This is a genomic window from Brevibacillus brevis (assembly GCF_022026395.1).
Taxonomy (GTDB): Bacteria; Bacillota; Bacilli; order Brevibacillales; family Brevibacillaceae; genus Brevibacillus.
The window spans coordinates 3,297,212-3,354,882 of sequence record NZ_CP041767.1; the positions used below are offsets into that span (position 1 = coordinate 3,297,212).

General features: G+C 47.7%; 38 protein-coding genes and 1 tRNA gene (2 of these 39 running past the window's edge). 7 read left to right on the plus strand and 32 right to left on the minus strand.

All coding sequences use genetic code 11. From position 1 onward, the window contains the following. The 14 genes from FO446_RS15755 to FO446_RS15820 all read right to left on the minus strand — a co-directional run. Positions 1–110, minus strand: the 5' end (the start) of a protein-coding gene (locus FO446_RS15755; protein WP_173607790.1) for a KDGP aldolase. Its footprint begins 613 nt before the window's first position; only the first 110 of its 723 coding nucleotides appear in the window; it begins with the start codon at positions 108–110; its stop codon lies off the left edge, out of view. 5 nt (positions 111–115) lie between these two features. Next, positions 116–1,231, minus strand: coding sequence for a DgaE family pyridoxal phosphate-dependent ammonia lyase (locus FO446_RS15760; protein ID WP_173607791.1), 1,116 nt, complete (start codon positions 1,229–1,231; stop codon positions 116–118). Between the two features lie 40 nt (positions 1,232–1,271). Further along, on the minus strand, positions 1,272–1,922 hold the full coding sequence (locus FO446_RS15765; protein ID WP_173607792.1) for a DUF4310 family protein: 651 nt from the start codon (positions 1,920–1,922) through the stop codon (positions 1,272–1,274). Continuing rightward, a complete protein-coding gene (locus FO446_RS15770; protein ID WP_047067408.1) occupies positions 1,922–2,710 on the minus strand; it encodes a DUF4311 domain-containing protein in 789 nt (262 codons plus the stop codon). The genes FO446_RS15765 and FO446_RS15770 overlap by 1 nt, the downstream gene beginning before the upstream one ends. Positions 2,711–2,732: 22 nt before the next feature. Continuing rightward, a complete protein-coding gene (locus FO446_RS15775; RefSeq protein WP_237898485.1) occupies positions 2,733–3,071 on the minus strand; it encodes a DUF4312 family protein in 339 nt (112 codons plus the stop codon). A gap of 3 nt (positions 3,072–3,074) precedes the next feature. Further along, complete coding sequence (locus FO446_RS15780) at positions 3,075–3,437, minus strand: glycine-rich SFCGS family protein (RefSeq protein WP_007727312.1); 363 nt, start codon at positions 3,435–3,437, stop codon at positions 3,075–3,077. Positions 3,438–3,469: 32 nt separating this feature from the next. After that, positions 3,470–3,841, minus strand: a complete 372-nt coding sequence (locus FO446_RS15785) for a hypothetical protein (protein WP_173607794.1) — start codon at positions 3,839–3,841, stop codon at positions 3,470–3,472. Next, positions 3,832–4,977: an amidohydrolase/deacetylase family metallohydrolase gene (locus FO446_RS15790; protein ID WP_173607795.1), complete on the minus strand. Its 1,146-nt coding sequence runs from the start codon at positions 4,975–4,977 to the stop codon at positions 3,832–3,834. The genes FO446_RS15785 and FO446_RS15790 overlap by 10 nt, the downstream gene beginning before the upstream one ends. Further along, positions 4,937–6,907, minus strand: coding sequence for a BglG family transcription antiterminator (locus FO446_RS15795; RefSeq protein WP_237898486.1), 1,971 nt, complete (start codon positions 6,905–6,907; stop codon positions 4,937–4,939). Before FO446_RS15795 ends, FO446_RS15790 begins: the two co-directional genes overlap by 41 nt. 183 nt (positions 6,908–7,090) lie before the next feature. Next, positions 7,091–8,038 (minus strand): hypothetical protein, encoded by a 948-nt coding sequence (locus FO446_RS15800; protein ID WP_237898487.1) that lies wholly within the window; start codon positions 8,036–8,038, stop codon positions 7,091–7,093. Between the two features lie 119 nt (positions 8,039–8,157). Then, positions 8,158–9,987 (minus strand): UbiD family decarboxylase, encoded by a 1,830-nt coding sequence (locus tag FO446_RS15805; protein WP_232772992.1) that lies wholly within the window; start codon positions 9,985–9,987, stop codon positions 8,158–8,160. A 73-nt stretch (positions 9,988–10,060) separates the two neighbouring features. Next, the gene (locus FO446_RS15810) at positions 10,061–10,762 is read right to left on the minus strand and encodes a YjjG family noncanonical pyrimidine nucleotidase (RefSeq protein WP_232772993.1); all 702 of its coding nucleotides are present in this window, start codon (positions 10,760–10,762) and stop codon (positions 10,061–10,063) included. Positions 10,763–10,892: 130 nt separating this feature from the next. Next, complete coding sequence (locus FO446_RS15815) at positions 10,893–11,252, minus strand: YmaF family protein (RefSeq protein WP_173607799.1); 360 nt, start codon at positions 11,250–11,252, stop codon at positions 10,893–10,895. Positions 11,253–11,356: 104 nt separating this feature from the next. Next, positions 11,357–12,001 (minus strand): hypothetical protein, encoded by a 645-nt coding sequence (locus tag FO446_RS15820; protein ID WP_173607800.1) that lies wholly within the window; start codon positions 11,999–12,001, stop codon positions 11,357–11,359. An 84-nt stretch (positions 12,002–12,085) separates the two neighbouring features. Between FO446_RS15820 and FO446_RS15825 the strand changes: the two genes are divergently transcribed. Beyond that, a complete protein-coding gene (locus tag FO446_RS15825) occupies positions 12,086–12,613 on the plus strand; it encodes an isochorismatase family protein (RefSeq protein WP_221868560.1) in 528 nt (175 codons plus the stop codon). 134 nt (positions 12,614–12,747) lie between these two features. Further along, the gene (locus FO446_RS15830) at positions 12,748–13,122 is read left to right on the plus strand and encodes a DoxX family protein (protein WP_173607802.1); all 375 of its coding nucleotides are present in this window, start codon (positions 12,748–12,750) and stop codon (positions 13,120–13,122) included. 90 nt (positions 13,123–13,212) lie between these two features. Here the strand turns inward: FO446_RS15830 and FO446_RS15835 are convergent, their stop codons facing one another. Next, positions 13,213–13,383, minus strand: coding sequence for a tryptophan RNA-binding attenuation protein (locus tag FO446_RS15835; RefSeq protein WP_069844814.1), 171 nt, complete (start codon positions 13,381–13,383; stop codon positions 13,213–13,215). Between the two features lie 189 nt (positions 13,384–13,572). Between FO446_RS15835 and FO446_RS15840 the strand changes: the two genes are divergently transcribed. From FO446_RS15840 to FO446_RS15855, 4 genes are all read left to right on the plus strand, one after another. Beyond that, positions 13,573–13,782: a CDGSH iron-sulfur domain-containing protein gene (locus tag FO446_RS15840; protein WP_173607803.1), complete on the plus strand. Its 210-nt coding sequence runs from the start codon at positions 13,573–13,575 to the stop codon at positions 13,780–13,782. 199 nt (positions 13,783–13,981) lie between these two features. Further along, the gene (locus FO446_RS15845; RefSeq protein WP_237898488.1) at positions 13,982–14,965 is read left to right on the plus strand and encodes a zinc-dependent alcohol dehydrogenase family protein; all 984 of its coding nucleotides are present in this window, start codon (positions 13,982–13,984) and stop codon (positions 14,963–14,965) included. A gap of 113 nt (positions 14,966–15,078) precedes the next feature. Continuing rightward, positions 15,079–15,471 carry a YkvA family protein gene (locus FO446_RS15850; protein ID WP_237898490.1) on the plus strand — a complete coding sequence of 131 codons (393 nt, stop codon included), beginning with the start codon at positions 15,079–15,081 and terminating at the stop codon, positions 15,469–15,471. A gap of 33 nt (positions 15,472–15,504) precedes the next feature. Continuing rightward, entirely contained in the window at positions 15,505–16,146 is a 642-nt protein-coding gene (locus FO446_RS15855) for a DUF3885 domain-containing protein (RefSeq protein ID WP_221868566.1), read from the plus strand. A gap of 11 nt (positions 16,147–16,157) precedes the next feature. Here FO446_RS15855 and FO446_RS15860 read toward each other — a convergent pair whose 3' ends face one another. Continuing rightward, complete coding sequence (locus FO446_RS15860) at positions 16,158–17,075, minus strand: aldo/keto reductase (RefSeq protein ID WP_221868567.1); 918 nt, start codon at positions 17,073–17,075, stop codon at positions 16,158–16,160. A 295-nt stretch (positions 17,076–17,370) separates the two neighbouring features. Continuing rightward, on the minus strand, positions 17,371–18,291 hold the full coding sequence (locus FO446_RS15865; protein WP_173608363.1) for a LysR family transcriptional regulator: 921 nt from the start codon (positions 18,289–18,291) through the stop codon (positions 17,371–17,373). 142 nt (positions 18,292–18,433) lie between these two features. Between FO446_RS15865 and FO446_RS15870 the strand changes: the two genes are divergently transcribed. Then, complete coding sequence (locus FO446_RS15870; protein ID WP_173608364.1) at positions 18,434–19,453, plus strand: alpha/beta fold hydrolase; 1,020 nt, start codon at positions 18,434–18,436, stop codon at positions 19,451–19,453. Positions 19,454–19,662: 209 nt separating this feature from the next. On the opposite strand, the gene FO446_RS15875 is transcribed toward FO446_RS15870, so the two are convergent. The 15 genes from FO446_RS15875 to edeN all read right to left on the minus strand — a co-directional run. Then, a tRNA-Gly gene (locus FO446_RS15875) sits at positions 19,663–19,736 on the minus strand. Between the two features lie 154 nt (positions 19,737–19,890). Next, a complete protein-coding gene (gene edeA, locus FO446_RS15880) occupies positions 19,891–22,950 on the minus strand; it encodes a cyclic peptide edeine export ABC transporter EdeA (RefSeq protein WP_221868653.1) in 3,060 nt (1,019 codons plus the stop codon). 166 nt (positions 22,951–23,116) lie between these two features. Next, positions 23,117–23,878 (minus strand): ParB N-terminal domain-containing protein, encoded by a 762-nt coding sequence (locus FO446_RS15885; protein ID WP_232773078.1) that lies wholly within the window; start codon positions 23,876–23,878, stop codon positions 23,117–23,119. Between the two features lie 24 nt (positions 23,879–23,902). Further along, positions 23,903–24,871 carry a 2,3-diaminopropionate biosynthesis protein SbnB gene (gene sbnB / locus FO446_RS15890; RefSeq protein ID WP_173607809.1) on the minus strand — a complete coding sequence of 323 codons (969 nt, stop codon included), beginning with the start codon at positions 24,869–24,871 and terminating at the stop codon, positions 23,903–23,905. 45 nt (positions 24,872–24,916) lie between these two features. After that, positions 24,917–25,885 (minus strand): 2,3-diaminopropionate biosynthesis protein SbnA, encoded by a 969-nt coding sequence (gene sbnA / locus FO446_RS15895; protein ID WP_237898491.1) that lies wholly within the window; start codon positions 25,883–25,885, stop codon positions 24,917–24,919. Positions 25,886–25,952: 67 nt separating this feature from the next. Beyond that, positions 25,953–26,189, minus strand: a complete 237-nt coding sequence (locus tag FO446_RS15900; RefSeq protein WP_047067460.1) for a phosphopantetheine-binding protein — start codon at positions 26,187–26,189, stop codon at positions 25,953–25,955. Positions 26,190–26,214: 25 nt separating this feature from the next. Next, the gene (locus tag FO446_RS15905) at positions 26,215–27,258 is read right to left on the minus strand and encodes a BtrH N-terminal domain-containing protein (protein ID WP_173607811.1); all 1,044 of its coding nucleotides are present in this window, start codon (positions 27,256–27,258) and stop codon (positions 26,215–26,217) included. A gap of 43 nt (positions 27,259–27,301) precedes the next feature. Beyond that, complete coding sequence (gene edeG / locus FO446_RS15910; RefSeq protein ID WP_237898494.1) at positions 27,302–30,673, minus strand: edeine polyketide synthase EdeG; 3,372 nt, start codon at positions 30,671–30,673, stop codon at positions 27,302–27,304. A gap of 41 nt (positions 30,674–30,714) precedes the next feature. Continuing rightward, complete coding sequence (fabD, locus tag FO446_RS15915) at positions 30,715–31,983, minus strand: ACP S-malonyltransferase (protein WP_237898495.1); 1,269 nt, start codon at positions 31,981–31,983, stop codon at positions 30,715–30,717. 16 nt (positions 31,984–31,999) lie between these two features. Beyond that, positions 32,000–40,660 carry an edeine biosynthesis hybrid PKS-NRPS EdeI gene (gene edeI, locus FO446_RS15920; RefSeq protein ID WP_237898498.1) on the minus strand — a complete coding sequence of 2,887 codons (8,661 nt, stop codon included), beginning with the start codon at positions 40,658–40,660 and terminating at the stop codon, positions 32,000–32,002. A gap of 1 nt (position 40,661) precedes the next feature. Then, positions 40,662–43,352: an edeine non-ribosomal peptide synthetase EdeJ gene (edeJ, locus tag FO446_RS15925; RefSeq protein ID WP_173607815.1), complete on the minus strand. Its 2,691-nt coding sequence runs from the start codon at positions 43,350–43,352 to the stop codon at positions 40,662–40,664. A 30-nt stretch (positions 43,353–43,382) separates the two neighbouring features. Beyond that, a complete protein-coding gene (gene edeK, locus FO446_RS15930; protein ID WP_173607816.1) occupies positions 43,383–47,366 on the minus strand; it encodes an edeine non-ribosomal peptide synthetase EdeK in 3,984 nt (1,327 codons plus the stop codon). Between the two features lie 33 nt (positions 47,367–47,399). Then, positions 47,400–50,690 (minus strand): edeine non-ribosomal peptide synthetase EdeL, encoded by a 3,291-nt coding sequence (gene edeL, locus FO446_RS15935; RefSeq protein WP_237898502.1) that lies wholly within the window; start codon positions 50,688–50,690, stop codon positions 47,400–47,402. 17 nt (positions 50,691–50,707) lie between these two features. Next, entirely contained in the window at positions 50,708–51,871 is a 1,164-nt protein-coding gene (locus FO446_RS15940; protein ID WP_232773003.1) for a pyridoxal phosphate-dependent aminotransferase, read from the minus strand. Between the two features lie 15 nt (positions 51,872–51,886). After that, a protein-coding gene (gene edeN / locus FO446_RS15945) for an edeine non-ribosomal peptide synthetase EdeN (RefSeq protein WP_237901070.1) crosses the window boundary here: on the minus strand, positions 51,887–57,671 show its 3' portion. 734 nt of this gene lie beyond the right edge of the window; only the last 5,785 of its 6,519 coding nucleotides appear in the window; its start codon lies off the right edge, out of view — the gene reads right to left on this strand; it ends in the stop codon at positions 51,887–51,889.

Genomic DNA, 57,671 nt, shown 5'->3' on the forward strand with positions numbered 1-57,671 from the left:
CCTTTGACCAAGATCCCGATTAGAGCGCGGCCATCAGCGACGGCACATATTTGTTTTGCGTTTTCTACATCCCTTGCCAAAACGTTTAAACGAATTTTCGGTGTGCCCACTTTTGTTATTCTCCTTCTCCCTGTTTTTGCAGCAGTTCCTTTATTCGCGCTGCAATGATGTGTTCTTGCCCTTCGTGAAACGGTCGTGGATCAAAGGCAATCACACCCGTATTCACATAGTGGTTACGGGTAAAAATAGCTGGATTTCCTTGCTCCAGTTGGCGTGTAAGCTCCCGAGCCGTCATTCCTGCCACTCGTTCGTCAAGCTGAACTTGCACTCGATAGATCGACCTGCCTGCCTCATCCTGTGCGATCACTGCTTTCACACCGGGCAAGCTGTTCAGTTCTCCAGCCAGCCACTCCACTCGCCTGCGCTGCTCGGGAGCATTTTGCTTTTCGGGGTCGTACTGTCCAAGCGCTGCAAGCAAACCCGCAATGGCTTCCTTGCCTACCTTCATGGCACGACCGACGCCTTTATATTGCGCGCGGCATGCGGCAATCAGATCGGCACGCCCTGCGATAAAGCCTGACGTTGGTCCGCCGATTGCTTTTCCGCCACTGTAGATGACAAGATCGGCACCCATCGCCACGTAGCGCCGCAGATCCTCCTCCGCCGCCGCGTCAACAATGACCGGAAGTCCAAACTCCCGACCGAGTTGAATCATCGCGTCTAGCGATTGCATCCCTTTTTGAATCGCATGGTGAGATTTGACATAGAGCAGTGCTGCGGTCTGATCGTCAATGGCTTCTCGCAAATGCTCTGCTTCTACGTGATTGGCATGCCCGACCTCTACGACTTTCCCACCGCCCAGTGCAATCATCTGTTGAACGGAAGCGCCGAAGTGCACCGCGTGTCCTTTTTGGATGATGATCTTGTTATTCAACCCTTCGGAAAAAGGAAGCCGCTCGATCATACTCAGATGGCACCCTGCTATGACTGCCGCTACACTAATAGCAATGCCGGCAGCTGCTCCTGAGGTAGGACAACCGTCTTCTGCACCTGTCGCCTCTGCGATATGATGACCTGCCACAATCATCAGCTCACTGATTTCTACATAATCCATGGCGGCTTCTCCCATGGCCTGTGCGATAGAAGGATGGACGGCACTAGCACCCAGTGCCGTCATCTTACCGCTTGCGTTTATGACTTGCTTCAACCCTAACTGCTGATAGATTCCCATGGTTTGCCCATCCTTCCTGTGAAAACTCTTCTCTCTATCCTCATTGTGTCGGAATCGGGAAAATGGCGCCAAGAATCATGGCTCCGATAATCGCACCTCCTGCAATCGGTTTGTTGTAATAGTAGAAAATCGCTGCTCCTGCTGTTGCGCCGAGTCCAACTGGAATCGAAGCCATAATCGCAGAAATGATGATCAATGGGCCTAAGTAACGCCCAGCAGCGTTTCCGGCTCCCATCATGACATCGGCACCAAAGGTGGAGTTCGATGCGTTGATCGTATACTTCCGAATCAAAATAATGACGGTACCAATGATGAAGCCCAAGAGCGCACCTGTCGCCAGCGCCAAAGGAAAGGAAGTCAACGGAGCTGTGAATCCCGCTCCCAACATCAACGCTGGGACGCCAATCCCGATACCTGTTTGCAACGAACCGCCAATATCGAGAATCCCAACCAGCGGCCCCTCCAAAACACGAGCAAACAAAAAGCTCGCACCAAACGCAGCAGCTGCACCATAGCCGCCACCCTTGATCCCCGCCTCGAGCATCGCAACGATGGCGATATCGTTAAAAGCACCGACATGATACACATAGTAAAGATGAGTACCCGCAAAGATTCCCGCAGACAAGCACGCCACAAAAAGCGGAAATGCCCATTCTGAATACCAAAACCCTTTTGCTTGCAATTCACCCATTACTTTTTCACCACCGATCCAAATGTTTCGTGAAGCTCTATCAACCACTGTGGAATTTCCACGTACATACTCTTCAAGAGCGCGACATCAAAACCGCGGAAGAAGCCACTGAATACAAACAAGAGAATGACTGCAATAAACATGGATTTGGTAATTTTGTTCCAACCACTGTCGTCCAGGCCTTTCCCGATCAAAATACCCAAGACGATTCCAGGCACCGCATTTCCCATGACCAAGTGAGACAAACCACCCAAGACCGTTCCCCAAATCCCTGTCCGTTTGCCTGCATCCATCGCCGCCATCCAGAACACAATCGGCATGATCGGGTTGATCAACCAGTTCGCAGCCGGGACCAGTACCTTCGTCGCTACGAGCTGCATCGATTCGGGAATCGCCGTTGCAGTGGAATTCAACACAGTGACCACGACGACACCAACTGCTGCTCCGGCAATCGCCATTTGCTTCGGATTGTGCAACGTCTCCGCGACATTCTTGTTGCGCCAGAGCAACACGGCCGCCGCCCAGTTCGGGATAACGCGATGATCCACATCTTGCGTCAACGCACCCGCACCAACAACAGACGCCCACGAGTTAAACAAAAAGCCAAGACCAAATGAAAAGTGGGAAATGGGATCGCCCGCACACGCGTTCAGCTCTCCAAAAGTCCGGAATGCTCCCATCCCCTGTACATTGGGTGCATGGAACATCCTCGCTGCCCCCGCACCAACACCGAAGCCGACCAATGCCCCGATGACAATCGACTTCAACACAATCATCAACGTAACCACTGAACCTACCCCCTGTCTCTTTCTATCGCTGACGAACCAACTGCCCTATACCCGCATTCTGCTCGGTCTGCTGCTGAAACGTTATATTTTCTACATGGATTAGACCCAGCCTCACTTGAATCTCTGCGGTGATGTCATACCGCGTCCGTTTGCGAGGGAAGAACAATCCCAAAAATCGCTCATGCTTGACTGTTTCTGTCGCCGACACAATGGAAACCCCTACAGGTTCGATTCGCACGACCAAATCACTCGTCTGTCTCGCCACAACGTGCTTGATTTGGGAAAAAATCTTGTTGAAGGCTCCTTCTTTCGTATCGCCACTCCCGGATAATCGCAAGGTCTGCGTCGTCTCCGTGTACATAGATTACTTCCCTCCCAGCTTGATGTATTCTTCCACCATGCGCCTGCCCAGCTCTTCTGTATCCATGAAGCCAAAGCCAATCACTTTTTTTCCGCTACGCAAGGCAGTAATACCAGCATCTACGGAGCGCAAGCCGTACTCGACCGGAAAACCATACTTGGTCTTGGCAGTGAGTGCCCCAGCCCCACCACTTCCGCAAAAGGACAGCCCGAGATCTGCACTCTCACTGACCATGACATCTCCTACCTTCATATCCGCGCCAACACCTGGAATGACGATCGCGGTCCCGCCAGCAGCTTCGATTCCTTTTGCAATGTTCTGTCCTTTTCCGAGACGATCACCAATCACGATTTTTACCTTAGACATATCCAAAACCTCCCTATATTCACAGCAATGTTTTACGATGGCCCCATCTGCATGGCACGGATGGCTTCAAAATGAACTGCTAACAGAAACGCTTCTGTGTCATCTGCCTGCCACGCACTCTTCTCTTCCAAAAGAACTTTGTGCGAGAGCGTAACCATATCGGGATGAATTTCGGCGAATAACTCCGCTTCAATCACGGGCAGCCTTTCACCGTTGGTCATCCGTCGTACAAATGCCAGTACATGAGCTCCGATGGCTAGCCAGCGATCTCTCGGTATTTGAATCTCCATGAGGCGGAACTCCTCCTCAATTTTTTGGAGAATTTGTTTTGTTTCTGAAATTTCAGATAAATATTCTGATTTTGTCTCAATCAGTTCCTTGAGAATGTCATCAATCATTTGCATGTCAGTACCCTTCCCGAAGTAATCCCTTGATAAGCCACTACTCTTTCCATTGTCTCCACCGTTTCTTGTTCACTGTCGGTCAAAATTGTCGGCTCTTTTTTAATCTGCAAAATGGATACGTCCGCGCATGCCCCTACTTTCAACGTCCCGATCTCGTTTTCCAGCCCGAGAATTCGTGCGGGCGCAAGCGTACTCGCAGCAATCACATCGTCGAGCGAATAACCCATGGCGAGAAACTTCGTGAGGGTGTGCGTCAAGCTGTGCACAGGACCATCGATGTTGCGCCGGTGAACATCCGTGCTAATGACATGTGGCTTAATACCTTGGGCCTGCGCATGACGCAATGTTTGGAAGCTGAAGCTCGCTTCGCCGTGCCCGATGTCGAGTAAGACTCCCCGCTCCAACGCGTCTTGCGCCTCTGGTATCAACTCTCCTCGTTCGTCGAACATCCCTCCTTTTTTTCCGTGAAACGCATGTGTCACTACGTCTCCCCGGTCTAAGAGAGGCAATATTTCCGTGAGTTTTGGCGGAGCGTTTCCGATGTGAACCATCATAGGTACGCCCGCTCCCCTCGCTGCTTCCTTGGCTACGAGCAAGGGTTGTATCCCGTTTTGCTTGACGACAGAACCGCTCATGCGGGCTTTTACCCCTCGTAAAATCGGTTGTTTTCTTATGAGGGCTGCCGCTTCTCTCGGGGTTAACCGCGACATGTCTGCGAGTTCCCCGCCTCCTGTGCACAAGCCATCCCCTGAAATGTTCAGAAATGCCAGAACACGAGTAACAGAAGGATACACTGCTTCTTCAAGAAAAGCATCAAACGACCATAGTCCGACACTGCCAGCATCTACTACGGTTGTCACTCCTTGCTCGATCCCGACCCGATCCGCGGCTACGCCCAAACTCGTCTTTGTCGGAAAAACATGAGCGTGCAAATCGATCAGACCAGGTGTCACCACATATCCCTCAGCATCGATTATCTCCTTGCTTTCCAGATTCATCCCTTGATCATCGGTTGTCTTCCCTTTCTCATACAACCCAACGATCCGCCCTTCCCGAATGGCAAGATCATAGTGCCCGTTCAGGTTCTGGGAAGGATCAACGACCCGTCCGTTGCGTATGAGTAGATCCACTTTCACTCTCTACCGTCCCCTTTCCTGAAAAATAGCGCATAATGGCCGTCACTTCACTAGGTGGAACTTGGAGGTTTGCCTCAGCCATCAATCGGTTCAGCCTTTCACGCCATGCCTTCCATTCTATCGATTCCGCCTCTGCCGACGATTCCCACTCCTCCTGATAAGGTGAGCCAAAAGCCAGTCGATTTACCATCAATAGGAGGTGCAGCGTCAGTCCGCTTGCCATTTGTTCTGTTAGGTACTCCCGGAAAGCAGTCACGATTTTTTGACTGATTTCATACCCTTTGCAAATGACATCCTGGGACAGCCTCTCGACCACCGGCAAATCTGACGGAATAAGATCAGCAGTCAGAGTAGGGAACCAAGCTTCCTTGCGAGCATTCACAGCCTGCTCTCGAATTCCTCCCTCCACTTGCAAGGCTTCCAGACAGTTCTGAATCTGGTTGATATCTTGGCGGGTTGGAAGAGGACTGACAATCACAACAGGCACCTCAGCTTTGATCGGAAGGACACTAATGATGACATCCACGCGACGACTCGCCAAATACTTCTCTACCTCTGTGCTGGAACACAGGCCTACGACCCGAAGTGAACGCAATTCGCTTTCCAGGTACGTTTTCAAAAACCGTGAAGTCCCTCTGCCTGTTCCGCACACGACGAGCGCATCTGCCTTTTTCTGCTCCAGCCAGCGATCATAAGCTGCTTGAAAATGCAGAACAAAGTAAGCAATGTCGGCATCAAGCCAATACACCCCGCGATGCCAAAACACTTCTTCGCATGAGCGCTTGACTGCATCAAACATGCGTGCGTAGGAACGGCGAATCTCCTCCGTCAGAGGATTCGCAAAAAGAACTCCCTGACGATAACGGTTCAAACTGTCATCCAGGTGAGCAAATAGCAGTCTGACCAGTTCCTGATCCTCGTACAACGGTGCCAGCATCCGGTTACTAACCGCTTCCGTCAGCTCTTTGGTGGCCTGGAAAACGTCCAAAACAATCCTCCCTGCTCGCGCCTCTCGTGGCACCTGTTCGGTCCCTAACAGAGGAAGGCACGCATACGCAATCTCGTGTTCGGGAATAACGACGTTCAATCGCTGACATAATGCTCGAACCTCGTGTGAAAACAGCTCGTACCCGATCCAATGCCTCGCTTCTCCCATCTCGGCATCATCTGCAGTGACCAATTGACCCCGCTGTACGCGATGGACGACAATGCATAAGCGAATCAGCAAACTAATCAGCGCTCGGTCTGTCAGCGTCTCCGCAGCAGCATTCATCCATGCTTTGATGCTGTGAATAATCTCCCCTAATTCTGCCCGGCTGATCAGCCACTTCTCCAATAACGGACCCGTTCTCGCCTCTTGTCCATTTTCTAAAAACATCCCCTGTACCATCCGATACATGTCGTTTCCATCCAACAGATCGTGAATCAAGTTTTCGAGAGCATACCGCTTGTGCCGCTCACTCCCGTCCACACGTACACCGTACCTCTGCTTCGTGACGAGCTCAAGACGCCAGCCATCGAGCAGCTTTTCCGCGTCCTTAACATCGGCAACGACTGTATTGCGACTGACTCCCATGTGGTCGGCCAAATCGTTCATCCTCTGATACCCATCTGACAGCAGAAGAATGAACAAAAAATGCTTGACCCGATCCTTTTGCGGCAGAATGAGTGTCTTGCTGTCATCCCTTTGCAAATTTTCCTTCAAAGCATTTCGATGCTCTTGTTCTTCCGTGATCCACAGCCCTTTATTCGGTTGAGAATGGAGGATGACATTTCGTTCCTTTAGCCATTGCCTGACGTTCTCCAGATCGTACTTGACGGTTCGCTCGCTAACTTGGAAATCGCGCGCTACATCCTTAATTTTCAGCGGATAATAGCTGTCGAGTATCACCTTCAGTAATGAATGGGAACGTGTGGTTAAAAAGACCATTCCTTTCTCCTTTCCATAAAAAGCTGTGTCCTTGCTTGAGATTCATTATAGAAAACGCTTTCTCGGTGGTAAAGAACGATTCCTTTCCCCATCAATCGTGCAATTTTTGCAATTATCAGTTTGATTCGACAGCAATGAAAAAGATGACCCCGGTTAAAACTGGGGCCATCCTCTCTGTATAACCTATTTGACATAGATCGTCGTTTTTGCAGTTGCCTTTGTATCCGTTTCGATATTTTTCACTGCTGCCCCAAACTTATGTGTCTTTTTTTGCTCTGGCTTGAACTTTAGCAGTACTTTATGCGTTTTATTTTCATCATCATATTCTTCATTGATTTCGGTCACGTCAAACTTTATCACTCCGCTTCCACTTATCTCCTCATCTTTTTCTTTATCATACATTTTCAAGAAAAAGAAAGGAGTATAGGTTCCCTCTTTACGTGGAGTAAAGTAGCCTGTTGTTACGTATACCCCTTTCTTGCGATCATGTGTGGTTCTTACTTTTTCTACCTTTTGAGTCGTATCTACTGAATTAAACGAGAAAAATAAAAACTTCGCGTCTTCTCGAATCATTCCCTTATACGGAGTATGTACAGTGAATTTTATTTTTTCACCAACTTTAAGTTTTTGTTCAGGTGAAATAAAAAATTCTGAATCTACAGAAGGCACCGTTACCGGCATGTTGTCTACAAAGATCCTTTTATTCGCTCTTCCTACCCATATTTTATCTGTATCACTCATAATGATCTCAAACTCGATACCCAAACTTCCCACTCTGTCGCCGATAATATCCTCCGGTGTAAATGTCGCCTTTGACACATAGTTCTTTCCCTTTATTTTCGTGTCTGGCTCAATGGTTATCGTCTGCTCTTTATCCATTTTTGCCTTAACCACGATTTTCGCTTCGAATGATTTTCCCTCTTTTTTCGTAACGGCCTCCACCTGAATCTTCGTACCGGGAGCATACCTGTCTTTGTCTGGACTTATATTTAGTTCAACCGGTATCGACTCTTCCATTTCTTCAGATGCCAAGGTGACTGTTGGTGACGATGTAACAAGCAAGGCTGATGCAACCATCCAGCTCATGAGGAAATAAATCCACGAAGACTGCTTTCGCTTCATGAAAAGCATTCCGTACCCCTCCAACCATTTTTTGGTGAAAACCTCCATCCAAATAGTATCATTACACAAAAAAGGTCCGCAACGAAAGGTTACGGACCTCTACCAATACCTCTACTTGTAGGAGGTGCTTACAGAATTCCACCCAAGCTCGCACCTTTGACAAACAGTCGTTCGATATTTTTCTCGACCGTTGGATCTGGTACCAATGGGGGTGCTTGATGTGGTTTGGTGCGGGCATCAATAATCAGATTATCGCAACCCCAATGCTTGTTCTCATAGTAGCTGTTCACACCGTACATGTCGTGGGATGGATTGCTTCGTGTGAAGGTTGCCCACAGGAAGTTTTGTAGCGACGCGCTCAGGAAGGTACTATCATCACAAAGGATGATCATCGGGCAAGACGGGATCGGCCCCCTCGCCTGAATCGCATCACACAGATTCTGTAATTGCTGCTGGGCGCTCGCGTAATCGGTAAATGCAGGACCCTGGATCGACACCACACCTGGCATAATCAGGCGGGCATTCTCAAACTCTCGCAAATCCTTCAGTTCATCCGGTACCTCTTTGCACAGCTCTCGTTTTTGATCGCCGTAAGCTGCGAGGACAACCTTACTGCCACTGTTTAAGCCCGTTCCCGAATAATCCAGCGTATCAATAGTCGTGTTTGTATAAAAATGAACATCGCGATGCAAATCGATTCTCTCCAGAATATAGGTCATAAAATCAACTTCATCATGCGTCGTCAATGGTCGGTTTTCTTCGGCGGTAATGAATAAATACTTGGCTAAGCTCAATTGTCCCGTCCCTAAAATGCGGTTGGCAATGGTGAGCATCTCCGTCGGCTGTTTGACTTGCTGATATGGCGTATACCGCTCGCTTCCGATGGCAAACAGCAGCGGATGTACACCGGCGGCATCTACTGCGTGGACTTCTTTAACACCCGGGATTTCTTGTTTGATCGCATCACCCGTTAACTCGTGAATCAACTGACCGAACGATGTATCCTCTTGTGGCGGACGGCCCACAACTGTGAATGGCCAAATGGCATTCGGCTTGGCATACACTTTCTTTACCTTCATCACAGGGAATGGATGGATCAGACTGTAATAGCCCAGATGGTCACCGAATGGTCCTTCTGGTTTCGTATCTCCAGGATAAATATCTCCTGTGATGACAAAATCCGCATCATTGCTTATGCAGTAACCATCGATATAGCTGTAGTGAAAACGACGCCCAGAGAGCAAACCTGCAAAAGTAATTTCGCTCAAGCCTTCTGGCAGCGGCATTACAGCCGACAAAGTATGTGCAGGTGGCCCGCCTACGAAACAGCTTACTTTCAGCGGCATCCCCATTTTGGTCGCTTTGGCTTGGTGGACTCCGATTCCACGATGGATTTGATAGTGCAAGCCAATTTCTTTGTTTACTTCATACTCATTACCAGTAAGCTGCACACGGTACATACCCAAATTGGAATTCATGATTCCCGGCTTGTCCGGATCCTCCGAATAGATTTGGGGCAGCGTCACAAAAGCTCCACCATCCATCGGCCAGCTTTGGATGAGTGGAAGGTCCGTTATGCTGATTTCCTGTGCAGTTACCGGCATGCTAGTGGATTTTTTTGCAGGCAATGCTTTCAGAGCAGCAAAGCCGTTCTCGATATTTTTAAATGGCTGCTTTAGCGCTTTCATCGGATCATTGCGCATGGCGATGATATTTTCAGCGGCTTTCCAGGTGCTTCTGAAAATAAACTTGCTGCGCTCAATTGTACCAAATAGATTGGATACCGCGCGAAATTTTGAGCCTTTTACATTTTCAAACAACAAAGCTGGTCCGCCTGCTTCATACACCTTCAAATGAATGGCGGCCATTTCCAGATAGGGATCTACTTCTTCGCGAATACGGACCAAATGTCCGTGCCTTTCCAAGTCAAGGATGCACTCTTCTAAATTCTGATACATATCTATAGGGCTCCAATCACTAGATTCTAGATTTACCTGTAGATCAATACCTTCTCATCATACAGGAAAGATCCTACAAATTCACGATACCCTTCCGCACAATTTCTTGAAGCTCGCTCAGCTCTCTGATTTCGTACGTCGGCTGAATGCTCGTCTGATTTTGCTTGCCCAGCGGATTGAACCAGCACGTATCGATCCCGTAATGCGCTCCCCCTTGTATATCAGAGGTCAACGAATCTCCCACCATCAATACGTTCGCCTTCTCCGTCCATTGCAATTTGGAAAACGCGTAGTCAAAAATTTCCCGATCCGGCTTCTTATAGCCGACCTCTTCGGAAATAATCAGATGCTCAAAAGAGTCGCAAAGCGGTGAAGCGGCAATTCTTGCCGTTTGCACAGAGGCGAACCCATTCGTAATGATCGCCAAGCGGCAATCCTCCAAACTGTTGCACAATTCAACCGCTCCAGGTACCAAATGCACTTCTTTGCCCAAGGATTCAAGATAGGTGCTGCCGAACGCCTCTGCATCGACGTCTAGCTGAACAGCTTTGAAAAGTCTACGAAATCTCTCTACACCCAGCTCTGCTAGAGTGATCCGCCCCTTTTCTAAATCCTCCCACAATCCTTTACTGATCTCTTTGTAGGTCGCTCCATAATCAGACGATCCCGTAGCGAGTCCAAACTGGGAAAACGTCTTTTGCAAAGCATTTTCTTCTGTCGTTTTGAAGTCAAGAAGTGTATCATCTACATCGAATAAGATGACTTGATAGCGCATGGCAACCTCCAGAAATCTTTACTGATCAAGTATTCGTACAAACTAACACCTTTCTATCATATCAAAAATAGAAGGCCAAACTGCATACAAAAAGCCTCGAACTGTATCATTCGAGGCCAAGAAAGCTATTTTAGAGGAGCGGCTTCTGGATCAACGTCGCGAATTTGAACCGATGAACATGACCATCGTTGAATGTGGTCGATCCACTTACGAAATGAACATGTTTCCCATTCCCAACCGGGATGGCAGGTCCAGTAACAATTCTCACACCATGCAGATGATTAAAGAAATCTGTGCTGGATCGAATGACATGAACGTGGCTGTTTCCTCTCGGGATGGCTTGACCAGTGACACCAGCAAAACGGTGGTTATGCCGATCTGCTCCTTGTTCTGCAAGCTGCGTACTACCTAAAAACTCATGAACATGTCTTTGAAGCCGCGTTGTACTTTTTCGTTTTAACTTCCATTTCATCCTATTCTTTTTCGCCATTACTTCCATCCTTCCACCCTTGGCTTACTCCCACTATATTCAGGCAGACAAGGAGGCGAACTGGTCAACAGCTTGTTTTCTACGAAAATCCATACTACCCTAGCTTAGTTCACACTTTTTCCAACATAGCTCCCTGCAATAATGATCGAATTGGTATATCCGCCACTTACATTATCGAAACCTGAGAGTAAGGTTGGAACCCCCAGAAATTCAACTGTATCTTCTTCGTAGATATCTAATCCACCTAGATAAACGACTTGGTAGCTATGCTCCTCGTCATTGACGACATGCAAGACAGAAACGGTTCCCATTTCCGGTATTTCTTCCTCTTCGATGCTTAGCACTGTTCCTTTATCTTGAATCATCGAGGCATGATACTTGGAAATATTTTTATTGATATGTTTCGGTTGCACATTTTGATCAACTAATTGCTTGGCTTCCTTCACTTTCTCCCCGGTTGCCGGGAACAGATGAGCATACTTCGCCAAAAACGCTTTGGATTCCGGTGGAAATTCTTCTCCAGCTTTAAAGCCATTCACTTCATGTAGGGCGAGTACAGCCATCGAAAGATACGTAGCGACATTATTATTTTCTGATTCCACCACTCCCCCTTTAGCTTCACTCGTGGAAGAAGAGCCTTGTGTGGCTAAATTGGAAAACGCGGATGAAGCACTTGAATTGGTTGAACCACATCCTGTAGCAAGAATAAAGGCAACAAGTATGAATGCATAAGAAAATGAAACTCTCATGTAAATCAACCTTTCCTATTATTTCCTTCCCTTCATTATCTCATGGTATATTATCTCTCAACAAGGTAAAAGGAAGGTGAAGCAATGAACGCACTCTTAGTAATTGATGTACAAAACGGAATTGTGATTTGTGGGGATTACGAAGAAGAACTTTTTTTGATGGAACAGGTAATCAAAGATTTTAAAGAGAGCAATCGCCCTGTCATTTTTATCAGACATATCGATGATGCAGAAGAAAGTCCACTGAATAGAAGCTCTATCGGCTCTGAAATACGCCCTTCGTTAAAAGACTATTCCGACTACTTAATCGAGAAGCATACTCCTAGCTCCTTCTTCCAAACGGAGCTCTCACACACTTTAGAAAAGTTAGGGGTCGATCATCTTTTTATCATCGGTTTTGAGACGGAATTTTGTTGTATGTTTACGGCGATCGCTGCCTATGATCGCGGATATAAAGTGACATTCATTAAGGACGCAACTGGAACAACAAATACCGCCGAAACATACGGCATGCAAGGTTTAGACATTAACCGGTTTGTAGGTACCGTTCTTCGTTGGTCGAGTGTCATTGAAGTAGTAAACTACGCCGAGTACACTGAAAAATACAAGTGATGTGAGAAGGCACTTAAAAGAGAACTAGCTGATAGCCAATCCTTTGCAGAACGTTCCGTTAGCTATATGACAAAAGATGTCATAATGAACGATTTATACTGAATCCATCAACGAAACGATTGGAGGATTTCAGTATGACAGGTCTGCGTATTTTTGCAAAATGGGTAATGATCGTAGGGTTGTGCCTGATGTTCGTTTCATCTGGTATTTACAAGCTGATAGGACATCCAGAGGCAACACTTGCTTTCCAAGCACTCGGGTTTCCCTCTTGGTTTCAAGTTGTGATCGGTTTAGGAGAAGTGCTCGGCGGACTAGGGTTACTGATGAAAAAGTATACACGTTACGCCGCCTACGTGCTCGCAGTGATTATGCTGGGTGCTACAATCACTCTTCTTTTACATGGTGACACATCTACTGTAGCGATTCCGCTTGTCTTATTCCTTGTTTTCTTGCTGATCGGTCGCCAGAGTGGTAGCAAAAAACAGCCGAATCGTGCTTCGTCAATTTAATTTTATGACTCACTAAAAAGGCCGCCAGTTCCCCCTCCTTTACCAAATGAGGATCTGACGGCCTCCCGTTTTTTCTTCGAGCTCGTTCGTTTACAAATGCTTTTTTATAAAGTGTAGTAGGGTCTGACCTTGTGCGGTAAGAATTGCTCCCTTACCTTGGCATTTTGGGCATGATTCCTCTTGCTTGTTTTCATTCACAAGAATCCCCTTGCCTTCGCATTCCCAGCAGGATTGCTCTAAGTCATCCATCGAAATCGTCATGAGGCATAACCCTTTCCCTGCTAAAAATAACCGTACCTTGTCCTTATTTTAACACGAATTCGTCATGTTCTGCCAGCAAGTTCACTTTCGCTGTGGCAGGCTCTTCCTATGTAGAGATGCAAATATTTCCACATACCCTTCTGCCCGGGATCATAGTAGGTAAAGATAGTAAAAAAGGAGGGATGACATGTGGATCAAGAAAAAGTAACCATCAAGATTAACGACAATGGATCAATTCGTGTTACCGGTGAAGTTGAGTTGCTGGATGGCGCAGGTGACAAGTATGATGTCGGTTCATCTTTTTCACTCTGTCGATGCGGTCAATCCGAGAAAAAACCGTTCTGTGATGGCACGCATAAAAAAGTAGGCTTTGAAAGTGCACCACGAGCAAAAGCATGATCCGAAAGAGCGCAGATGCGCTCTTTTTCTTTTATCCATCGCTTTTTATGTCAAATTGTTTCCTCCTCGAACTATTGGTATAATTTTGAAAAGCATTCTGAAAGCGAAAAGCCTATGATAAAGACATTCCGATCCCATACGCAATGGCGAAGAACTTTCCTTCGTCAGTTATGGCTGACAAAGTTAGGAGTCCACAACCATGTATGCACAAGTTGTACGTTACAATCAATTTGGCGAGCCCCATGAAGTATTGAAGGTCGAACAACGACTGATTGAACCTTTGAAGCAAGATGAAATTTTAGTAAAAATGAGCGCACGTCCCATTAATCCTTCTGATGTCATTCCAATTCGTGGTGCTTACAAGCATCGTATCAACCTTCCCGCCATTCCCGGGTATGAGGGGGTTGGTACCGTAATTGATACAGGTCCTTTTGCTCCCCGCTCTCTTATCGGGAAACGTGTTCTGCCTTTGCGCGGTGAGGGTACGTGGCAAGAATACGTAAAAACGACAGCAGAGCTAGCCATTGCGGTTCCTGATTCGATCCCAGATGATATCGCCTGTCGGTTGTACATAAACCCCATCACTGCGTGGGTCATATGCAATGAGACCCTTCAACTGTCTTCTCAGCAGGTTTTGTTAGTCAATGCAGCCAACTCAGCCATTGGCCGTTTGTTTATTCAGCTATCCGCTCTTTTCGATTTTCGGGTGATCGCCATTGTCCGAAACGCAAGATACACCGAGGAGTTGATACAACTCGGAGCGTGGCATGTCATCGACAGTTCACGTGTGTCGGCTTATGATGCCATCATGAGTGTAACGCACGGACAAGGTGCGCATGCGTCTATTGATTCCATTGGCGGCCCAGACGGTTTAGAGCTGGCGAAGTCTACACGTGCCAGCGGGATTTTCTTGTCGTTAGGCCTTCTATCGGGAGTTCAAGTGGATTGGTCGATCATCTCGAAAGAGCTTGGCGTTCTCCCACAACTGTTTTTATTGCGCCACTGGAATCAACGCATATCTGTGTCTACCTGGCACGATACATTTGAGAAAGTCATCAAGCTTGTTGAGAATGGGAAACTCCTTTTGGCAGAGCCTGGAGAAAAATTTGCACTGCATGATGTAAAAGAGGCCGTGCAATTTGCGGAGAGCCGTCATCGTACGGGGAAAGTCATCTTGGTGTAAACACCAGAAAAAGACGCTAGGAACGGTCATGTACAAGTGGTTTCAATAACACCAAAGCCAAAAATGAGCGTCTTCTCGCCCTTTTTTGGCTTCGGCGAAACATAGGAGGTCCTATGGCTAGACATGAAAAGAGGTTTCTTAAAAATTATGAATCAAAAGCCTCGGAATATCTGAACGATAAAGAAAAAGCATCTCATCTCTTAAAAAAAGCAATGAAAAAAGCTGACAAAAAAGCGATCGGAGATGTTTGGGAGAATTTACAGCTACTCTTTAGTATTTTCGGTGATTGGTCGAGCGGAAAATATCGAACAATCCCTGTTAAATCCATCTTGATGATTATTGGCGGGATTTTGTACTTTGTTTCACCCATAGACGCCATCACAGATTTTATTCCTGTTGCTGGTTTACTAGATGACGCGACAATCATTGGATTGGTGTTTCGGCAAGTGAGCAGCGACCTTACTCTATACAAAGAATGGAAACAAAAGGAGTTTTTACAGGAATAGGAAAAATACATTCGAGTAGAGCGAGGTGATTTGATGACGTTACACAAGTATTTACATCATACATTTCCAGCGTTAATGCTAAGACCGCCCTTGTTTTATAGCTGGGATATTGGAATTCGTTTTGAGCTGGGTGTGAACTACGATTACCATAACGTTTATGAAAATTGTCCCTATTTACAGGGGGTTTATGGCCGAGCGATTACTTTATTCAAGTCTTTGCATGCACCTCATGATGACATTTTTATCGTCGTGGATGTAAACGATTTTGGGGACGGTGGGGCTTTCAAGCGTAAATTGAATGCCTTTTCCAAGTATGTGAAGAACAAATCCCTTTTGTATAAGCTGCAACAACACACTATCCCTTATGTTTTTCCAGAAGACGATGAAAATAAGACCTATCGAACGCATCGATTCGCCTTGAAGTGTAAGACATCGGACTTTTCATTTGTTCCGATGATAAAAGCGATCTGCCGTCAGGATATGGGATTACAACCACGTATTTTTCATCGGGTCTACTTTATCAATACGACTAAACAAACTATCTTTCACATCTATGACGATCGAGGCTGTGATTTATTAGCCACTTCTCCTGAAACCATCAGAGGGATTTACGAAAGCTATTCGCATTGGATTTTAGACTATGACAGAGCCAAGATCGATCAGGTATTTTCGTAAAGGGATGACAGCTATGGCAACACATTTCCGGCAGCGCGATAGATGTCATGCCACTCTTCTCGCGTCAAGCGAATATGGGCTGCTTTCACGCAATCTTTCATTCGGTCGATGTTCGTCGTGCCAATGACAGGTTGCATGTTCGCCGGGTGCCGTAGTAGCCAAGCGATGGCGATTGTCGTGTTGGACACTTCATATCTAGCTGCAATTTCATCGATTTTCTTGTTCAACTCAGGAAATTTCTCGTTCCCAAGGAAAGATCCTTCGAAAAATCCATACTGGAACGGCGACCAAGGCTGAATCGTAATATCGTGCAGCCTGCAGAAGTCGAGTACACTACCATCGCGGTTCACAGCCGAGTTGTTCTCCATATTGACGTTGAAGCCTTGCGAGATCATCGTCGCGTTCATAATGCTGAGCTGCAGCTGGTTAGCAACGATTGGTTGCTTCAAAAATTTGTTTAACAGCTGGATCTGCATCGGATTTTGGTTGGAAACGCCAAAGTGGCGCACTTTACCCATACTTTCCAAAAGATCGAACGCTTCCGCTACTTCTTCCGGCTCGACAAGCGTGTCTGGTCGATGAAGCAGCAATACATCCAAATATTCAGTTTTTAGGCGTCTGAGAATGCCATCCACTGCATTCAAAATATGCGCTTTGGAAAAGTCGAACATGCCAGGCCGAATACCACATTTTGATTGCAACAGGATACGCTCGCGCACGCTAGGGCTCATCTGAATTGCTTTTGCAAATACTTCCTCACAACTGCCTTTTCCATAAATATCTGCATGGTCGAAAAAGTTCGCTCCTTCTTCAAGTGCAGTTTGTACGAAGCGCTCCGCTTGCGATGTATCAAGTGATCCAATCCTCATGCAACCGATCGCGATGACTGGTACTTCCAACTTGCTCGTGCCGAGTGGTATGGTTCTCATGTCAATCCTCCGATTCCATTTTTTCATGTGTCATTTCAAAACAATCGTTTCAACACTCCCCCCTACTGGTGCTATAAAGGACAGGTTTCGATGTTGAAATGGAGGTACAGACAAAGAAAGCAGGGCTTGTTTAAGCGGATTATCATGAGAGCTCATTGGTTTATTCAACTCGCAAGACTGAGAATCCTGCGGGTATGGAATAGCCATGAATCAGAAAAGAGAGTTCTACAACGTTAAGGATTTCAGAAAGCAAAAACAGCCGGTTTTGTAAAGCCTGAAAAGCCTGCCTATCCCTCTAAAAGAGTGACAAGCGGCTTTTATTCTCCTCCTCTATAGCGATAACCTCTCTCGTTGCTTCTATGAAAGATAATATGATTGGTGAAAGCCATTTGTCTTTATGCCATAACATCTGTGTATACACGTGCAAGTCCGGAATTTGCCATGGAAGAGCAACAAGTTCGCCCCGTTCAACTTCCGCTTTCGTTGTCATTTCAGGAAGAAAGGCAATACCGATTCCCGTAATTGCACATTGTTTAATAGCTTCGGCATTTTGAAACTCTAAATACGTAAGACTATCAATGCCCTTTTTCTCAAATTGCCGGTCAAACATGGTTCGATAGGGACAACCCTTCTCATTCGTCAGGAACACTTGTCCATGAAAATCTTCCAGATGCAGTACAGTTAGTTTCGAGAGTGGGTGGTCTGGAGCGGCGAAAAAGCGGAACGTTTCTTCTACCAACGGCTCCACTGCAAGTGCGCTCGAGCGAATGGGTTCGTCCAACATAAAGACGACATCCGCGGCTCCCTCAAAAAGCGTTTGCTTGAGTTGTTGATTTGGAACGGAGCGGAAGATGAGACGAACTCTCGGATGGCGCGAACGAAATAGGTGAAAGACAACTGGAAGCCTATAGGCGCAAAGAACTTCGTTAGCACTTACAGTTAGGGTCCCGCTTACATTTTCATTGTCATGAACAACACTGCGAGCTTCGTCCAATTTGTCTAAAACGCTTTGAATATGAGTTAAAAAGCGTTTTCCCGCAGTTGTGAGAACGAGCTGCTTGCCCAAGCGGTCAAAGAGACGAACACCAAGCTCATCCTCCAATGCTTTTATTTGCATCGTGACGTTGGAGGGGACGTAGTTCAGCACTTCCGCAGCCCGACTGAAATTTAAAGTTGATGCAACCGTGCGGAACGTAATCAGTTGGCGCAATTCCATCATACAATCCCCTTTTACTTTCAAGATTATTGAATATTACTTTGAGTTTTATTCACTTTTACTGAGACTATCACAGAACTATACTAACAACAAGAAATACAACCTTAATGTATGGTTTCATTTTGAAGGGGGAGACAATATGATGGATTATGAGATTTTTGATTTGGGTGACGTAACCTTGCAATCAGGGGTTACGTTACCGAGCGCTTTTATTGCTTATAAGACTTATGGAAGATTAAATGAAAAGACAGATAATGTCATCGTCTATCCAACCGCTTTTGGCGACCAGCATGTTCAGAATGAATGGTTGATCGGAAACGGCATGGCACTCGATCCGCAGAAATATTTCATTGTTGTTCCAAATCTGCTGGGCAACGGATTATCTTCTTCTCCCAGTAACACGCCTCCCCCATTCGACCGGGCTAATTTTCCGCAGGTAACGATCTATGACAACGTGAAACTACAGCATCGGCTGGTGACCGAAAAATTCGGCATCAAAAAGATCGCTCTCGTTGTAGGCTGGTCAATGGGAGGCATTCAAGCATTCCAATGGGGGGCAAGTTATCCCGAGATGGTTGAACGAATTGCACCTTTTGCCGGAGTTGCAAAGACATGGCCCCAAACGTATGTGGTCCTGGACGGTATGAAAGCTCCGCTCATGGCTGCGACCCGCTTCGATTCAAGTAAACTAAACCAGTTGACTTCTGCGGACATGCGCGCCGTTGGCCGTGTCTATGCAGGATGGGGTGTATCGCAGGCGTTTTACAGAAATGAACTTTATCGTGGGCTGGGATTTGACTCATTGGCAGATTTTGTGTCTGGCGTCTGGGAAGATAGCTTTATGAAAATGGATCCGCACAATGTCCTGGCCATGTTATGGACAGGACAACATGCAGATATTAGTGCAAACCCGACCTATAACGGAGATTTCGATGAGGCGCTCAAAAGCATTAAAGCACTTGCCTGCGTCATGCCAGGGAGCACGGATCTCTTCTGCTCGGCAGACGATAACGAATATGAAGCTAAGCTAATACCTCATGCTATTTTTAAACCTATCGAGTCGATCTGGGGCCATTTTGCTGGTCGCGGAATCAATAGTGCCGATAATAAATTTATTGATGACAACCTAAAACGCTTGTTGGCGCTTAGTAGAAACGAATAGATCATTATTAGCATTCGAGTGTTCTGTAAGGACCCCGGTCAGAGTATTCCACGTAACGGCGTTCCCGGTCAAGGCAACTGGTAATGTGGGAACATTTGTCTTTTGAATGAACGATCCCTTCTGATCTTACATGAGGTCACCAGAACTTTCTGGTGTTGCTGTACAAACAAGAAAAGCCCTTGTATTCAAAGGCTTTTCGAACATTTGTATGGAGCGGGTGATGGGAATCGAACCCACGCCGCAGGCTTGGGAAGCCGGAGTTCTACCATTGAACTACACCCGCATGATGTTCGTGCATTTCATTCCAACTGCTTCCAATTATATAGCTGTCTGAATTATTTGTCTAGCGTCTCCAATCAAATGGAGCCTTGCCAATCATTCAAGAAAAGACCGCCCGGGCATCATTCCCCGTTCGGTCTTCTCTGCTTGGTTTGGCATCAGGCATGCGCATAGGTTTGTTGCGAAATAATTCGCCCACTCTCCATTTTCACAACCTGATCAGCAAGATGGAAGTAGCGATCGTCGTGTGTGATCGCAATGACACATTTGCCCTGTCTCTTCATTTCTGGCAACAAGGATTCGTAAAAGAATTGACGATACTCTGGATCTTGGTCCGCTGCCCACTCATCAAAGAGGAAAATGGGCCGGTCTCTTACCAGACTGAGCATTAAGGCAAGACGTTTACGTTGACCCGTAGACAGCTTCGTCGTGCTAAATGTACCCGTTTCATCCACTTCTACTTTGTCAGCAATGCGAAGCACCTCTAAATATTTGCTCACTTCTTCTTGCTTTGCTTGGTAGTCGATGCCGTACATCTTCTCAAACAAATAGAAATCGCTGAAGATCGCGGAGAAGAATTCGCACCGTTGATCAGCATTCACTTTTTGGCCATTCATGAAAAACTCGCCCTCATCCTGCTCATACAATCCGGTAATCAGCTTGGCAAACGTTGACTTCCCACTACCGTTCCCGCCAACAATGAAGACGATTTCCCCTTTTTGGCAGGAGAAATCCAGCGGCCCTACGGAAAACTCTTCGCCCTCCTTGTTCTTGTATCGGAAACGCACTTGTTCCGTTGAAAAAGACTCAAAATCTTGCGCGTTCCGCTCAGCCAAGGTTTCCTCTTCTCTTCTCGTTTCCACTGATAACGAATCAAGCAACGCATTCAATCGCTGCCAGCTGATCTTGATGCGAATGAGCTCCGGTACTGCATTCAAAATACCGTGAACGGGTCCTGTCATATACAAAAAGACAAACACATAACTAATCAGCATCTCTTTTTGAAGCGAAGGGAATAGAACCGGGAATAAAAAGGCAACTGTGCCGATTACCACAACGAAAAGCAATTCCCCAATCAAATACACGTTCACAAACTTAAATTGGCCCGCTGATTTCTTATGTCGGTAGTCAGAGCAGCTTCTTTCCATGTCTGCTTCGAATTCTTTTCGTTGCGACTGCGTCAGATACAGCTCCTTGAAGCCTCCGATCATATCGGTAATATAGGAGAAAAACACATTTTGGATGTCTCTGGTTTCCTCCCATACTTTATTTGCAAAGCGACCTGCCAGCGTGTACAAACCTACAGCCACAAAAATGACAGCCAGACAAAACAAAAATCCGTATAGATCCAGGGATCCCAGATAAATAAAGCAAAACACAAGTGTAACCGCACTCGTCAGTGCCACAACGACACTATTGGCAAAGGTACTGATCGTTTCCGTATCGTTATTTAACCCCGCATATATTTCACCGTTATCAAGTGTCTCGTACTTTTGATAAGGGGTCCGAAAAATTTTGCGGATCAGTTCCATTCTTTTTTCGTATACGATTTCATTTGTAATCACGATCAGTCGGCTACGCATCATTTTCTCCCCGACGATATACAACAAGATACCCAGGAGAAAATACAGGAAAATCGCTGCATGAAACTTGTTCGTAGAAGTGAGCGCCAGATTGATCATAAAAATGATCAGCGCATTCCCAAATCCGCTGATAAGCCCCTGGATGACAATAGACGTCATGGATGTTTCTTGCGATTTCGGGAACAAGCGGATGAGCGTGATGTAGACATTAAACAGAGCGAGTCCTGTCACCAATGCGTACATGGCGTAAAAAATGGTGATGGGAAGCCAGACCTCGATGAACGGCCATGGTAAGCCCATAAAAAATACATCCGGCAAATAGTATAAGGCGGCGGTCAAAACACTGCCCATGACAACAAATGCAACGAAGGATGCAAAACAGATTCGCCCCGCATTCACGGCGAGTTTGCGTTCACCTCGATAGACTTGCACGAAAATCTGCACGATTCCCCCACCAAGTAGCAACAAGAGGATCCCAAGGATTACGAGAGAAATGCTCGCCAGTCGATCCGCTTGAAGATTGGTGTCAGACACGACTACGGGAGGTTCTTCGCCGAGTACGAGATTGACGGCCCCTTCTGCGATAACAGATGCGTTCAACGAGTTGATATTGGTCAAAACGACGGCGCCCAGCTTTTCTTCTGGACGAAATACCATGTACGAAGAAAATGCAGGGTTGTTGCCACCGTGCGAAATTTGCCCTCCACCATCCTGATAAATCATCCAGCCTGACGCATACGAGAAACCGTCTGCAGCAGGGGCTACCGAACGATCAGGAAGATGGGAAGCACTCACCAGCTCGGAACGAAACGCAGATACCTCCATCCCCAACTGAAGCTGCAACCATCGCTCCATATCGTTTAAATTGGAAACGACATAACCGGCTGGCGTATTTCCGCGATATTCCGGCGCATCGTACACTTTCGGGGAAAAGAACTCGATTTTGTGCCCTCTTGCCATCTCCTCAGCGGGTGCCTGTGCCTTCAAAAAGGTATGGGTTAGTCCCAATTTGGCAATGACTTGTTGCTGCACATACTGCTCATAGGTCTCTCCGGTGACTTTTTCAACCACATAGCCCAGGATATCGTAGTTAATTGTCGCGTATTCATACTCGGTCCCCGGCTTGCGGACCAGTTCAGTATGATTGATCGCTCGCACAGTTTCTTCAATTGCATTTTCGCTGGAAGAAATAGGGATGGCGCCAATGCTTTCAAACGGAATCCCGCTGGTATGGTAAAGCAAATGCTTAATCAGGATCGTTTCCTGCTGTCCCTTATAGGTAACACCAAACCACGGGATATAGTTCTGAACCGGGTCGTCCAGTGAAAGTCGTTTTTGCTCGACAAGCTGATGAACGGCTAGCGCCGTAAAGGCTTTGGAGTTCGATCCGATTTCAAACAATGTATCAGCAGTTACTGGCTCTTGCTTCTGGATGTCAGAGTAGCCAAACGATTGCTTGTAAATGGTTTTCCCCTCTTTGACGACCACTACGGCTGCACCCGGGATTTTCTCCGACTCCATCGTTTTATTGACCAGCTGTTCAATTGCCGTTGCGATTTCCGAATCCTGTTGTACGCTCGTTTCGGCGTACACGGGCATACTGCCGGATAGTACGAGAACCAGACACATCAGCAAGAACGTCAGTTTTCGTCTCGACTCATCTATGATCTTTTGCAGATTGATCCACTCCTTTTTAGGCACTGCGTCTGTGGGAAAGACCGCAACCGCAAGTAAACGAGTACGTGATGTAAATTGGGATTGGATAGAAACCGTGGCGAATCAAACTCGCCACGGTTTCTTATTAGGCATCGCACATATACACGGGTTTCGAGTAGAGGCGCAAGGTTTCTCTCCATTTTTTAACCAATCGCTCCCACTGTTCTTGCTCGATTTGCTCTTGTTTCAATAGGCTAATCGGGATACACAAGTTTAATAGACGCCCGTCTATTTCAAAACGGGTAACACCCGCAGGCAAAACATGCCCTTCCGATACGATACGCTCTAATTCCGACAAACTGATTGGCGGGAACCGTATCAAGGCTGCTCCTGCCTCCGGACATTCGAGCATCCCTGTGGGCAGACGATGCACCGGGTGGCTATAGTTGTAACTGTCCACTAATTGACGCCATAGTGTCATTCGCCACTCATCATCCTGCCGCTTCTCATTTGGATAAAGGTAGAATCGCTCCTTGTTCCCTATCATCATTTCTGCCACAGGTGTTTCTCGTAAACGCTCTGTTTCCCATCGAAACACAGAATCTTGCTCCACTGATTGCAACCATGCAGCGACTGGCACAATATGATCCCACATATCCAAGTGAAAATCCTCATGTTCCACTACCTGTACGGGGATATGTTTGCACCCAAGCGCTTGAAGAGCAAAGGTCCGATGTGCACCATCAATGATCAAATACTGGCCGTTTTGCATGAGAATCGCCAGTGGAGGATGGCGCAAAATCCCTTCCTCCTCAATGATCTGTCTGGTCTTGTGTAGTCGCTTGTTTTCATGTGACTCGTGCAAACAAATACGAGATGACTCTACCAGTTTTAGATTTGCTAGCACATCGTACAAAATGGTAACCTCCAGTTAGTCTTGCAAGTGAGTTCCGATCCCCTGCGAGAGTGCTTGTTTGTAATAGTAGGCAGCAATGGCGATATCAAAAATCGCCATCCCCATCGGATTAAACATGATGGGCTCATCTTGCGGAAATTCTTTCATCTGGTCAAGGCAGACGATATCTGTGATGGATTTGGTATCTTCTTTTTGCAATCCTCTCTCCAGATGCATGATCTCGATGTCCGTGTTCTCACGGCAAACTTCAGTCCAGTCATCTACGATAATGGAGCGGGTATAGTCAAGAATTTTTGGTGTAAAATCGCGTAACGACACATTTAACAACAAAGAATGACGTTTGGGTTGCTTGTCAATAAAACCATGCGGTGACACGGTGCACGTAATAAACACATCTGCTTCGCAGTATGCTTCTTCCCACGTTTGCGCGATAACCGTTTTCTCTTTTATCTCAGCTGGAATATGCTCCTGCTGGATACCCGCAATGTCATAGAGAACCACCTTGTCGATCTTCTCTCCTAACAAGGCCGTGACCATTTGCAGATGAAGTCTGCCAATCGGACCAAATCCGATTATTCCGACCGTTACATTTTGCAGGGGACGTACTTGTTCGTAATGCTTGAGGAGAAGACCGGAAACAGAAGCAGTTCGAATGCCGCTGACCAGAGCGGTATTAATCGTTGCCACAGGCTTACCCGTTCTGGCTTCGTTCAGGATGGTAATCGAATGCGCGCGTTGGATACCCTCTTGGAGGTTTTTCGGGAAACTGGCAATCCACTTGATTCCCGCCATATAAGTATCTCCGCCTACAAATGCTGGCATGGCAATAATGCGGTTTGACATGTCATGATATCGCAAGTAAGGTTTAATCGGCTGTGCATAATCTTCCTTATATAAGGAATTCACGGCATGTTCAATGACATCAATGGTTTCTTTCCAATTCTTGCCGACCTTTTCAATATCACTCGTGTTTAAATATAACATCGTACATTCCACCCTGCTTATCGTAGTAGATTTATTGGACACTGCTTAATTGCCGACGAAAGAATGCTTTTGCTGATGCAACCACTGGACCCATTCCTGGTTGTATACGGTATTGACATATGGCATGCCACCGTCTGGGCATAAAAAGACGACATTAGGCTTGACTGCATGCTTTTGATCTTTGAAATAATTTTTAATCGCCCAGTAGGAAGTCCCAGAAGATCCTCCAGCAAAAATGCCATGCTCCGTGTACAGCTGATAGCACGTCTCGACTGTGTCCTCCTCCGAAACATGAACGACCTCATCAATAATCGCGCCCTTGAGTATGTCAGGTCGCATGCTCGATCCAATTCCAGGGATGTAACGTTTTTGTGGCTCTTGTCCAAAAATCACTGATCCTACCGTGTCGACAGCAATGATCTTTATGTTCGGAAAACGTTCCTTCAATCGTTGCGAGATTCCCGTAATCGTGCCGCCAGAGCTAACGCCGATAAACGCATAGTCCAATGTCTCGAAGCTGTCTGCGATCTCGGCTCCCAGTCCGAAGTAATGGGCTCGAGCGCTATCCGGATTTCCATACTGGTTGGTCCAAAACGAGTTCTTCGTCTCATTAAGCAGACGATTGACCGTTTGGATGCGCGTTAGGAGAAATCCTCCTGTCTCGTCACGGTCCGTTACTTTTACGACCTCATGGGAAAACGCCCTGAGCAAATTCTCATATACAGGATTAATATTGGGGTCAATGACTGGAATAAATTTAATTCCGATTCGCTTGCATAAAGTCGCCAAAGCGATCGCAAAATTTCCCGAAGAAGACTCGACTACGGTAGTATCCGGCGTAATCTCTCCTCTTTTGATCGCCTCCTGTAATATGTAAAAGGCCGGCCTCACTTTTACACTTCCCATGAGGTTGTTGTACTCCAGCTTGCAAAACAGATTGATGTGCTCATGCTCAAGTTTGATTAAAGGCGTATTGCCAATCATGTGACTTATGGCCATCATTTTCGTTAGCATGTTGAGCCCTCTCTCCCGTTTTTTCCCGTCTTCGTCCAATCGACTGAAACTATCTTGGCTCCATGAATCAAGCGGATTTTGCATCCATTTTTTGCTGGATGTAACCTGCCAACATTTTCATATCTTGAAAGTTTTCTAAATGGAGCATGTCATCATCGAATTCAATCCCAAACTCTTTTTCAACCTTTACAACCGACTTGATAAAGGTTAGTGAATCAATGTACTCCGTAAGTTCTCCGCTTTCGTTCACGTACTCAGAAAACAACTGCAGGAGCGTCTCGTATACTTCGTTTTCCTTTTCCATATGAGTCCCTCCATGTGGTAAATGCTTACACAACAACGTCAACCCGTTCCAGCACTTCTCTTGTTTTGGTGACTGCCTCGAATTCCTGCGTTTTAATGCTGCTGATTTTTTGCAGAACGCGATGAACCATATCACTGCGATTACTGTCAAAAGCCTTGAGAATCATATTGGTCGTAATTTTCCATTGATGTCCGATACTGCGATACAGCTCGGCAAGATTTGCAAAGTTTTCGTACTTCTCACTGATCGCTTGCAGCACATTGGCATACATCGCTCGTGTTTGTGCCATGCTGATCAAGCTGTGGTTAAGGATATCGAGATGATCGTCTGTAATCTCCACTCCGCTAGCGAGAAAAGCCTCTACATCTTTGAGAAAAGGATCAAGGGATTTCAGCCCTACCTCGATGTTGACATCGTCGGGCACATCCAACTCCCGCTTGATGTGACTTATGTCGCACCGTCCCTCTAGTACGCTGAGATTGCTCCTGACCGCTTCTAGTAACTGATCAGGCGTCGGATGCTGGGAATCTGAAAGTACCAATTCAAATGAACGATTGTGGAGTGGATACCATTCACCTGTACCTGCATCCCGATAGGAAGAGTTACTCGCCTGTAAAAATTGCTCGATGGACAACAGACCTTTGTAGCGGTAGTAATCATCGACGATCAGCAGCTGGTTACCTTCTCTTCCGGTGACAATGATGCTATGCATTTCAGGCAGGTCCTGATAATAAGGGTTGTACGGGAGTTCTGCCATGTTGCAGAGGACGATTGTCGGTACCTCCCGTTCCAGACGTTCTTGTATATTTGCCAAAAACAAGTCGTCTTCTGGTTCAGCCCGTCCTTCTACGCGGATATTGTGTATCCACATAAGCTCACTGACTGTTCTCATGTATTGACCGTTTACATCTCCATAAGGAGAATCCTGCGTTTTAAGATAGATGGCACCGCACTGCTTCCAAGCTGTTTCCAAGGCGGAAAAATTCAGGTATTTCAGAACCGTGAAGATAGAAGCGCCGATGCAATCCAGGTTCGGATGCTTGCTCGGTTGAATCTCGGCGAGTGACATGAGCACTCTCCTCCCTGTCTATCGTAATGGTAAACACATGCGACTATCGGATATCCGAATCACGTTCACGCAAGGCGAATACTTGTTGCAGAAATTGACGAGTGAGAGAACTCAACTTGTCGGCAGCAGCTTCCACATCAGATCGCTTCAACATTTTTTCTTTGTATAAGCTAAGGGCATAGCGATTCACCGCGTTATTCGATGTCTGTAAAATCTCCTCTGCCAATTCTCGTACAGACTGATCTGCGTGTGGAATGTACCAGTCCAATAATGTTTCCACGCACAGTTCTTTTCCGCCTAATTGAACGTAGAGCTCGTTTAAATTGGCTTCATGAAAATAGGTGTCTGGCTGCTCCGTAAGCGATAACAACAGCGTAAGCTCACGGCCAGATTGTTGTTTACTCTCGACCGCTTTTAGTAAACGCAGCAATTCCTGCTCTGCGCTCGCACGCAAGCTTGCCTCGTCATCTGAAATGCGATCGAGCACCATGATCAGCCGAGAATGCGGCTCAATATTTGCATAAATCTCCTCAAGCGTTTGATAGGTTGTGGAGAATTTATCGTACTGGATTCGCTGAGCTTGCCCGCGAGTCAAATGATTGTGATTGATGATTGTATAGACCTGCTTTTCATGGTCATAGCCAGTGATGACGGTGAGATGATCGGTATGTTCCTTCTGGTATTGCGGTGTGTAAAAGGTGTAGTACTCGTCAAATGCAACCATTACTGGCTTGCCTTGATCCAATTGGCGAATGATCGACTCATGCAATTCATCCAGACGAGCGACAGGTACGAGTTTGACCCGATAGCCAAATTTGTAAAGCATCTCCTCATCCGACAAATATCCCATAACCTCAGCATGTTCCCGATACGAATAGGGGTACCCCTCGGCATCAAGCTGATAGCCGCGCTTCAACCCGAGAAAAAGCTTAAAATACGGAATCAGATGGGCATCCTGCTCCTCCATTAATAAAGCGAGACCGCGATCATAACAATTCCATTGACGCCAGGATAAATGACTGACATCAGCATACGAGCTGCGCTTGATTTGCGTACCATGCGATGATTTTGTGTTTCGTTGTTGAACAGTTTGGACGGCAGTAGCAGCTGCCTCTGCTTTCGCAACCTGTTCAACCTCATGCCCAGCCGCATCAAGATAGGCAGCAAAGTCGGAAATCGTCAAATGGGTAAGCAGGTCTTGTACTTCTACTTCTCGGTTCATCCGCTTGGAAATTTCGCTGATCATTTTAATCGCAATGATCGAGTCCCCGCCCAGCTCGTAAAAATTGTCATGGACATCTACTTCTTCAAGCCCCAGGACATATCCCCAAATGCGAGCCAGCTCTTGCTCTAAAGCGGTGTAGGTATCATGTTTTCTCCCACGTACCACCACGTTTGGCAGCTTCGCTTCACCAGATTTTTGCGGTGCAAACTTGTCATTTTCTCTACCGGCATCCTTGCCAAGAGCAAGAGAATGAAGAGAAGAAATGTCCAGCCAACAACGTTTACGCTCAAACGGATAAACAGGGAGGTGCACGCGCCGCGGCTTTTTAAACGTATACATGGCACTCCAGCGTACATCTGCCCCGCTCACATACAATTCGCCGAGCTCTTTCAGATCAGACAACTCTTTGCTTTGCGCCAATAAAAGCTTTTGCAAAAGAGAATCAGCAGCCTTATTCATCGCTTGTTGTTCTGCCTCAGTCAGAATCCCTGGTTCTCTATCAGCTTTTTCCCGCGAAATAACCTTGTGCCAGCCGAAGAAAATATCCGGGTCAGAAAGTGTTGTCCAGTCGCTCGCACACAGCTTGGAGATTTTTGCGGCAAAATCGTCCATGTCCTTGCAAATCAGCAGCAAACGGTAGCCGTAGTGACTACGGCCCGTATTTGCCGTAAAGCTGAGACTTTCCAATGTCGGCAGTTCCTCCACAGGCTTGCTGGTCCACTTCTGAAAGCGGAGCAACAGGTCGAGCAAGCTCTCCTTGCTTTTAGCTGATAAAGCGATAGTCTGAATCCCTTCGTCTTGCTTTGGGGGCTGTATGGATGGCGCTTCCTCAACAACCAGATGCACATTCGTTCCACTCATCCCAAAGGAACTGATTCCTGCCCGGCGTACACTTTGTTCTGGTTCCCAATCTGTCAATGTGTCATGGATGTAAATGGGAGATTGCTCAAAAGGAATCATCCGATTCGCCCGCTGGAAGTGCAAATGCGGAGGTATCTGCTTTTGTTTAAGAGACAGGATTACCTTGAAAAGACCAGCCATGCCCGCTACATGGTCGGTGTGACCGATGTTCGTCTTTACGGAGCCGATCCCACAAAATTGGCGTCGGCTTGTGTATGGGCGAAACGCTCTCTCTAGGCCGTCCATCTCCATCGGATCACCCAGCTTGGTACCTATGCTGTGCACCTCGATATAGGAAAGGGTTTGGGGATCAATCTGCGCATCTTTCCATGCCTGCTGGATCACTTCGGCTTGTGCCAGTGAATTTGGCGCCGTAAGACCAAAAGAATGACCGTCTTGATTGGCCGCGCTTCCCTTGATCACCGCATAAATCGAATCCCCGTCTGCAAGAGCTTTTGCCAACGGCTTCAGCAAAACGGCACCAACACCTTCACCGACACCTGTACCGTCTGAATCATTGTCAAAAGGGCGAGTACGACCAGATTGCGATAAAATCCCCAAATCATTGCTTCCATCTTGTAAAGACAGCAGGATGAGCTTGACACCGCCAGCAAGCGCCATCTCACATTCTCCTCGACGAATCGCCTGGCATGCCAGATGAACAGCCATCAGCGAAGAGGAGCAGGAAGTATCCACAAGCATGCTCGGACCTTTGAGATCCAACAGGTAGGAGATGCGAGAAGCGATCACCGATTTCATGTTGCCAATGATTGAGGTGGACAGCGCATCTGGTTCCAGCTCTCGAATCATTCGTCTATACTCTTCACCAAAATCACTGCTAAACCCCAGATATACACCCGTACGGCTGCCTGCGAGCATCGTTCCACCATATCCAGCGTCCTCAATCGCCTCCCAGCATGTCAGCAAAAATAAGCGTTGATTTGGGTCCATCTGACTGGCTTCCTTCGGAGAAAGACCGAAAAATTGCGGATCGAATTTATCAATTTCATTCAGGTAGGCAGCTTCTCGAAATTGAATTTGCTCCATCGTCATACCTTTGGCGAGTAACAATGGAATCAAATCGTTCTGGCGCTCTTTGGGAAGCTCACGCACGCAATCTTGACCAGCTTGCAACAGACGCCAAAATTCTGCCGGGTTTTCTGCGCTTCCGAATCGGCAAGCAGCACCAATCACCGCGATATCGTGTTGATTGGGTTTGCTGTCTGTTGAATGAGCATCCGTCTGCTGTTTATTCAGTTTGATTCGGTTCAGTCCTAATGGCTTGCTCACTGCATTCTTCCTCCTTGGGTCCTCTGCTCACCTGGTTCGGCTTAGCTTGCTTGCCATTCGTTGCTGATCTCAGGAAATCGCTGTTGCAAGTCCGGTTTGCTAGTCAGCTGTTCAAAGCGCATGGCTTGTTCCGTATCAGGAGCTTTTTTTGTTTGCAGGATCATACGAAGCAGAGAAAAAGCTTCGCGTACATCCCCATAGCCCCCCTCTTTTTCCCCTTGTTCCAGCTGTAGCCTCAGTTGTTGTAGCGCTTGATAGGGAGCGATCACTCCTTGCTGATACGCTTCTTCATCGAGACCGCGGTTTTTTGTGCAAACGGCAATCGCAATGCAAGAATCAACCAATTGGGCAATGTCTGCTTGATTACGCGTTTTAGCATCCAGAAGCTCTTGCTGATAACGATTGATCTCCCCCTGCTTGTCAAAAGCAAAGGCGCGTAGGGGATATCCTTTGGCCAAATTTGTCAGTACACTTTTCGGTCCGAGCTCAATTATGGTATTCGCTCCCTGTTTTACCAAGTAATCCATCGTGGACTGCCAGCGAACAGGGCTGGTTGTCTGGGCTGTGAGCAAATCGACAAGTTGATCTGCATGGACATAAGGTTGTGCTGTCACATTGGAAATGACAGGCCACTTGGGATCACAATACGTGTACCGCTTTAATTCTTCATTTAGTTGCTCGGCTGCTTGCACCATGAGTGGCGAATGGAAAGGCGCACTCACCTTGAGGCTGACAACGGAAGTCGAGCCATGCTGCTTGCACGCTTCTTCTACTTGTCGCACCGCATGTGCATGTCCGGAGATGACAATCTGATCTGCGGAGTTATGGTTGGCGACCACGACGATCGCACCGTCACGAGAATGTTCCCGACAAATCTCCTCGACAAGTTGAGCATTCAACCCGAAAATTGCTGACATGGCACCGACACCCTGCGGCGTAGCCGCCTGCATGAATTGACCGCGCCGATAGACAAGGCGGACGGCATCTGCAAACTGGATGGCACCTGCGCAAGTCAGGGCCGTAAACTCGCCCAGACTGTGACCAGCCACCCACTGTGGTTCGATGTCCATTTCCTGTGAATAAACGCGGAAGGCTGCGACACTTGCCGTCAGGATTGCCGGCTGAGCGTGCTCTGTTTTGGTCAGTTCTTGTACATCCCCTGCAAAACAAAGTGTTTGCAGGTTAAATCCAAGCGCATCACTTGCTTCTTCAAAGGTGCGAGCCGCAATGGGATGGGCCTCACATAATGCTTGGCCCATTCCAACATATTGCGAACCTTGTCCCGGGAATAAGAGTGCGATTTTGTCCATTTTTGATCACCCTTCTCTACGTCATGTATTCATTCACTAGCATCCTGAGCAATTGCTGGTAATCTTGCGTCATCTCCGTGACTTTTTCTGCCCGTAGGCAATCAGGGTCGAACACACACACGATATCTATCACGTCTTTTCCTTCCTTAATCCAGAAGGTAAGCTCATGTTCATGATGTGTGAACGTTGCATCTGTAAATGCATTCACACTGCCAAAGAATGGAATAACGGTTCCTTCATTGCGATTTGTCCGCAATTTTTTTAGCCACAACGAGGCTTCCCCCGTCATTTTCTCAATGATCTGTCGTTTCTGTTGCACCTGCTTAAATAGATCGAAGAAGGTGTTGACCTCCAACATGTTCACCCGGAATGGATAGGCATTCGTCTGCAGTTCCTTGGCGGCAGCCACTTCCATATAGAGATCCTGCTGTCCAGTCAATTCCGCCATGAGGTATAGATACATCGAAAGCAGGACGTCTCTCACCTCAACAGCCTCCATTTGACTTACCTGCTGCACATTTTCAAACAGCTCACCAGTAAGTGAGAATTGGACCCGGTTTGTGTCCGCATTCGCTTCTCCACTAGCCCAATACTGAGGAGGCAGCTCTATCAACGAGACACGATCCAGCTCCTTCAACCAATAGGTGGCCGTATCGGTTTCCTCATGTTCATCTGTCAGGTCTAAAGCCGCATTCTTCAAAAAGTTGGTTAGGCTTGACAGCGTAGGATGTGCGAACAAATCGGCAATTCGAACCAGTCCAGGGTAAAGCTGTTCAAGCTTGGCATGCACTTGCACCAGTAAAAGCGAAGTACCGCCTATTTGGAAGAAGTTATCCTGCATACCGACCGTTTCACGTTTCAGCACTTCCTGCCAGATGCCTGCCACCTGTTCTTCCAGTCTGGTAGCCGGGGCTTGATATTCGGTGTGACTGCTGTGTTGGATTGCATCTGGCTCTGGCAATGATTTGCGATCCAGTTTTCCGTTTGGTGTCAGCGGCCACATACTCATATGTGTATAGAAATGTGGAATCATGTAATCGGGTAAACTTTTGCTCAGCATCGCTCGCAATTCATCACTGTCCAACATTTGCGGACCCATATAGTAGGCAGCCAGATAAGGATTGCTGGCGGTATCTCGCACACTGACCACCGCTTCCGTAATATCCGGATGCTGAGAAAGGGCAGATTCAATCTCACCCAATTCGATTCGATAACCGCGCACTTTGCACTGAAAGTCAGATCGTCCCACGTATTCAATACGCCCATCCGGCAGCCATCTCGCGAGATCACCTGTTTTGTACATGCGTTGACCAGGTTGAAACGGATTAGGGATAAAGCGCTCAGCCGTTAGTGTTGGCTGACCAAAGTAGCCTCTCGTTACCCCATCTCCTGCAATGTAAAGATCACCATTGATCTTCATCGGCTGCACTTGCAGATGCTCATCGAGGATGTAGACTTGTGTATTGGGCAACGGTGCTCCAATCGTTACTTCCTCTGCGTCTGTCAAGTCCTGCACCGTAGACCAGATCGTTGTTTCAGTCGGACCGTACAGATTGTAAAGTCTCGCCTTGGTCTGTCCACGAAGCCGTTGGAACAAAGACGTTGAAAGAGCTTCTCCTCCAATCAGGATTGCTTTCAGGCAGTCAAGTGCGTGCAAGTTGCTCTTCTCTTCCAGCATGAGCTGCAGTCGGGATGGAGTCAGTTGAAGGAACGTGATCTCTTCCTGCAAAATCAACTCCTTGAGCACCTGCGGGTCTGCTTGCTGCTGTTCGGTTGCAATGACTACGGTCATCCCTTTCGTCAGCGGTACAATCGTTTCAAGCAGAAAAATATCAAACGAAATCGTCGTCACAGCCAGCATTTTGTCTGCACTGGCAAAATCGATGTGTTCCCCGATCCCCGAGCAGAAGTTCATCAAATTGCGGTGCTCAACCATGACGCCCTTAGGCTTGCCTGTAGATCCCGATGTGTAAATGACATAGGCGAGATCGCCAGGTGCAGACTGTGTTGGAAGATTCGAGTCTTCTGCCGTCTCTATCCGGGAATCGTTTACGTCCACTCGGTCAACACTTCCCCACTGCTTCTCTGCAAGAGAATCATGGGTTAAGACGAGGCGAGTCATGCTATTTTCCAGAACATAGGAGATACGTTCTTCTGGATAGTCCGGATCAATCGGAACAAACGCAGCTCCTGCTTTCAAGATCGCCAAGAGTCCGACCATCATTTCCACGGAACGATTCGTCAAAAGGCCCACGCAAGTATCAGCAGTGACGCCGTGTTCCTTGATCACACGAGCAACTTGATTTGCACGCTTATTTAAATCTGAATAAGTAACTTTCTTATCTCCGCACGATACAGCTAGCGCGTTTGGCTGTGTTGCCGCTACTTCTTCAAAAAGCTGGATGACTGTTTTTTCACGTGAGTATTCCAAGCTTGTGTCATTCCATTGCTCAATCAGCAGCAAACGTTCTTCTTCTGCTAGCATGGATATCTTACCGATCAACTGTTCAGGATTTTCCACCATCTGCTCCAGAATCTTCTGGAAGTGTGTGGACATCGACGTGATCGTCTCTTTGCTGAACAGCTTGTTGCTGTATTCGATATCGACAATCAGGCGCTGTTCTCGCTCGATGATGTCAAAGGTCAGATCAAACTGGGCAGAGCGTTGTTCAAATGGATAAGGAGAGAGCGTAAGGCCATTTGCACTCATGCTTCCCTTCGCGTCGCCGGTATTTTGCAAAATGAACATCACATCAAACAGCGGGTTGCGCGCCGTATCTTTTGGCAGCATCAGACGATCCACCAGCATTTCGAACGGATAGTCGGCATGAGAGAGCGCAGCTAATGCCCGTTCCTTTACTTCCTGAAGGAAATCCGCTACGGTTCGGTCGCTTCGCGGGAAGTTTCTCATCGCCAGTGTGTTCAGAAAGACACCCACGATGTTTTCCAGGTCTGCATGGTGACGGCCAGCCACTGGCGATCCAATGATAATGTCTTCTTCGCCAGCGTATTTCGACAACATAATGGTGAGCGCTCCCAGCAACGTCATGTACAAGGTTGCCCCATTGTTTTTTGCCAGTCCTAGTACCTTCTCTGTCATCTCTTGAGGAATCTCAAAGGTCAGGACATCTCCCTCGAAGCTCTGAACGGACGGTCGCGGGTGGTCTGTAGGCAGATTAAGCACAGGAAGTTCTCCATCCAGCTCTCCCTGCCAGAATTTCTCCTGAGCAGCCAATACCCCATTGCCAAGTTGTTCGGTTTGCCACACGCTGTAGTCTTTATATTGAATCCGCAGCTCGGGCAACTCGAGTCCCTGATACAATTGGAAGAACTCGCGGATCAAAATGTTGATGGACACACCATCGGAAACAATGTGATGCATGTCGAACAGCAACAAGTGTTTGTTGACATCAATGCGAATGAGCATCCCGCGAACAAGCGGCGCTTTTGACAAGTCAAATGGTTGGATGAATTGTTCGACCGTTTTCTTGGCCTCGTTCTCGTCGACTTCGCTATACGCCAACGTAAAATCTACGCTCGGGTGAACGGTTTGCATCAAAGCTCCATCCACGATGGTAAATGAGGTTCGCAACGACTCATGACGCTGAACCAACGAGACAAATGCACGTTCGAAAGCCTCTCTATCTAGCTCTCCTTCAAGCATCATGACAGTTGGGATGTTATAGGCAACTGCCCCTTCCTGCATTTGTTCCAGCACATAAATTCTTTGCTGAGACGAGGTGGCGGGGTAAGCATCCCGATGCTCTGCTACAGGAATCGCTGACACAGATGTTTCTTCGTTCGGAGCCATCAACATAGCCAATTGACGAATCGTCGGTGTCTGAAACAGGTCGGTGATCGTCATCTCTTTTTGCAACTGCTTGGTGACACGGGAAACGATACCGATTGCCAAAAGAGAATCGCCACCCAGTCTGAAAAAGTCGTCGTCGATGCTCAGTTCGGTGTAACCCAGCACATCAGACCAAATCTGACCTAAGGCAAGCTCCAAGGACGTGTAATGATCGCCTTCCTCCCTGCCAGACAAAACAACACGATTTTGCATAATCACTGCGGGTAGTGCTTCGCGTTCTTCATGAGACTTTCTGCTTGCAAATATCGAATCTCCTAGCTTTACTTTCAGAGACGGTGCCCATTCCTTCAGCACTTTCAAATCAAACTGTCCAATGATCAGGTGCTCAGTTTGGCAAGACAGCGATGCATCGAAGGCTTGAATGGCTCCATCCATCGGCATGTATCCGATAAAACCAGGACCTGTTATTCCTTCAAACGCATACCAGTTCAAAGCTATCGTTGGTTTTCCCGTTCGACTGCGAGCGGCACTATAGGCATCCAGGAAGCAGTTGGAGGAGACATAGTCACTTCCAGTCGCTCCACCCCAAATCGAAGCAAGTGATGAGAAGATGACAAAGAAATCCAAATGCTCTGGTTCAGCTATCTGATCGAGTATGACTGTGCCTGCCATCTTCGCTTTCAAACCATTTTGAAAATCGGAAAACTTCTTCGTCTGAATCGTCTCGAAGGTGATATGCGCCGCGGATTGAATAATCCCGTTGATCGGTCCGTAACGGGCTCGGACTTGCTCCGAAATATCCTCCATCTGCTGACGGTCAGACACGTCGGCTGCATAGCAGACTACCTGCGCTCCCATTTCCTCCAGCTCAAGCAGCGCTTTCAGCTTTCGTGCTTCAGCAGCACTGCAGTCTGGATGCTGTAAACGCTCACGCCATTCGTGGTTAGGTGGAAGTGGTGAACGATTAATCAGCACGAGCGTGACATTTTTTTGCGCGGCCAGATGCTTACTAAATGCCAGTCCCAGTTTTCCTGTACCTCCAGCGATCAAGTAAACGCCATTTTCGCGTATCTCTACGGGCCGCTTCGGGATTTGATCGATATCGCAGCGATTCATTTCTGGGACGATACGATTTCCTCTATAGGCAACCAATGTGTCATCCCGATTGCAGCGAATTTCCGCTAGAAGCTGGCCTGCTAACTGCGATACGGACAGCCCCTCAGTTGCTAGATCCAAACTAAAGCATTGCAGTTTTGGATTTTCCTGAGAGATAACCTTGGCAAGACCGAACAAGGGAGCTTTTTCTGAGAAAACAGGTCCGTTGTCATCCACTGCTTGTGCGTAGTTCGAAACGATCCGTAAATCAATCACCTGCTTCAGATCCAGCTCCAGCAACACTTGTGTCAAATGAAACAGACTGTAAACTCCCAGGTGTTGCGCTGATTCAAGAGCCTCAAGCTGTTCGCGATCATTTGGCTGCTGAGCACCCGAGGTCAAGCTCCATAAATGGATAATTCCAGTCAGCTTTTCCTTTTTGTCTCCAAGTCTCTCGAACACACGCCGCAGATCTTCTGGCTGGCTGGGATCTAGGATAAACTCGTGGGAAGAAACGTAGGCAAAAGCCTCACCGCTGCGGAGTCTGAACACTTCATGTCCTTCCGATGACATCGCATCAGCCAGCGTTTCTCCAACACCGCCTTCATCTTGAAGCACCAGCCAGATTCCTGAACGCTGGGTCTGAGAATTGGCTGTCAGCTCTTTTGTTTGCCAGTTGATCTGGTAGAGCCACTCCCGATACTCTTGTGGCGTATACGCTGAATGTCCGATCAATAACGCTGAATCAGACAGATCACCCAGCGCTGTTGACGACGGATAAATGGCAACCGATTGATAGTTCGTATCTCGAAGCGCCTTTTCCCAACGTAACGCATCCATCAGTCTGTTTTGCGGTCGCAGATCGGTGTCTTTGTGCTGCCACCAGTCTGCGGCAAGCCCCCCGATCACATTTGCCGTTGAACGATTTTTCACGAGCTCGATCGCAAACAGCACGCCTTTCTCTGCAAGCAACTGATGCAATATCGATAAGGATGCCCGAACATCCTTCGTCCTGTGTATAGCATTATTGGCGATAATCACATCGTACGCGTGTAGTTCGAAGGCTTGTTCGGCTGGGTCCTGCTCCATGTCGAACGAGCGGAACTGCACAAACGGGTACACCTCTTGGAACTCTTTTTCTGCCTCTGCGAGAGACGATTGCGCACGATCCGTAAACGTGTAGGTGACATCTTGTTTCTCAATCTTCGGCAGCAATAAGCGAGTCAGACTACTGGAACCGCCCCCGAGCTCCAAAATACGGACGGGACGGCTAAACGAATGGATGTATTGAGCAATGGTTTCCACTGCCATAAGTCCAGAAGGGTTTCCAAGAGTAATGCGATCCGCATATGGCTTAAATAAGTTAGTAGTACTGTCGGTCGACACCCGAACGTTCTGCCCCGTCATGATCGTTGTGTAATGAGCAAAACACGCTTTCAATTGAGAGAACGTATCCCGCTCATTCGGATAGCGATCCAGACAATCCTGATAAAACGTTTCCGTATCAAGGCCCACTGCATGTGCAGATAGACGGTATGTTCCTTCAACGTGTTCAACCAGAGACGCCTTAACGACAAGCCCAAGCATGAGTTGGAAGAGATGTTCATTTCTTCCATCAATCCCTACAGCTTCACGCAATTCTTCCAGCGTGTATGTTTGATCCTGCTTGTGGAAAACACCCAGTTGCTTGAAGCACGCAAGCGATGACAAGCCGGAATAAAAAATCTCATTCTCTTCCAAATCTGTTTGCTTTCGGACATTCACTTGATTCAGTAAGGTTTCCCCAAAAGTAAAGAAGGTGGAAGCAATTTTATGCACATCTGCTATTTCGTTCTTATGAATCGCCTCAGATGCTCCGGCAGTGGACCGCTCTGCCATGTCGTTTGCAGATTGATCAGATTCCACCCAGTGACGGGTTTTGGCAAAGGAATAGGTTGGCAAAGGTACCTTCTTCCATTTGACAGGACGGTAATATTCAAGCCAATTGATAGGCACCCCGGTCACGTACTGTTTTGCCGTTTCTACTGGGTTAGCGCTGTCTATTTGCACGCTGATCGTCAATGCACTTTCACCACGTGAATTCAGTACTCCGTAGAATACCTCGTTCCCATCAACAATCGGAGCACCGTCCTCTGTCCGATCTCCCGCGCACAGGCGATGGATCTTCTGCAAAAAGTCCTCTTTGCTGTTGATAATGAAGGCAAGGCGATATCGATAGTGTCCGCGCCCAATATTGGCAGTAGCGCACATATCCAAAAGGGAATGCTCAGAAGGCCCCGATAAAAATGCTTGGTATTTCTCGAGCAAATCCCATAGTGAGTCACTTGTTTTGGCAGATAACGTAATGAGGTAATCACCAGCTCCAGTGACGGCTGTCGCCTCGCGCCCAGGAGGCTCTTCCAATAGGACGTGGGCGTTTGTCCCGCTCAGGCCGAATGCACTTACCCCGGCTCTCCTCACAGGTTGGTCCGCCTCGACATCCCAAGCCTTTAGTACATCATTGATATAAACAGGCGAATCAATAAAAGGAATTAAGGTATTCGGCCGTTTCACATGCAGCGTCGGCGGAATCTGACGATGTTTCATCATCAGAACCGTTTTAATGATCCCAGCTACACCTGATGCTGCTATCGTGTGCCCGATATTGCTTTTGACCGAGCCTATTGCGCAAAATTGCTTTCGTTTTGAAACCTTCTGAAAGGCATGCATGATCCCCTCAATCTCGACAGGATCACCTAATCTGGTCCCGGTCCCATGTGCCTCAATATAAGAGATGCTCTCCGGATTGATTCGCGCCCGCTCCCAGGTTGTTCGCAACAAAGCAGACTGAGAAATCGCATTGGGCGCTGTAATGCTGGTAGAACGACCATCACAGTTGACCGCCGTGCTTTTGATTACCGCATGGATGTAATCGTTATCCTTGACTGCTTGTTCGTATGACTTCAAAAGAACAGCGCCAAGACCTTCTCCCCATACTGTTCCATCAGCAAAATCATCAAATGCTTTGGTTTTTCGGTCTACAGAAACGATGCCAAAGTCAGTATCTTGTTGAATCGGAAACAGGGAAAGGTTAACTCCACCTACAAGAGCCATTCGACAATCGTTATTTCCAATGGCATGACATGCTTGGTGCAGAGCGACCAAGGAGGAAGAGCAAGATGTATTAATCAATTGGCTCGGACCTGACAAATTCAGCAAATAGGAAATTCGTGAAGCGATAATTGCTGCAACGTTGCCAGCAAGCGAAGACGAATCAACGTTTTTCAACACACGCTGGTATTGGGATTCATTGTCACAATATCCCAGAAATACGCCGGTAGGTGAACCGCTGATCATCTTCTCGCTATACCCGGCATGTTCAAATGTTTCCCATGCCAACTCCAGAAACATCCGCTGATAAGGATCCATGGTTCGAGCCTCTGCAGGTGAGATCTCGAAAAACGCATGATCAAACAAATCCACGTGATCGAGATATCCCATCCGCTCATACTTAAAATCTTTGCCGTTAAAAAATTCTCTCGCTACCCTCTCGACGTCTGGACGCCTTGCAGCAGGGATATCGCCAATTGAATCATGCCCCTGTTTCAAATTGTTCCAGTATTCTTCGAGGCTGTTGGCTCCGGGAAAACGACAAGCCATACCGATGATCGCGATATCTTGGCGCGTATTCACGTTGGCAGAGGACAGTTCTTTCAGCAAGGGGAGTGCTTCCTTCTCTTGCAGCCGATGAGCTGCCACTTGCTCCAAGATGTATTTTTTTAGCAAACTCATCCTAATTCCCCTTTCTTTTGTCGATCAGCTCGGCACCCTTGTCTACGGAGAGAACTCCCTCCTTGACCTCCCTCAGCAATTCCAGAAGGGATTCATCATCATCGCTTTGATCTTCCATAGATGCAAACTGATCCTGTTTTCTTTGTTCGAGAAAATCCACAAACATGGCAATCGTATAGTAGGAAAACAAATGCGCGACACTAATCTCGCTATCCACTTGTTTTACAATTTGCGCATGCATTTTAAGCAACAGCAGGGAATTCCCTCCCAGCTGGAAAAAGCTGTCGTGTACCCCCACTTTTTCGATTCCCAAGATTTCTTTCCAGATGGTAACCAGCTGTTCTTCCTTCTCGTTTCGTGGGGCTACATATTCAGCATCGGACGCCTGCTGTTCATCCACTTCAGGCAATAGCTTGCGATTGATCTTGCCCCCTGCTGTCAAAGGCATTTTTTCAATGCTGACAAAAAAGGAAGGGATCATGTGATCGGGAAGCCGCTCGCTGAGATAACCACGCAGGTCACTTGCGGTTAATTCCTGAGCATTCGTTACGTAGTACGCGCACAATCGAGCCTTCTCTTCTTGAAATAGCACGGCACATTCTTTTACTAGCGGGTGGGACAATAAAACCTCATCAATCTCGCCCAATTCAATTCGGTGCCCGCGTACTTTTACTTGATGATCGATGCGACCGCAGAACTTGATATTGCCATTCGGCAGATAACGCCCAAGGTCACCTGTCCGATAAAGCTTTTGATAGCCAATTTCCGGATAAGGGTTGTCAACAAAGCTGGTAGCAGTTTTCTCGGGATCATGCAAGTACCCATGCCCCAAGCACAAGCCTGTTATATAAATCTCCCCTTGATGTCCCGCCGGAACAAGTTTGCGATTTGAATCCAGCAGCAAGATTTTCGTATTGGCTATCGGCTTTCCAATCGGGATCGGCCCCTGATGGGTATGGTCGATCTCAAAGTAGATGACACCAATAGACGTCTCTGTCGGTCCATACAGATTCGTGATACGAACGTGGGGAAATCGCTGAAGAAACAGATGTACGGTGTGAGCCGTGATTTCCTCTCCGCCCAAGATCAGGTGGCGAATCGAAGAAAGTGAATCGTGTATGTCCAACCGTGTTTCCATTTGATCCACCAGCAGATTGAACACAGACGGCACAAAGTCCGTAATCGTAATCTGATAGGTTGAAATGGCGTGTAACACTTGATCGAGCGTCATCTCGAATTCCGGAATCGGCAATACCGTACGGCCACCATGCAAGAGCGGCCAGAATAGTTGCCAGACCGAACTATCGTAATGGTGGGGAGTCGTCTGGAAAATGGCGTCCTGTTCCGTACAACCGTAATGTTCATCCATCCAGCGAAACCGGTTGAAAATACCGATATGAGGAACAACTGCTCCTTTTGGTTTGCCAGTGGAACCAGATGTATAGATCACATAGATCGGGTCGTCCACATCTACCTGGACATTCAAGTCCTGTTCTTCCCGGATATCGTCCGCATCGACGATTACAGCGCGTGTCCATTGCACGAATGACGGTTCCTGGCGTATTTCTGGCCCGATTAGCGTCACCGGACAATCCAATTCATCCAGTAGCTGCTTTTTCCGTTCGCTCGGACTTTGGACGTCTAGCGGGACAAAGGCCGCACCTGTTTTCATCACAGCTAGCAGGGAAATGACCAGATTCAAGCTACGATTCATCAAGACCGGAACATAGCTTCCTCTCCCAATGCCACTCTCCTTCAACATCCGCGCAAGGCAATTGGCTTTGCCATTAAGTTGAGCGTAAGTAAGGGTTTTGTTGCCAAATACAGCGGCCGTTAGATGCGGCGTCCGCGCTGCCTGTTCCTCGATCAGTTGATGAATCGGCTTGGAAGCAGAATGAGGAACGTCCGTCTGATTGCGGGTATACAACAGATCCGTCCGCTCCGCCTCTGTCAACATATCGATTGTCTGGACGGACCGTTTAGGATCGACGACGACTTCACGAAGAATTTGTTGATAATGCCCAATCATCCGTTCGATGACAGCCTCTTGGAACTGCTCGCCCGCATATCGCACGCGTCCGGTCATTCCATCTTCTGTTTGCTTGCATGCAAATACCACTTGCAGAGACAAGCCTTCTAAAGCAGCAATATCTTGCACGTTTTCGAGTACGAAGGCTGTATCCAGCAGTGTCTTCCTATCTGTGTTGGATAGATCAAGCCATTGCATCATTTGCGAAAACGGATAGTTCTGATGCTCCATTGCCTCTTTGACTAGCTGCTTACCCTCTTTCGCCACTTCTGCAAAAGTAGCTTCTTGATGCATCCGTACACGCAGCGGCAGCACCCGATTCCAAGCATTAGGGGGAAGCGGATTCTGAAAGACGGGCGTGAGAATGATCATGTCGTCTGTCTGCTTATACCGATTCAGCATGATTTGAAATGTCGACAGAAGGAACAGGTAGAGCTTCATCGGATGATGACCGCAATGGGCCGCAATGGCAGCGTTCAAATCATCTGGAAAGACAAACGATATTTCTTTTGTCTCCTCCTCCCCAACGCCTTCCTTCTCCGTCCCTTCGGTTGGAAGGAGGGAGAGCGTCCACTCCCCCTGTAACTTCTCTTGCCAGTACTGCTCCTCCCGGCTAAATTTCCGACTGGTTAGCAGAATGTTTTGCGAAATAGTATTCTCCATATGCCCTCCCCCTCTTACTCACCGCTTGCTCTAAAATTCAAAATCCCAATCGACGCCCTGTGCTTGAATAAGGGCTACCTCACGGGTCAATTCAAAGTCTTGCAGGAGGCGCTGGGGATCTTCCATCACCTGCTGCAACAAGCTTTTGAAGTCACTCACAAACTGCTCCATCGTCTCTCTGCGGAACAGGTCACTGCGGTAATCCAGCTTACATGTAAGTCTGTCGAAAACCGGATAAGCCGACAGATGAAGGTCAAGCTTAGCCGTCTTGTTTTGCAGGGGATAGTTTTTGACGATCATTCCCTCAAGCTCCAGTTCCCCTTCTGGATTGTCCATGTTTTGCAGGACGAAAATTGTATCAAAAAGAGGCTGACGACCTGTATTTGGTTCAAGACCAAGAGTCTGGACAAACAAATCAATCGGGTAATCCGCTTGTTCAAAAGAGGCAAGCGTATGCTCGCGGACCTCCGCAAGAAACTCGCGATAGGTTTTCTCGCCTTTTGGATAATTTCGTAAAGGAATCGTGTTGATAAACATCCCAATCACTTCATCAAACTCTGCAAATTTACGGCCAGCTACTGGAGTTCCGACAACGACATCCTCTTGACCGCTGTATTTTGCAAGCAGCATGTTGTAAACCGACAGCAGTACCATGTAAAGTGTCGCATGTTCCTGCGTTGCCAATTCCAGCAACCGCTGCCTCTCCTCAGCCGATATATCAAACTCAATCGTCGCACCAGGATACGTAAGAGATTCTGGCCTTTCATAATCAGTCGGAATCGATAGTAGTGGAGCCGGGCTGGTAAACAAGTCTGCCCAATAGTCAGCTTGAAGCTCCCCTGACTCAAGTGCAGATTCCTGCCAAACAGCAAACTCTTTTTGCTGGACGTCCAATACAGGAAGTGTCACACCTGCATAGAGACGAACAAAGTCCTCTACGAGAATATCCATGGATACACCGTCTGAAACGATATGGTGCATGTCGAACATCAAGAGATGCTTTTCCGGAGCAATCCTGATTAGCCCTGCACGCAACAAGGGTGCTTGACGCAAGTCGAATGGTCGTACAAACGCTGCCAGACTGGCCTCCAACTGCTCTGCACTGGCTTCGCTCACTTCCAAATGGAAGGCCAGCGAATCATGTACAATTTGAACCACTTGCCCATCTCTATAATCAAACGAGGTACGAAGAGATTCATGGCGGTCAACCAATCCTTGAAAAGCATGTTCTACCTTCTCACGGCTCAACTCACCCTCGATGAAACGGGCAGCCGTAATGTGAAGACTTGTGTCTGCCGGATTGACCTGCTGAAGAATAAAGAACTTTCGCTGGGCGGCCGTAACCGGATAGTACGTTCTGGCTTCGACTGAGAATCGTCTCTTCGTAATGGTCTTGTCTGCGCCATCTATCACCTTGCCAAGCTCCTGAATCGTTGGGTGATTAAACAAGGTTCGCAGTGGAAGCTGAACGCCAAATTGTTGTGCAACCTGGGCAGCTACCGCGTTGATTTTTAACGAGTGCCCCCCTAGAGCGAAAAAATTGTCCCGAGCACTGATTGTGTTTGGATCGAGCTGTAACACATGCGCCCAGATGTGGGTGAGAGCTTTTTCCGTCTCGGTTGTCGCTGACACCAAAATAGATGTGTCGACCCGATCCTGTATGCCGGGCTTCGGCAAAGCCCCTCTGTCCACTTTTCCGTTAGGGGTAAGTGGCAATACGGTTTGTTTTACATAGTGCATCGGCACCATGTATTCCGGAAGCACAGTAAACAGATAATCACGCACATCTCGTGCGGAAAATTCCTCCTGGGGAACGACATAGGCACATAAGTACTTTGCACCTGTTTCCTCTGAAAGCGCCAAGACCACTGCGTCTTTAACCGCTGGATGTCTACGCATCACCTGTTCAATTTCACTTAATTCGATTCGGTAACCCCGAATCTTGACTTGATTGTCCATTCTCCCGAAGTACTCAATATATCCGTCCTCCGTGATCCGTCCGACATCACCTGTACGGTAGAGTACTTGGTAGTCAGGGTCTTCTACCCAGTTGGCATACGGATTTGCTACAAAAACTTTTTGTGTCCGTACCTCATCTTTGTAGTAGCCGTATCCAACCCCCGGACCTGCTACACAAATTTCTCCTTTTACGCCTCGTGGGCAAATACACTGATTTTGATCGAGTATGTAAATATGAGTGTTCTGGATCGGTATGCCGATAGGAACCACAATCTGCTGATCGCTGGGCATCCCCCGAATAATGTGGTGCGTAATATCATCGGATGCTTCCGTTGGCCCGTACATATTCACCAATGGAATTTCCGTATAGCAGGCAAACCAGCGTCTTACCAGAGGAGCTGGCAACTCCTCTCCTGTCACTGCCATCCATCGCAGATCAGGGAAGCTGCGTTCGGAGTCCGGCCATTCTTGGACGAGATCAAGCAGCACGGAGAGCAGAGAAGGTACCACTTCCGCTACGGTGACGCGGTTGGAACGGAGTACGTTATGAAGAGCCTGCGTATCCATTACCGTCTCTGTATCGACCACTTGCACAGAGCCACCCACCAGCAGAACAGCCAGATATTGCCAAACGGAAATGTCGAAGCAAAGCGAAGCCGTTTGTGCGACAAGATCATCTTCGCAGAGGGATAGGTCGTTGATTTTAGCGAAAATGTGGTTAATCATTCCGCGATGGTGCACCATTACGCCTTTTGGTTGTCCAGTCGTGCCCGATGTGAAGATGATGTAAGCCAGGTCTGTTCCCGCACTCTCCCGACCGATGTTCTCTCCCGATAGTGACTCTACGGATTGATCGGATGAACCAAAGACATAGAGATACTTCAGCTCAGGCGAGGATGCTTGAATCTGCTCCAATCCATCTAGCAAGTCAGGCTGAGTGATTAACCCTGCAATCTCGCTCTTTTGCACGATGTACAGGATCCGATGCTGCGGATAGTCTGGATCAATCGGTACGTAGGCTCCTCCCGCTTTGAACACTGCAAGAATCGCAACTAGCGTATCCACGTTACGCTTCATATAGATACCGATTTTTGTGCCAGGTCGTAATCCTTGCTGGATAAAATGGCGCGCAAGTCGGTTGGATCTCTCGTTTAATTCCTGGTAGGTTAACGTTGATTTTCCGTCTGTAACCGCTTTGCGATGAGGCGTCTTTTTTACTTGCTCCTCAAAGAGGTGATCAAAGCTCTGATCGCGCGGAAAATCAATCCGATTGTCGTTGAATGAAAGAACTAACTCACGTACCTCAGCCTCAGATAAGCACGCGATCTCGGCGATTTTTTGATTCGGGTGGGTTACGATGACCTGATAGATACGGACCAAGTGCTCCATCATCCGTTCCATCATGCTGAGTTGGTATCTTTGCCCCACGTAACGCACAAGTAATTCGAGCGAGTTCCCCTTTTTAGAAAAGAGGAGCTGCAACTCGCTCGATACCTGTTCCAGGCTGTCCTGATCATGAAGAACGTCCAATAAGCAAGTCGCCTCAAAGAACGGTGTGCTGTTCCCCTGCTGCGGTACTTGCAATTCCTCGATCAACCGCAAGATTGGGTAGTTCTGATGTTCCACAGCTGCCTTTAAGGTCTGCCGAACTTCTTGCAGCAGCTCCTTGATGCTCCATTCCGGGAGTACCTGATGACGCAGAGGCAGCACTTTATTCAAGAACTCACCCGGCTCTGTTTGACGAAAGATAGCCGTTCCAACGCATATGTCCTGATGTCCCGTGTATTTGGACAACAAGATGCCCAATCCACTCAGCAAAGCCATGAACAAACGTTGATCTGAGCCATTGCTCAAATGAATCAGTGCCCTGCTCAGTTCGTCCGGAAACACGATGTTCAACCCACGAAGCTCAGACTGACGCTGAAACGAGGCCCGAGAGTCTGTTGGAAGGTCGAGTGAATGAAACTCTCGAGAGAGGTTCTCCATCCAAAAGTCTTTTTCGCGATCAAACTGCCCACTGGCCAGCAAGATGTTTTGTGCCGTTATCGTTGTCAAGCCAATCCCTCTTTTCTGTCAATCATGTATTTCTCAAAAAGCAAAGTCATCGTCGTCCACTTGTCCCTGTGCAACCTGTACTACTCCATGACCGATCTGAAGTTGTCCGATGGTTCGGTTCGGGTGGGCTACCATTTGCTCCAATAGAATGACAAAGTCTTGAGCCATCTTCTCGATTGTTCTTCTGTGATACAAGTTCGTGTTATATTGCCAGTGCATGCATATGTGATCCTCAGCCTTCACCACTTCCAAAGCCAGATCAAGCATGGCAGATTTGCGTCTGAACTCGTACGGTGCAAACTCGATTTGATCGAGACTGACTTTTTGCTGTTCCGCTGCATGATGCAGGGTCAGCATAGCGTCAAACAAGGGGTTTCTTGCTGGATCCCGAGTCAATTGAATCTGGCTTACGAGTTGATCGAATGGATAATCTCCATGCTCAAAACCGCTAAGCACGTTTTGGCGTACCTGCCCGATATACTCTTCGACGGTCAATTCTTTCTTCGGCCAGTTTCGCAAGGCCAAGGTGTTCACAAACATTCCCACAACAGGGGCAAACTCCGCACGTTGTCTACCATCCATGTCGCAACCAACGACGATGTCTTCCTGATTGCTGTATTTCGATAACAAAACAGAATAGACGGCCAACAGAAGCATGTACAGCGTCGTAGAACTTTGACGGGTAAACGAGTCAAGTTTTTCCAGCCATTCTCCAGACAGTTCAGTCAGCAACTCGTCGCCATCAAATGTCATGGTTTGTGGGCGAGGATAGTCGGTCGGGATTGCCAATGGTTGTGGCTGCTCGGAAAATGCTTGCAACCAGTATGCTTCATGCTCGGCCCAGCCGATCTCGGCAGCTTGTTCACTTTGCCACCAAGCAAATTCCTTGGCCTGTACCGACAATTCCGGCAACACCTGTCCTTGGTAGAGGTAACAAAACTCCTCAAGCAAGATAGACTTGGATATGCCATCCGAAATGATATGGTGCATATCGAAAATCAGCAGATGCTCTTCTGATGAAAGCTCAATTAAGCCGATACGAAGCAAAGGTGCTTGCTTTAAATCGAATGGCCGGAAAAAGCGTTCGATTGTCTTTTCCACAGCTTCCTCGTCTGTTTTCCATGTCTCGATCCGTACAGAAAGGTCACTGTGTACTTTTTGTTTCACCTGACCTTCCATCAGATGAAACGAGGTGCGCAGCGCCTCATGTCGTGCGACGAGTTGATCTGCGACGTCTTGCAGACGCCCCGAATCAAGAGAACCGGTGATCCGCATAACTCCCGGTGTATGATAGCTGGTAGCATCTTCTTCCAACTGCCACAACAAGTAAAGCCGCTCTTGCGCACGCGTGACAGGGTAATATTCCTGACCAGAGAGCAAAGTGATCGGTTTTTGCTCCATCTCTTGGAGGCTGCCTGTGATCCGATCCGCCAAACCGCGAATCGTAGGAGCATCAAACAGGTCGCGCATGGAAAGCTTCACTTGAAAGTCACTTTCTACTCTGGATAAAAGCTGAATGGCCTTCAGCGAATGTCCTCCCTGTCCGACAAAGTGATCAAGTACACCAGGGGATGGAATCTGTAAAACATCCGCCCACAACTCAGCCAACTTTTGTTCAATAGGGTTTGCCGGAGGCACGTATTCGCTACTAATGCTTGGCTTTACAGCAGGCAAAGCTTTGCGATCGATCTTGCCATGCGGGGTAAGCGGCATCTCGGACAGTTCCATAAAGTAACTCGGGATCATATATTCGGGGAGCCACTCCTGCAGGTGCACACGAAGGCCATCCGGTTGAACGCCGTCCTTTTGCACGACATAGTAGCAAGCTAGTTCGGTCAAGCCCATCTGATCAGTCATAGCCAATACCGCTACCTGGTTCACGGCAGGATGCTGGAGGACGGCGCGTTCCACTTCCTTCAGTTCCACACGATAGCCTCGCACTTGAACCTGATCGTCCATTCGTCCCAGATATTCAAACACTCCCGTTTCACTGAGCAATCCGACATCTCCCGTACGGTAAAGGCGCTCGCCAGTAATGGGATGATGCGTAAAAGCTTTCTCGGTCAACTCAGGCTTGCCCAAATATCCGTCGGTGATGCCAATTCCACCGATACAAATCTCGCCCTTGACATCAGGGGGACAAATTTCCCCCGTTTTGCCAAGGATGAACATATGTGTATTGGCAATAGGTACACCAATAGGGATTCTGAGTGTTTCTTCAGCAGGCTGTTCGGTGCAAAGAAAGACGGACGCGTATATCGCCGATTCTGTCATTCCGTAAATATTGGCGATTCGCGCGACACGAAACAAACGATTCCATTCGCGAACCAGATTAGCGGTCAGTGCTTCTCCTCCATTAAATACCCACTTCAAATTGGGCAACGGATCTGCTTCATTACGAGAGTGCACATGAGCCAGAAACACATTCATCATCGCAGGAACGAACTGGGTGACTGTGATGCGTTGCTCCCGCAGCCAGTCATACAAGGCTCCCGGATCTTTGCCGTCTTCCTCTTTCAAAATAGACAGCTTTGATCCAACCATCAGCGGCCAAAACAATTCCCACACCGAATCTGTAAAAGAGATCGAGGTTTTTTGAGCAACCACGTCTGTCTCGCTTAGTGGAAAAGTCTCCTCTAGCCAAAACAACGTATTCAATACCTGTTTATGCGTAATCATGACGCCTTTTGGCGCACCGGTCGAACCCGATGTGTAGATGACATACGCAACATCATCCTCTGAACCTGCCGGGGCTATCGCCTCTTCCTTTTGACGGCGAATGTCGGACGCTGTATAGACCTTGTATCCTGCGTGATGGAAGGAAGTCTCGTCCAAACAAATGATCGTTTCGATGCTGTCAGGGAGATCCGGTATGATCTCATCCAGATACACGGATTCTGTTACAAGCACCTTGCAGCGACTATCCTGCAAAAGGTATTGAATTCTGGCTCGGGGATAATGCGGATCAACCGGGACGTATCCCCCACCTGCTTGGAGGATTGCAATAACTGCCGCTACCATCCGGGAGCTCCTGTCTGCGAGAATTCCTACGAGTTGCGAAGGAATTACACCCGCATCTTGTAGGATACGGGCTAGCTGATTTGCTTCCGCGTGTAGTTCTGCGTATGTTCTTTCTCGATCCGCCTCTACCACAGCGACTCTATCAGGCGTTTTTTCCGCTTGCCGGGCGAACAGTTCAGCGATGGTTACTTTGTTGCGGTACGGTTTGTCTGTCTGATTGACTCTGGTTAACAAGTTCGCTTCATCATCAGTGAGCAGGTTAAACTCGTTCAGATCCAGATCGAGCTGCATACGTCCATTCATTGCGACTCTTCCCCTTTTTAGGTGGTGGTGAAAAATTCCCGCAAACGGTTAATTCCCTCGTTATACTTCGCGGCAGAGTATGAGAGGCGCAATGTGTTCGGGATGCCAAAGTCAGAACCCGGTACGGTCGCCACATGTGTAGCCTCGAAAATTTGTGTAGCCAACTCAAGTGAGGTGCTGATGCCTTTTCTTTTCATAAATTGTTCACAATCAATCGTGAAGTAGAAGCTGCCTCGCGCTGGCAGAGCACGGACATCCGGTACATTTTGGAAAGCGTCAATCGTATAGTCCCGACGACCTTTGTAAAGTTGGACCAAATGATCAACCTCATGCTGGTAATCAAGCGCAGTCATTGCTCCGAACTGTACAACTGGGTCAGCTGTGAGCAGTGTGTGGTGCTGAATGACCGTCAATGGTTGCACCAGCTCATCCGGTACGATCGCATATCCGACACGTCTGCTATACATCCGATACGCTTTGGAAAACGCATCCGTTGTGATGAACGTAGACTTGGTATTTTTCAGCTGCATCACGGATTCGCACTCGTCATCGAAGTAGGTATTCGCATAAATCTCGTCATTGATAATAGCGGCTCGGCCGTCTACGATGCTGTCGATCGTGTACAATTCCTCTTTTGTAAGAATATTTCCCAACGGGTTGCCTGGCGTGTTGATCACGACCACTTTCGTCTTGTCTGTAAAATTCTCTTTAAACGACTCCACATCAAGTCTCAACGTATCCAAATCAATTTTGTAATAACGAACTTTAGCACCGACTAAGAGCGCGCAGAAATGGTAAAGCGAGTAGTACGGTAGTGGCAGCAACACTTCATCGCCTTCTTTAAGCAAGAGGTAGAACAGGTTGCGGAATAGTGTGCTGGTACCGACACTTATCACGAAATTTTCCGGTTTGATGGACACATCGTATTTTGTTTTATAGTGAGTCGAGAGCTTATCTTTCAGCTCCGGAAGGCCACCCGGATACACGAGCGAATATTTTTCAAAGCTGTTCAATGCCTGTTGCATAGAATTGATAATTTCGGGATGCAACGGCATTTCCGACTTCCCAAGAGTCATTCGGATCGCTTCTCCACCGTTTCTCTCAAGCTCATTTGCCATCTGGTCCAGTACAAACATCAAAAAGCGCTCGTCGTGAAAATTAATTGAGGATCTGATTTCCATATTCTCCTACCCCTTTTACTTTATTTTGGTTTTTTCTGCTAACATTTTTAAGATTTTCACATAACGATCTGAAAGCGATTCAACATATGCCGTCTGAAGCATAGCTGGATCATAGGTAAAAACGACATGGATACCTTCCGAAGTTTCTGCTACCTGAAGAACTAACGGACTTCCGGCCATTTCTGGCTCGACTGATCGCTTGACTTCACGTTTCCAAACTGCCGACTGAGCTTTGAACGGAATGGTCTGGTTGACAAAAAGTGTCGGCCATTCCATGTTCATCGTCGCTTGCCAGTGCTCTGACGGATACAACGCGAGCGCTTGCATCCGGGCACGTACTTGCTTCGTATGATCCACTAATTGTGAAAACGAATGAATCGTCTGCATATCGATGGTGAGCGGTACGATGTTGTCAAAGTTGCCTAGCGTTTGTTCCAGCACACCTGGCGTCCGGTTCGTCGTTACCACCCCAAGTGTCAAACTCGGCAACTGGGTGACCTGACGAAGCAACAACAGGTAGGAGGCAAGCAAAATGTTTCCCAGCTCCTGATTGGAATGAGCAGATACATGCAGTAAATCCGCGTGACTTGTCGGGTCGATATACTGCTCGACCTTTCGTTTTGCTACCCCACCCGTACCAAAAGGTTGAGCAGAATGTGGATTTATTGCTGTCAACCACTCGTGACGCTGGGCCTCGAGATGTCCGTAATAAAGCATTTTTTTCTGCCAAACAGCGAATGCTTCGTAGCGAGGCGGTTCTTCCACAGTTGGTTCATGCCCTTGTGCAATCGCCTGATAAAGAGCCTCCCATTCTTCCAGGAGAATTCCGAGACCTCGCCAATCACTCAAGGAGCTGTGCAGACCTCCAATCAACCGATAGCGATCAGCCGCCAGCTTTACCAATTCAAATCGAGCCAAACATCCTGCTTTGTCCTCAAACGGCCTCTTCTGCTCGGCAGTCAAGCGTTCTCGCAACCATACCGCTGCCTCTGCCTCGCTTTTCTCCTGTAAATCACAAAGCGCGAGCGGAATCGGTTCCGATAGGCCTTGTGGCGACAGCTGAGGGAAACGTCGCACGAGAGCTTGCCATGCTTGCTGCATATACGCCAGTTCGATTCTGCCCCGCAGCTCGATGTCAAAACATCTGACAGCCACAATCCCCTCTTCTTGTTCCTGCTTCAGCAATCGTTCTTGAATGAAGGAATAAATGGGCGTTGTTTCCGATTGAAACTCGCCTAGAATCGGCTTAGCTCTTTGTGCGGCTGATTTCCCGTCCGTTAAAATCAGGTAGGGGGCATCTGTCAGTTGCAGATTACGTCCTGCCTGGTCTGCAAACGTAACGGGAATGCCACACGCAATCAGTGTGTCGATCCGTTCGGTCAGATTCGTTACTCTGTCCTCGATTTGATAGACGCCACAACCACTTTTCATGAGCTCCCGTTGTTCTTGCGAGTGCTCCATTCGAGGCTGAACTAACTGAATGCTGCTCTCTTCCGCTTTGCCTAGTGTGATGATACTGGCTTGCGATTGCCGATCCAGATATTTCTCGTGAACTCGGTAGCCGAGGAAGGTAAAGAACGATAGTGCCTGATCAGCATCTGATGTAAGCAATCGGATAACAGATTGCTGATCGCTGCTGTACCATTCGTCATGCTTCATATCCTCGCTCTCTACAAGTTCAATCAAGCCTACCGATTCCACAAAGAGAAAGGCAACGAGTCTATGATTGAAGAGCACCGCTGGCTTAGGTGCGCTGACCAAATCGTATTTGAAATCCGAATCAACTAACCTTTTCAAAAATTGAGCAATATTGGAAATAGAATAACATAGATGGTACGGACCCGTCCCCTTCTCTTCCAACAAACGAACGCAAGGTGACGTTTCATCTACAGGCGCGATTAGCTCGATTGGCACACAGCCCGGTTTCATGCACATCGAGAGATACACGTTTTGTTCTGGATCATGGAGGGAATCGCTCGCATCAAATCCGAGAGTGCCATACATGATTTGAGCCGGACCCAGTTCTGGAACGGCAACTCCGACATGATGAAGGCGGTTCATCACGCCCTCTTTTTCTGTTTGGTGATGCACGATGTCAACATCATCCAATCGCTGTTTTGGATGCTTCAGAAGCGCTGCGAGTACACGCAAATAGTTGCCAGCGAAGCCTTCCATTGTCTCTGCTTTAAACAACTGGGTATCGTATTCAAGCACGCACCTGAATTGATCGGCGAGTGGTGTAATATCCAGCTTAAAGTCGAGCTTCGACGTCTTCGATTCATGCGGAACCTCTTCAAATTGCACGTCGCCAAGGGTAAATTTGACTTCTTGCTCGCGCTGGCTATGGAAGATCAGCATCGTATCAAACAATGGATTTTGCGTTTGCTGAATGCCTGCGGCGCTACGGGCAACGATTTCTTCAAACGGATAATCCTGATGTTCGTAGGCCAGTAACAGACTGCGCTGAACCTCTTGTACAAAATCGGTATACAAAAGATCGGCACGTGGACGATTGCGAATCGGTAGGAAGTTGATAAAGACGCCAACGATTCGCTCCAAATCGGGATGGTTTCGACCAGCTACCAGTGAACCGACAACGAAATCTTCCTGAGACGTGTATTTCATCAACAACACGTAATAAGCCGACATCAAAACAGCATGGACTGTGACTTCGTTCTGCTTGGCAAATGCATGCAAATCACTGTACGTAGAATCAGAAATGAAGAACGTATGGTGATCCCCCTGGAATGTCTTAACGGAAGGACGGGGGTAATCCAGTGGAAAACACATGAGCGGGATTCGGTCTCTGAAAGTGTCCACCCAGTATTTTTCCTGCTGATTCCACTGCTCGCTCCCCCGCTTCTGCCACTGCCAGTCGGCGTAGTCCTTGTATTGAATAGGCAGTGCAGGCAGCTCTTCACCCATATACAACCTGGCGAAGTCTTCCATTAACACGTTCAGAGAAATACCATCCAAAATAATATGATGAGAGTTGAACAACAGATAATGCTGAGTAGCTGTGACCTCAACCAGGCAAACCTGAAGGAGAGGGGCTTTCATCAAATCAAAGGATTGCCGGAAGTCTTCCATCAGTTCGTCCAATGTCCTGCCATCGCTATGCATGGTTTGGATCTCAAATGGCACTTTGTCGCTGATGTACTGATACACTTCTCCATCCTGTACCGCAAACGAAGTACGGAATGCTTCATGCCTTTGGATGATTTCCTTAATCACACGTTTCACTCGACTTACATCCAGATGACCGTTTACCGAGATTACACCCGACATGTTGTAGCTGGTGCTTTCGCCTTCTATCCCGTGCATCACGAAAATTCGTTTCTGTGAAGAAGAAGCCCTGTATCTCTCGGCTTGACTGACCCGATCAATCGGCTCGTAGGATATCGGCTGTCTCCCCCTGATGCGGTCCGCTAATTGTCGAATGGTGGGGTTCTGGAATACATCCCTGATCGTGATGTCTGTTTTTCTTTCTTTTTGCAATCTGGTCACGAGTTGAGCGGCTTTCAGCGAGTGGCCTCCCAGCGAGAAAAAATGATCGTGCACGCTTATTTTTTCGATTGCCAAAAGCTCGCGCCATATTTGGGCCAATTGCTGCTCAAGTTCATCTGCCGGGGCCTCTTCCTTTCCCGCGCGATACTTCGTGTAATCCAGACGTTGCAAGGCAGTCTTGTCTACTTTTCCACTCTGCGTCCGAGGCAAGGCATCAAGATGGACAAAAAAGGCAGGTAGCATATAGTCAGGCAGATAAGTCAGCACTGCTTCTCGCAGTACGTGGTCCTCAATGGGATGCGTTGCAGCCAAGCATGCAACCAGATAAGGATCGCGCTTTGACTCCTGAATGGCCACTACCGCTGCTTCCCTGACACCAGGCTGACGGCGCAGGACAGCTTCTATTTCCTCCAATTCAACGCGGTTGCCACGAATCTTGATCTGGAAATCCTTGCGACCAAAATATTGCAGATGTCCTTCATCCGTCCAGCAAGCCAAGTCTCCTGTACGATAAAGTCTGCCATATGGGGTCAGTAAGTAAGACGCTCTGGTTTTTTCCTCGTCAGCGATGTACCCTTCCGTTACTCCCATCCCGCCTACGTACATCTCCCCTATTACCCCTTTGGGCAACAGATGAAAATCTTGGTCCAGAAGAAAGACACGAACGTTGTAACTCGGATGTCCAATCGGAAGCGGGTTTTCAAAAGGCCCTTGTCGAGGTACACAATACCCCGATGCCGAGATACTATTTTCCGTCGGACCATACAAGTTGTACATCTGCGCTTGAGGGAGCAAGGCTGCATGTCTTTCCACTAATGAAGAAGACAGCATCTCTCCTGTGCACAACACTTTTTGAATCGAATTCAGCGAGCCATCAGCCACGTGGTCAAGCAAAGCGTGATACATCGTAGGGACGACGAGTATCACGTTTGCCTGTTGACTCTCGATGGCAGCCGCTAACTTTTGCGGGGACTTGTTTTCGAGTCGCTGCAATAAGCAAAGGGTACCGCCACTGATCAGTGTGCAAAAAATCTCGACAACCGATGCGTCAAAAGTTAATGTGGCGATCTGCAACGTTCTCGTCTGCTCTCCGAACCCGACAAATTCTATGTGCCACCAAAGAGCGTTGATTAATTGATCATGCTTTACACGCACACCTTTTGGCGTACCTGTCGAACCAGAAGTAAAGATGGCATAAGCCGTACTTGAAGGTGCTGCTTTTCGCTGTGGTGTTGGAGTTAACTCCTGTGCCCAGCATGCTGGTTCATCCAGTCGAAACACCCTTGTTTGCAAGTCAGCGACGAGTTCCAGATAGCTGCCTTCTGTTACAATCAGACTAGGCTGAATCTGGCTTACGATCTGTTCAATTCGCGCTTTTGGCAAGTCTGGATCAAGCGGGACATAGTAACACCCAGCTTTGAGGATAGCCAGCAGTGCAGTAATCATCTCAGGGGAACGATCACACATGATAACTATCGGTCGGCCTGCATCTGTCACCTCCTTTTGCAGAGCCCAAGACAGGCGATTCGCTTGCTCTTGTAACTCCTTGTAGGTCACAGTCTGCTTTCCTTGTATAAGCGCAACTGCATCCGGTGTTTTTTCTGCCGCTTGATCAATCAACTCGTGCACGCAGTAGTTACTCGGAACAGGGACGACTTTCATCTGTTCCTCAATCATCTCGTTACGCTCACGATCACTGAGCAAGGTAAGGTCACGAATCTCTTGATCCGAATCAGCCGCAATCTGTTCGAGAAGGCTCAGGTAGTGTAGCGCCAGGCGTTCGATTTCCGTCGCTTGAAACTTCCATGCCTGGTAGTTGACATGGATTGTCCATTCATCGCCTGGTGTTACTTCCAGCACCAATGGATAATCGGTTGTTTCATGTGAAGTGATATTCTCCAGCTCGAAGTCAAGTTCCAATCCGGCCAGCGTCTTGTCGATAGGATAGTTTTGGAAAACGAACAAACTGTGCGCCAAAGGGGTTTGTGCGTCCATCTCTGAGCAGTTTTTCAACTCAACCGATGGCACGTACAAATGCGGGGCCATCTGGTGCTGTTCTTCCATGATGACACCCAGCAGATCTTTGACTGTTGTCGTTTCTGTCCGTTTGACCCGGAGTGGATACGTCTTGATGAAGAGTCCGACGATTTCCTCTACTCCAGTGAGATGGGCAGGACGACCAGCGTACGCCACTTCAAAAAGAGCATCTCGCGTATCGCTGTATTTTTGCAGTAAAATCCCCCATGCGGCTTGCAACAGTGTGCTGATTGTCACGCGGTTACGCTTGGATGTT

Bases quoted from the DNA above. Each gene is read 5' to 3' on its own strand.
- FO446_RS15760 (WP_173607791.1), bottom strand. From the start codon at position 1,231: ATGGGAATCTATCAGCAGTTAGGGTTGAAGCAAGTCATAAACGCAAGC.
- FO446_RS15765 (WP_173607792.1), bottom strand. From the start codon at position 1,922: ATGGGTGAATTGCAAGCAAAAGGGTTTTGGTATTCAGAATGGGCATTT.
- FO446_RS15775 (WP_237898485.1), bottom strand. From the start codon at position 3,071: ATGTACACGGAGACGACGCAGACCTTGCGATTATCCGGGAGTGGCGAT.
- FO446_RS15780 (WP_007727312.1), bottom strand. From the start codon at position 3,437: ATGTCTAAGGTAAAAATCGTGATTGGTGATCGTCTCGGAAAAGGACAG.
- FO446_RS15785 (WP_173607794.1), bottom strand. From the start codon at position 3,841: ATGCAAATGATTGATGACATTCTCAAGGAACTGATTGAGACAAAATCA.
- FO446_RS15795 (WP_237898486.1), bottom strand. From the start codon at position 6,907: ATGGTCTTTTTAACCACACGTTCCCATTCATTACTGAAGGTGATACTC.
- FO446_RS15800 (WP_237898487.1), bottom strand. From the start codon at position 8,038: ATGCTTTTCATGAAGCGAAAGCAGTCTTCGTGGATTTATTTCCTCATG.
- FO446_RS15805 (WP_232772992.1), bottom strand. From the start codon at position 9,987: ATGTATCAGAATTTAGAAGAGTGCATCCTTGACTTGGAAAGGCACGGA.
- FO446_RS15810 (WP_232772993.1), bottom strand. From the start codon at position 10,762: ATGCGCTATCAAGTCATCTTATTCGATGTAGATGATACACTTCTTGAC.
- FO446_RS15815 (WP_173607799.1), bottom strand. From the start codon at position 11,252: ATGGCGAAAAAGAATAGGATGAAATGGAAGTTAAAACGAAAAAGTACA.
- FO446_RS15820 (WP_173607800.1), bottom strand. From the start codon at position 12,001: ATGAGAGTTTCATTTTCTTATGCATTCATACTTGTTGCCTTTATTCTT.
- FO446_RS15825 (WP_221868560.1), top strand. From the start codon at position 12,086: ATGAACGCACTCTTAGTAATTGATGTACAAAACGGAATTGTGATTTGT.
- FO446_RS15830 (WP_173607802.1), top strand. From the start codon at position 12,748: ATGACAGGTCTGCGTATTTTTGCAAAATGGGTAATGATCGTAGGGTTG.
- FO446_RS15835 (WP_069844814.1), bottom strand. From the start codon at position 13,383: ATGACGATTTCGATGGATGACTTAGAGCAATCCTGCTGGGAATGCGAA.
- FO446_RS15845 (WP_237898488.1), top strand. From the start codon at position 13,982: ATGTATGCACAAGTTGTACGTTACAATCAATTTGGCGAGCCCCATGAA.
- FO446_RS15850 (WP_237898490.1), top strand. From the start codon at position 15,079: ATGGCTAGACATGAAAAGAGGTTTCTTAAAAATTATGAATCAAAAGCC.
- FO446_RS15855 (WP_221868566.1), top strand. From the start codon at position 15,505: ATGACGTTACACAAGTATTTACATCATACATTTCCAGCGTTAATGCTA.
- FO446_RS15860 (WP_221868567.1), bottom strand. From the start codon at position 17,075: ATGAGAACCATACCACTCGGCACGAGCAAGTTGGAAGTACCAGTCATC.
- FO446_RS15865 (WP_173608363.1), bottom strand. From the start codon at position 18,291: ATGGAATTGCGCCAACTGATTACGTTCCGCACGGTTGCATCAACTTTA.
- FO446_RS15870 (WP_173608364.1), top strand. From the start codon at position 18,434: ATGGATTATGAGATTTTTGATTTGGGTGACGTAACCTTGCAATCAGGG.
- sbnB (WP_173607809.1), bottom strand. From the start codon at position 24,871: ATGTTATATTTAAACACGAGTGATATTGAAAAGGTCGGCAAGAATTGG.
- sbnA (WP_237898491.1), bottom strand. From the start codon at position 25,885: ATGCTAACGAAAATGATGGCCATAAGTCACATGATTGGCAATACGCCT.
- FO446_RS15900 (WP_047067460.1), bottom strand. From the start codon at position 26,189: ATGGAAAAGGAAAACGAAGTATACGAGACGCTCCTGCAGTTGTTTTCT.
- FO446_RS15905 (WP_173607811.1), bottom strand. From the start codon at position 27,258: ATGTCACTCGCCGAGATTCAACCGAGCAAGCATCCGAACCTGGATTGC.
- fabD (WP_237898495.1), bottom strand. From the start codon at position 31,983: ATGGACAAAATCGCACTCTTATTCCCGGGACAAGGTTCGCAATATGTT.
- edeI (WP_237898498.1), bottom strand. From the start codon at position 40,660: ATGAGTTTGCTAAAAAAATACATCTTGGAGCAAGTGGCAGCTCATCGG.
- edeJ (WP_173607815.1), bottom strand. From the start codon at position 43,352: ATGGAGAATACTATTTCGCAAAACATTCTGCTAACCAGTCGGAAATTT.
- edeL (WP_237898502.1), bottom strand. From the start codon at position 50,690: ATGAATGGACGTATGCAGCTCGATCTGGATCTGAACGAGTTTAACCTG.
- FO446_RS15940 (WP_232773003.1), bottom strand. From the start codon at position 51,871: ATGGAAATCAGATCCTCAATTAATTTTCACGACGAGCGCTTTTTGATG.